The sequence below is a fragment of the Halorubrum sp. GN12_10-3_MGM genome, from assembly GCF_005435235.1.
Taxonomy (GTDB): Archaea; Halobacteriota; Halobacteria; order Halobacteriales; family Haloferacaceae; genus Halorubrum; species Halorubrum ezzemoulense.
Window position 1 is genome coordinate 112,419 of the sequence record NZ_SGUB01000002.1, and the last position, 56,401, is coordinate 168,819.

General features: G+C 69.2%; 51 protein-coding genes. 24 read left to right on the plus strand and 27 right to left on the minus strand.

All coding sequences use genetic code 11. From position 1 onward, the window contains the following. Positions 1-64 precede the first annotated feature (64 nt). From EXE47_RS02230 to EXE47_RS02250, 5 genes are all read left to right on the plus strand, one after another. Positions 65-991: an ABC transporter ATP-binding protein gene (locus EXE47_RS02230; protein WP_049931712.1), complete on the plus strand. Its 927-nt coding sequence runs from the start codon at positions 65-67 to the stop codon at positions 989-991. A gap of 52 nt (positions 992-1,043) precedes the next feature. Beyond that, complete coding sequence (sufB, locus tag EXE47_RS02235) at positions 1,044-2,474, plus strand: Fe-S cluster assembly protein SufB (RefSeq protein ID WP_137707978.1); 1,431 nt, start codon at positions 1,044-1,046, stop codon at positions 2,472-2,474. Position 2,475: 1 nt separating this feature from the next. Further along, positions 2,476-3,690, plus strand: a complete 1,215-nt coding sequence (gene sufD / locus EXE47_RS02240) for a Fe-S cluster assembly protein SufD (protein ID WP_049932321.1) — start codon at positions 2,476-2,478, stop codon at positions 3,688-3,690. A 139-nt stretch (positions 3,691-3,829) separates the two neighbouring features. Next, complete coding sequence (locus tag EXE47_RS02245; RefSeq protein ID WP_049932324.1) at positions 3,830-4,315, plus strand: rubrerythrin; 486 nt, start codon at positions 3,830-3,832, stop codon at positions 4,313-4,315. 43 nt (positions 4,316-4,358) lie between these two features. Next, a complete protein-coding gene (locus EXE47_RS02250; protein ID WP_049932320.1) occupies positions 4,359-4,802 on the plus strand; it encodes a metal-dependent transcriptional regulator in 444 nt (147 codons plus the stop codon). Between the two features lie 29 nt (positions 4,803-4,831). Here EXE47_RS02250 and prf1 read toward each other — a convergent pair whose 3' ends face one another. From prf1 to EXE47_RS02270, 4 genes are all read right to left on the minus strand, one after another. Beyond that, the gene (gene prf1 / locus EXE47_RS02255) at positions 4,832-6,082 is read right to left on the minus strand and encodes a peptide chain release factor aRF-1 (RefSeq protein ID WP_089308649.1); all 1,251 of its coding nucleotides are present in this window, start codon (positions 6,080-6,082) and stop codon (positions 4,832-4,834) included. Positions 6,083-6,217: 135 nt separating this feature from the next. Further along, positions 6,218-8,026 carry an arginine--tRNA ligase gene (gene argS, locus EXE47_RS02260; protein WP_089308650.1) on the minus strand — a complete coding sequence of 603 codons (1,809 nt, stop codon included), beginning with the start codon at positions 8,024-8,026 and terminating at the stop codon, positions 6,218-6,220. 285 nt (positions 8,027-8,311) lie between these two features. After that, positions 8,312-9,247, minus strand: coding sequence for an NAD-dependent epimerase/dehydratase family protein (locus tag EXE47_RS02265; protein WP_089308651.1), 936 nt, complete (start codon positions 9,245-9,247; stop codon positions 8,312-8,314). A 217-nt stretch (positions 9,248-9,464) separates the two neighbouring features. Further along, the gene (locus EXE47_RS02270; protein WP_089308652.1) at positions 9,465-9,905 is read right to left on the minus strand and encodes a DUF302 domain-containing protein; all 441 of its coding nucleotides are present in this window, start codon (positions 9,903-9,905) and stop codon (positions 9,465-9,467) included. A gap of 162 nt (positions 9,906-10,067) precedes the next feature. Between EXE47_RS02270 and EXE47_RS02275 the strand changes: the two genes are divergently transcribed. From EXE47_RS02275 to EXE47_RS02300, 7 genes are all read left to right on the plus strand, one after another. Continuing rightward, positions 10,068-10,484: a helix-turn-helix domain-containing protein gene (locus tag EXE47_RS02275; protein WP_167373090.1), complete on the plus strand. Its 417-nt coding sequence runs from the start codon at positions 10,068-10,070 to the stop codon at positions 10,482-10,484. A gap of 84 nt (positions 10,485-10,568) precedes the next feature. After that, positions 10,569-11,852, plus strand: coding sequence for a M20 family metallopeptidase (locus EXE47_RS02280; protein WP_089308653.1), 1,284 nt, complete (start codon positions 10,569-10,571; stop codon positions 11,850-11,852). Positions 11,853-11,939: 87 nt separating this feature from the next. After that, positions 11,940-12,089 (plus strand): hypothetical protein, encoded by a 150-nt coding sequence (locus EXE47_RS18380; protein ID WP_155120043.1) that lies wholly within the window; start codon positions 11,940-11,942, stop codon positions 12,087-12,089. A 2-nt stretch (positions 12,090-12,091) separates the two neighbouring features. Then, positions 12,092-12,685, plus strand: coding sequence for a class I SAM-dependent methyltransferase (locus EXE47_RS02285; RefSeq protein ID WP_089308654.1), 594 nt, complete (start codon positions 12,092-12,094; stop codon positions 12,683-12,685). 142 nt (positions 12,686-12,827) lie between these two features. Beyond that, the gene (locus EXE47_RS02290; protein WP_086216166.1) at positions 12,828-13,064 is read left to right on the plus strand and encodes a sulfurtransferase TusA family protein; all 237 of its coding nucleotides are present in this window, start codon (positions 12,828-12,830) and stop codon (positions 13,062-13,064) included. After that, a complete protein-coding gene (locus tag EXE47_RS02295; protein ID WP_086216165.1) occupies positions 13,061-14,206 on the plus strand; it encodes an NAD(P)/FAD-dependent oxidoreductase in 1,146 nt (381 codons plus the stop codon). Before EXE47_RS02290 ends, EXE47_RS02295 begins: the two co-directional genes overlap by 4 nt. A 2-nt stretch (positions 14,207-14,208) precedes the next feature. Further along, on the plus strand, positions 14,209-14,847 hold the full coding sequence (locus EXE47_RS02300; RefSeq protein WP_089308656.1) for a DUF1641 domain-containing protein: 639 nt from the start codon (positions 14,209-14,211) through the stop codon (positions 14,845-14,847). Positions 14,848-14,991: 144 nt separating this feature from the next. On the opposite strand, the gene EXE47_RS02305 is transcribed toward EXE47_RS02300, so the two are convergent. Both EXE47_RS02305 and EXE47_RS02310 read right to left on the minus strand, forming a co-directional pair. Further along, complete coding sequence (locus EXE47_RS02305; protein WP_086220080.1) at positions 14,992-15,579, minus strand: DsrE/DsrF/DrsH-like family protein; 588 nt, start codon at positions 15,577-15,579, stop codon at positions 14,992-14,994. Positions 15,580-15,581: 2 nt separating this feature from the next. Further along, positions 15,582-15,827: a sulfurtransferase TusA family protein gene (locus tag EXE47_RS02310; RefSeq protein WP_089308657.1), complete on the minus strand. Its 246-nt coding sequence runs from the start codon at positions 15,825-15,827 to the stop codon at positions 15,582-15,584. 246 nt (positions 15,828-16,073) lie between these two features. Here EXE47_RS02310 and EXE47_RS02315 point away from each other — a divergent pair, with 246 nt between their 5' ends. The 4 genes from EXE47_RS02315 to EXE47_RS02330 are packed head-to-tail and all read left to right on the plus strand — an operon-like array spanning position 16,074 to position 19,480. Continuing rightward, the gene (locus EXE47_RS02315) at positions 16,074-17,267 is read left to right on the plus strand and encodes an MBL fold metallo-hydrolase (RefSeq protein ID WP_049932291.1); all 1,194 of its coding nucleotides are present in this window, start codon (positions 16,074-16,076) and stop codon (positions 17,265-17,267) included. Between the two features lie 8 nt (positions 17,268-17,275). Next, positions 17,276-17,833, plus strand: a complete 558-nt coding sequence (locus EXE47_RS02320) for a YeeE/YedE family protein (RefSeq protein ID WP_049932290.1) — start codon at positions 17,276-17,278, stop codon at positions 17,831-17,833. Further along, on the plus strand, positions 17,834-18,292 hold the full coding sequence (locus EXE47_RS02325) for a YeeE/YedE family protein (protein ID WP_049932289.1): 459 nt from the start codon (positions 17,834-17,836) through the stop codon (positions 18,290-18,292). A 12-nt stretch (positions 18,293-18,304) separates the two neighbouring features. Then, positions 18,305-19,480, plus strand: a complete 1,176-nt coding sequence (locus tag EXE47_RS02330; RefSeq protein WP_089308658.1) for an inorganic phosphate transporter — start codon at positions 18,305-18,307, stop codon at positions 19,478-19,480. A 28-nt stretch (positions 19,481-19,508) separates the two neighbouring features. On the opposite strand, the gene EXE47_RS02335 is transcribed toward EXE47_RS02330, so the two are convergent. Next, positions 19,509-20,354 carry a universal stress protein gene (locus EXE47_RS02335; protein ID WP_049932286.1) on the minus strand — a complete coding sequence of 282 codons (846 nt, stop codon included), beginning with the start codon at positions 20,352-20,354 and terminating at the stop codon, positions 19,509-19,511. A gap of 259 nt (positions 20,355-20,613) precedes the next feature. On the opposite strand from EXE47_RS02335, the gene EXE47_RS18625 reads away from it, so the two are divergent. Together EXE47_RS18625 and EXE47_RS02340 are read left to right on the plus strand one after the other, a co-directional pair. After that, complete coding sequence (locus tag EXE47_RS18625; protein ID WP_167373091.1) at positions 20,614-20,778, plus strand: hypothetical protein; 165 nt, start codon at positions 20,614-20,616, stop codon at positions 20,776-20,778. Then, positions 20,768-21,826: a sulfite exporter TauE/SafE family protein gene (locus tag EXE47_RS02340; protein WP_394334817.1), complete on the plus strand. Its 1,059-nt coding sequence runs from the start codon at positions 20,768-20,770 to the stop codon at positions 21,824-21,826. The genes EXE47_RS18625 and EXE47_RS02340 overlap by 11 nt, the downstream gene beginning before the upstream one ends. A 158-nt stretch (positions 21,827-21,984) precedes the next feature. On the opposite strand, the gene EXE47_RS02345 is transcribed toward EXE47_RS02340, so the two are convergent. Then, on the minus strand, positions 21,985-23,595 hold the full coding sequence (locus EXE47_RS02345) for an iron ABC transporter permease (protein ID WP_049932282.1): 1,611 nt from the start codon (positions 23,593-23,595) through the stop codon (positions 21,985-21,987). A gap of 113 nt (positions 23,596-23,708) precedes the next feature. Here EXE47_RS02345 and EXE47_RS02350 point away from each other — a divergent pair, with 113 nt between their 5' ends. The 3 genes from EXE47_RS02350 (at position 23,709) to EXE47_RS02360 (ending at position 26,841) form a co-directional block, all read left to right on the plus strand. Beyond that, positions 23,709-24,272, plus strand: a complete 564-nt coding sequence (locus EXE47_RS02350) for a gluconate 2-dehydrogenase subunit 3 family protein (RefSeq protein WP_086216159.1) — start codon at positions 23,709-23,711, stop codon at positions 24,270-24,272. Next, the gene (locus EXE47_RS02355; RefSeq protein ID WP_086216158.1) at positions 24,269-25,939 is read left to right on the plus strand and encodes a GMC family oxidoreductase; all 1,671 of its coding nucleotides are present in this window, start codon (positions 24,269-24,271) and stop codon (positions 25,937-25,939) included. The genes EXE47_RS02350 and EXE47_RS02355 overlap by 4 nt, the downstream gene beginning before the upstream one ends. Positions 25,940-26,187: 248 nt before the next feature. Further along, positions 26,188-26,841 (plus strand): dolichyl-phosphate hexose transferase, encoded by a 654-nt coding sequence (locus EXE47_RS02360; RefSeq protein ID WP_233125185.1) that lies wholly within the window; start codon positions 26,188-26,190, stop codon positions 26,839-26,841. A gap of 418 nt (positions 26,842-27,259) precedes the next feature. Here the strand turns inward: EXE47_RS02360 and EXE47_RS02365 are convergent, their stop codons facing one another. From EXE47_RS02365 to EXE47_RS02380, 4 genes are all read right to left on the minus strand, one after another. Then, the gene (locus EXE47_RS02365; RefSeq protein ID WP_089308659.1) at positions 27,260-29,563 is read right to left on the minus strand and encodes a glycosyltransferase family 39 protein; all 2,304 of its coding nucleotides are present in this window, start codon (positions 29,561-29,563) and stop codon (positions 27,260-27,262) included. A 64-nt stretch (positions 29,564-29,627) separates the two neighbouring features. Further along, positions 29,628-30,776, minus strand: coding sequence for an extracellular solute-binding protein (locus tag EXE47_RS02370; RefSeq protein WP_049932273.1), 1,149 nt, complete (start codon positions 30,774-30,776; stop codon positions 29,628-29,630). 39 nt (positions 30,777-30,815) lie between these two features. Continuing rightward, positions 30,816-31,997, minus strand: a complete 1,182-nt coding sequence (locus tag EXE47_RS02375) for an alpha-1 4-glucan-protein synthase (protein WP_089308660.1) — start codon at positions 31,995-31,997, stop codon at positions 30,816-30,818. A gap of 30 nt (positions 31,998-32,027) precedes the next feature. Then, the gene (locus EXE47_RS02380) at positions 32,028-33,161 is read right to left on the minus strand and encodes a lysylphosphatidylglycerol synthase transmembrane domain-containing protein (protein WP_089308661.1); all 1,134 of its coding nucleotides are present in this window, start codon (positions 33,159-33,161) and stop codon (positions 32,028-32,030) included. A gap of 119 nt (positions 33,162-33,280) precedes the next feature. Between EXE47_RS02380 and EXE47_RS02385 the strand changes: the two genes are divergently transcribed. Together EXE47_RS02385 and EXE47_RS02390 are read left to right on the plus strand one after the other, a co-directional pair. Continuing rightward, positions 33,281-33,583 carry a hypothetical protein gene (locus tag EXE47_RS02385; protein WP_049932269.1) on the plus strand — a complete coding sequence of 101 codons (303 nt, stop codon included), beginning with the start codon at positions 33,281-33,283 and terminating at the stop codon, positions 33,581-33,583. Positions 33,584-33,655: 72 nt separating this feature from the next. After that, positions 33,656-34,216, plus strand: coding sequence for a rhomboid family intramembrane serine protease (locus EXE47_RS02390; RefSeq protein WP_049932268.1), 561 nt, complete (start codon positions 33,656-33,658; stop codon positions 34,214-34,216). Between the two features lie 98 nt (positions 34,217-34,314). Here the strand turns inward: EXE47_RS02390 and rpsJ are convergent, their stop codons facing one another. From rpsJ to EXE47_RS02415, 5 genes are all read right to left on the minus strand, one after another. Further along, a complete protein-coding gene (rpsJ, locus tag EXE47_RS02395) occupies positions 34,315-34,623 on the minus strand; it encodes a 30S ribosomal protein S10 (RefSeq protein ID WP_004048854.1) in 309 nt (102 codons plus the stop codon). Positions 34,624-34,626: 3 nt separating this feature from the next. Beyond that, positions 34,627-35,892, minus strand: coding sequence for a translation elongation factor EF-1 subunit alpha (gene tuf, locus EXE47_RS02400; protein WP_049932267.1), 1,266 nt, complete (start codon positions 35,890-35,892; stop codon positions 34,627-34,629). A 166-nt stretch (positions 35,893-36,058) separates the two neighbouring features. After that, complete coding sequence (locus tag EXE47_RS02405; RefSeq protein WP_089308662.1) at positions 36,059-37,054, minus strand: homoserine dehydrogenase; 996 nt, start codon at positions 37,052-37,054, stop codon at positions 36,059-36,061. After that, a complete protein-coding gene (locus tag EXE47_RS02410) occupies positions 37,051-37,668 on the minus strand; it encodes an amino acid-binding protein (protein WP_049932264.1) in 618 nt (205 codons plus the stop codon). Before EXE47_RS02410 ends, EXE47_RS02405 begins: the two co-directional genes overlap by 4 nt. Positions 37,669-38,002: 334 nt before the next feature. Further along, a complete protein-coding gene (locus tag EXE47_RS02415; protein ID WP_049932262.1) occupies positions 38,003-40,192 on the minus strand; it encodes an elongation factor EF-2 in 2,190 nt (729 codons plus the stop codon). A gap of 194 nt (positions 40,193-40,386) precedes the next feature. On the opposite strand from EXE47_RS02415, the gene EXE47_RS02420 reads away from it, so the two are divergent. Further along, positions 40,387-41,028 carry a bifunctional 4-hydroxy-2-oxoglutarate aldolase/2-dehydro-3-deoxy-phosphogluconate aldolase gene (locus EXE47_RS02420; RefSeq protein WP_049932261.1) on the plus strand — a complete coding sequence of 214 codons (642 nt, stop codon included), beginning with the start codon at positions 40,387-40,389 and terminating at the stop codon, positions 41,026-41,028. Positions 41,029-41,083: 55 nt separating this feature from the next. On the opposite strand, the gene polC is transcribed toward EXE47_RS02420, so the two are convergent. The 10 genes from polC to EXE47_RS02470 form a co-directional block, all read right to left on the minus strand. Beyond that, positions 41,084-46,129: a DNA polymerase II large subunit gene (polC, locus tag EXE47_RS02425; protein ID WP_089308665.1), complete on the minus strand. Its 5,046-nt coding sequence runs from the start codon at positions 46,127-46,129 to the stop codon at positions 41,084-41,086. Positions 46,130-46,163: 34 nt separating this feature from the next. Beyond that, positions 46,164-46,583: a PPC domain-containing DNA-binding protein gene (locus tag EXE47_RS02430; RefSeq protein WP_049932257.1), complete on the minus strand. Its 420-nt coding sequence runs from the start codon at positions 46,581-46,583 to the stop codon at positions 46,164-46,166. A 246-nt stretch (positions 46,584-46,829) separates the two neighbouring features. Next, positions 46,830-47,210, minus strand: coding sequence for an iron-sulfur cluster biogenesis protein NfuA (locus EXE47_RS02435; protein WP_049932256.1), 381 nt, complete (start codon positions 47,208-47,210; stop codon positions 46,830-46,832). 77 nt (positions 47,211-47,287) lie between these two features. After that, positions 47,288-47,617 (minus strand): DUF5783 family protein, encoded by a 330-nt coding sequence (locus EXE47_RS02440; RefSeq protein WP_007995328.1) that lies wholly within the window; start codon positions 47,615-47,617, stop codon positions 47,288-47,290. Positions 47,618-47,909: 292 nt separating this feature from the next. Continuing rightward, positions 47,910-50,045, minus strand: a complete 2,136-nt coding sequence (gene katG, locus EXE47_RS02445; protein WP_089308666.1) for a catalase/peroxidase HPI — start codon at positions 50,043-50,045, stop codon at positions 47,910-47,912. Between the two features lie 333 nt (positions 50,046-50,378). Then, positions 50,379-51,806, minus strand: a complete 1,428-nt coding sequence (gene lpdA, locus EXE47_RS02450; protein WP_049932253.1) for a dihydrolipoyl dehydrogenase — start codon at positions 51,804-51,806, stop codon at positions 50,379-50,381. Then, on the minus strand, positions 51,806-53,461 hold the full coding sequence (locus EXE47_RS02455) for a dihydrolipoamide acetyltransferase family protein (protein ID WP_049932251.1): 1,656 nt from the start codon (positions 53,459-53,461) through the stop codon (positions 51,806-51,808). The genes lpdA and EXE47_RS02455 overlap by 1 nt, the downstream gene beginning before the upstream one ends. 87 nt (positions 53,462-53,548) lie before the next feature. Then, positions 53,549-54,535: an alpha-ketoacid dehydrogenase subunit beta gene (locus EXE47_RS02460; protein ID WP_007345778.1), complete on the minus strand. Its 987-nt coding sequence runs from the start codon at positions 54,533-54,535 to the stop codon at positions 53,549-53,551. After that, positions 54,536-55,639 carry a pyruvate dehydrogenase (acetyl-transferring) E1 component subunit alpha gene (pdhA, locus tag EXE47_RS02465; RefSeq protein WP_049932323.1) on the minus strand — a complete coding sequence of 368 codons (1,104 nt, stop codon included), beginning with the start codon at positions 55,637-55,639 and terminating at the stop codon, positions 54,536-54,538. A 350-nt stretch (positions 55,640-55,989) separates the two neighbouring features. Further along, complete coding sequence (locus tag EXE47_RS02470) at positions 55,990-56,394, minus strand: CopG family transcriptional regulator (protein ID WP_049932250.1); 405 nt, start codon at positions 56,392-56,394, stop codon at positions 55,990-55,992. Positions 56,395-56,401: the final 7 nt, after the last annotated feature.

The following is a 56,401-nucleotide window of genomic DNA, read 5'->3' on the forward strand; positions in this document are numbered from 1 at the left end:
GGGAGATGCGTAACCATTAACCCCCTCAACCCCCACCATCGATGTACGAGGCACGAGAATACATATGGCTACTCTCGAAATCAACGATCTTCACGCACGAGTGGCGGAAGAGGGCGGCGAACGCATCCTTCTCGGCGTCGATCTGACCGTCGAGTCGGGCGACATCCACGCGCTGATGGGACCGAACGGCTCGGGGAAGTCGACGCTCGCGAAAGTGATCGCCGGCCACCCCGCCTACGAGGTCACCGGCGGTGAGATTCTGCTCCACCTCGACGAGGCCGACGTCGCCGACGTGGACGTCGACCTCGACGACGAGGACTATCACTGGGAGCTCCTGGAGCTGGAGCCGAACGAGCGCGCCGCGCTCGGCATCTTCCTCGGCTTCCAGTACCCCGCGGAGATCGAGGGCGTCACGATGACGAACTTCCTCCGACAGGCGCTCAACGCGAAGGCGGACGAGCGCGAGGAGCTGTTCGAAGACGAGGAGGAGGAGGCCGCCGAGGCCGAGGCCGAGGACGACGACGAGGGGTACGAGACCTCCCCGATGGAGGGCCCCGCCGACGACGGCGAGATCGGCGTCGCCGAGTTCCAGGAGATTCTCTCCGAGAAGATGGAGCTCCTCGACATGGACGAGAAGTTCATGCAGCGCTACCTCAACGCCGGGTTCTCCGGCGGCGAGAAGAAGCAGAACGAGGTCCTCCAGGCCGCGATGCTGGAGCCGAGCGTCGCCGTGCTCGACGAGATCGACTCGGGGCTCGACATCGACCGCCTGAAAGACGTCTCGAAGGGGATCAACGCGCTCCGCGACGAGCAGGGCACGGGCGTCCTCCAGATCACGCACTACCAGCGCATCCTCGACTACGTCGAGCCCGACCACGTCCACGTCATGCTCGACGGGGAAGTCGTCAAGAGCGGCGGCGCGGAGCTCGCCGAGAAGCTCGAGGACGAGGGGTACGACTGGGTCCGCGAAGACGCCTACGAGGCGGCGTAACCGAATGTGGGCACGCGACACACGTAAACACGGGAATCAGTAACAATACACTATGAGTTCACAACAGGACGACCTCAAGGAGACAGACACCGAGGCTCGCTTCGAGTTCAAGAAGGAGGAGAAGTCCGCCTTCCAGACCGAGAAGGGTCTCACCGAGGAGACGGTCCGCGTCATCTCGGAGGACAAGGACGAACCGGAGTGGATGCTGGAGCGACGCCTGCGCGCGCTCGAGCAGTTCCAGGAGATGCCGATGCCGACCGACTGGCCCGGCCAGCCGGACCTCTCCGAGATCGACATCGACGAGATCGTACCGTACATCCGCCCGGACATCGAGGCCCGCGGCGGCGCCGAGAGCTGGGAAGACCTCCCCGAGGAGATCCAGGACACGTTCGACAAGCTGGGCATCCCGGAGGCGGAGAAGAACGCGCTCTCGGGCGTCGGCGCGCAGTACGAGTCCGAGATCGTCTACCAGAACATGCAGGAGCGGTGGGAGGAGAAGGGCGTCATCTTCTGTGACATGGACAAGGCCGTCCAGGAGCACGAAGAACTCGTCCGCGAGCACTTCATGACGAAGTGCGTCCCCCCGAGCGACAACAAGTTCGCGGCGCTTCACGGCGCCATCTGGTCGGGCGGCTCGTTCGTCTACATCCCCGAAAACACCACCGTGGAGATGCCGGTCCAGGCGTACTTCCGGATGAACTCCGAGGGGATGGGTCAGTTCGAGCACACGCTCATCATCGCCGAGGAGGGCTCCGAGGTCCACTACATCGAGGGCTGTTCCGCGCCGAAGTACTCGGCGTTCAACCTCCACTCGGGCGGCGTCGAAGTGTTCGTGGGCGAGGACGCCCACGTCCAGTACTCGACCGTCCAGAACTGGTCGAAGAACACGTACAACCTCAACACGAAGCGCGCCATCGCCGAGAAGGGCGGGCGCATGGAGTGGATCTCCGGCTCGATGGGCTCGAAGGCGACGATGCTGTACCCCTCGACGATCCTGAAGGGCCGCGGTGCCTCGGATAACCACATAACCATCGCCTTCGCGGGCGAGGGCCAGGACATCGACACCGGCGCGAAGGTGTACCACAACGCGCCGGACACGAAGTCCACGGTCGAGTCGAAGTCGATCGCGAAGGACGGCGGCCGCACCAACTACCGCGGGCTCGTCCACATCGCGGACGGCGCCGAAAACTCCTCGACGGCCGTCGAGTGCGACGCGCTGATGTTCGACAACGAGTCGACGTCTGACACGATGCCGTACATGGAGATCAACGAGTCGAAAGTCGACGTCGCTCACGAAGCAACCGTCGGGAAGATCGGCGACGAGGACATCTTCTACCTCCAGTCGCGCGGGCTCGACGACGACGACGCCAAACAGATGATCGTCTCCGGGTTCATCGAGCCGATCACGGAGGAACTGCCGATCGAGTACGCCGTCGAGCTGAACCGCCTCGTCGAACTCGAGATGGAGGGTTCGCTCGGATAACATGAGCACGCAAGCAATCGAGAGCCTCTCGGAGGACACGGTACGACGCATCGCCGACGAACGCGACGAGCCCGAGTGGCTCTTGGAGACCCGTCTGAACGCGCTGGCCGCGCTGGAGACCGCGGAGCTGCCCGACGTCATCCAGACGCCGGGCCGCCGCTGGACCGACCTCGAGGCGCTGGACTTCGAGTCGCTCGTCGACCCGCTGAACCAGGCGGACGAGACCGAGCGGACCGCGGGCGACGACGAGGTCGTCGTGCTGCCGTTCACCGAGGCGCTCGCCGAGTACGGCGACGTCATCGAGGCGAACTTCGGCTCCGTCCTCGACCCCGAACACAACTATCTCACGGCGCTTTCGGTCGCGCTGTTCACCACCGGTACGTTCGTCTACGTCCCCGAGGGCGTCGACGTCGAGGACGTGACGGTGCGCGCGGAGATGAACTCCCGTTCGCTGTTCAGCCAGACGCTCGTCGTCGCCGAGGAGTCGTCGTCGGTGACGATCCTCGAGTCGATCACGTCGGGCGACGCCGACGTGAGCGGCGACCGGTACTTCTCGAACCTCGTCGAGGTCGTCGCGGGCGAGAACTCGAACGTCCAGTTCGGCTCGCTCCAGAACCTCGACGACGACGCCTACACCTACTCGCTGAAGCGCGGCGTGACCGACACGTACGCGACGGTCGACTGGATCGAGAGCAACTTCGGCTCGAAGCTCACCCGCTCCGACATCGAAACCGAGCTCGAGGGCGACGGCTCCGAGAGCCAGATCGTCGGGACGTTCTTCGGCACGGACGACCAGCACTTCGACATCAACGCCCGCGTGTGGCACCAGGCGGAGCAGACGACCGCCGACCTCGTCACCCGCGGCGTGCTCGACGACGTGGCGCGCTCCGTCTACGAGGGCGTTCAGGACGTCGGCGAGGACGCGTGGAACACCTCCAGCTACCAGCGCGAAAACACGCTGATGCTGTCGGACGACGCCGAGGCCGACGCGTCGCCGAAGCTGATCATCCACAACCACGACACCGAGGCGTCCCACTCCGCGACGGTCGGACAGGTCGACGCCGAGGACCTGTTCTACCTCGAGAGCCGCTCGATCGACTCGCGGACGGCCCGGAACATGCTCGTCGAGGGCTTCTTCGTGCCCGTCCTAGAGGAAATCGCGGTCGACGAGTTCCGCGACGACGTCGAGGAGCTCGTCTTCGAGCGGCTCCAGTAAGCCGCCGGCGCCGAACGGATTTTTTCAGCCCCGCCCGGAGTCCCGGAGCGACCGGCGAGCGAGGGGAACCGCTTAAGACCGACGACGCCCGAGTTGTTCGTATGCGAACCCGCGTATCGTGCCGTCTCGGGTGGTCGCGGTGAGCGTGAGCCAGCGGGTCGCCTCCGACGACCAACTCGCGCGGCTGCTCCAGATCGGAATCGTGCTGGAGGAGGTCGTCGAAGCGCGAGCGCATCGCCACTACCAGCAGTTGGACGCCGAACTCGACGCGGAGGTGGAGACGCTCCTCGCGGACGCGGCCGAGGAGTCGGCGGACCACCGCGAGCGGCTGGAGTCGCTCATCGACGGGCTCGGCGTCGACAGCGTCCCGTTCGACGAGATCGAGTCGCTCGTCGACGCCCGCTACGGGCGGACGCGGCCGGAGGACTTCGACGACGTGCTGTACGACCAGCTGTGCAACGAGGAGACGGCGTACAAGTTCTACGACGACCTCATCGAGGCGATCGAGGGGTCCGACGGGTCGTTCTCGGTCGACCGCGAGGAGCTGATCGCGACCCTGGCGGCGATCCGCGACGAGGAGGCCGAGGGCGTACGCGAGGTCACGGAGGTCATGGAGCGCCGATGAACCGGACAGACGAGTCGCCGACGAGCGCCGACGGAGGACAGCCGTGAACACCGCAGATCAGTACCTCAAGACGATATACGTCGTACAGGACAGCGAAGACGGACCCGCCTCGACCGGGTCGATCGCCGATGCGCTCGGCGTCAGCCCGGCCAGCGCCAACGAGATGATCGGCAAGCTCGAAGAGCGCGGGCTCGCCGAACACGAGAAGTACAAGGGCGTCAAGCTGACCGACGACGGCATCGTCCGGGCCAGGGACGCCCTCCAGACCTACTGTATCATCGAGCGGTTCCTCGCGAACGTCCTCGCGGTCGAGGACTATCAGGCCGAGGCCCGGGAGCTCGAGGCCGTCATCGACGACACGGTCGCCGAGCGGCTCGACACGATCATCGACCGGCAGCCGGAGTGTCCGGACTGCTTCGACCCGGAGTCCGACGCCTGCGCGTGTTTGGAGATCGCGCCGGGGCCGGTCGAGCCGGAACAGCAGTAAAACGGCCGCAGAAACTTCTTCAGAGGTCCTTAGACTCCGGTCGAGTACCGCAGGATACCGGCGATGCCGCCGAACGCGTCGAGCAGCTGTTCGCCCTTCTCGAAGTCCGTGGAGATGAACTTCGTGTCCGTCCCGCGCTGTTCGGCGATGGCCATCAGGTGTTCGATGACGTCCTCTCGCTCCTCGACCTCGGCCGCCTCGCCGCACTCGCTACATTCGTGGTCCGGCGTCGAGTGGCGGGCGTCGACAACCTCGTACTCCTCGTGGCCGTCGGGGCACTCGTAGACGACGACGTCGGAGCGAAGGTCCTCGGAGATGAGCAGGCGGTCCACCGATCCCATGATCAGGTTGCGGCGGGTCTGCTCGAACCCGTAGGTCGCCTCCTGCCCGGTGTTGAGCTTCTCGAAGAACTCTTCCATGTTGCGTTTGTCCTCGACGATCTCCTGGTCGGCGAGCGCCTCGCTGGCGTTGTCGACGAGGTCTTTCAGGCCGGACTCATCGGTGTAGGCCACGTCGAACTTGCCGAGCACCTTGTCCTGAAGCTCGTGGTGGAGGTAGTCGCCGTCGAGGAACTCGTCTTTGGTCGGCGAGGGACCGCCGACGAGGATGCCGTCGAGCTCGTGGCGCTTGTCGACGAACAGGTCGTTGGCCATCCCAGCGACCTCCTGATAGAAGTTGTCGATCGCTTCGAGGCGCAGGCGGGCGAATCGCTGTGCGGACTGACCCCCCTTCCGCTGTTTGCCGGGGACGAGCGAGGAGGCGGACTTGACCGCCTCGACGCGTTTCCCCTTCAGCCAGCCGACGTTCGCCTCGCGGCGGTCCAAGACGATGAGCCCGAACAGCCCGGAGTCCTCGAGCATGTGTTCGAGCGGCTCGGTGAGGAACTCCGAGTCGCAGTGGTAGCGGAACGACTCGACGGGCTGCGGGGGCGACTCCAGCGTCCGGGTGACCATGTCGGTCTGGCCGCCGCCGCTGTCGATGGCGCCCGAGAATATCACGATCCCGTTGTCCGGCGGGAAGGTGTCGTAGTAGCGCAGCCGGTCCTTGATCGACGTCAACGCGTCCTGAACGGCCGTCCGCGTCTGCTTGGACTTGATGTTGGACGCCTCGCTGTGCTCTTGGGTGACGTGCGCCACCACGTCGGAGATCTGCCTGTCCTCGGGGATGTAGATGGTGACGAGCTGGGTGCCGGAGCCCTCGTACTCCTTGAGTTCCTCGATGACCTTGCGGAACTCGTACTTCCGGCGGTCCGCGTTCGCCTCCTGTGCGTCGCTACTCATTACTCCGAATACGGTCGCGTGCGTGTAAGTAATCTTTGACCTGTCGATACGGGCGGAAGCGTCCGTCTCGGCCGCGTTTGGCGGTGGATCGCTCGGAGCCCCGCTCCGGGCGACGGAGGGCGGGATACCCTCGATTTACATCGACTCCGGCGCCTCGACGCCCAGCACGTCGAGCGCGTTCGCCATCGTGTGCTTCGCGGCCGCGACGAGCGCGAGCCGGGCGTCCCGCAGGGCCTCGGTCTCGGCGGTCACGACGGGGCACTCGCGGTAGAAGGCGTTGTACGCGTCCGCGAACTCGCGGGTGAACGTCGCGATCGTGTGCGGCTCCAAGTCGTCCGCGGCGGCCTCGATTGCGGCGGGGAAGCGCGCGACCTCGCGGAGGAGCTCGCGGGCCGCGTCGGTTTCGAGCGCGCCCGCGTCGACGTCCAAGGCGTCGGGGTCGACCTCGCCGTCGGCGTCCGCCGTCACGCCCGGCACGTCGATCCCGGCGGCGGCCGCCTCGCCGAGGATGCCGGCGCAGCGCGCGTGGACGTACTGGACGAACGGCGCCGACTGCGCCTCGAAGTCGAGCGCGTCCTCCCACTCGAAGGTGATCGCCTTCGCGGGCTGTTTGGAGACGATGTCGTACCGGACCGCGCCGATCCCGACCTGGTGGGCGATGCGCTCGACGTCCTCGTCGGTGAGGTCGTCGTCGCGGATGCGGTCGTCCATGCGCGACTCGACGGCGTCGCGAGCGCGGTCGATCGCCTCGTCCAGCAGGTCGTCGAGCATCACGCCGGTCCCCCGCCGGGTCGACATCTTCCCCTCGGGCAGGTTGACGTACGAGTAGATGACGTGGCCGAGGCGGTCGGTGTCGTTGCCGAGCAGTTCGAGGGTCGCGTCGAGCTGGTCGGCCTGGAGCTTGTGGTCCTCGCCGAGGACGGTGACGGCGCGGTCGTAGTTCGCGAACTTCCACTCGTGGTGCGCCAGGTCGCGGGTCGTGTAGAGGCTCGTGTCGTCCGAGCGGAGGAAGACGAGGTTCTTGTCGATCCCCCACTCGTCGAGCTCCAGCTGCCAGGCGTCCTCCTCGTAGACGGCGTGGTCGGTCTCTTTCAGCCGGCCCGCGATGTCGTCGGTGGATCCGTCGCGCATGAACCGCGTCTCCTTGACGAACTCGTCGAACTCCGCGGGGAGGCGGCCGAGGCACGCCTTCATTCCACCGAGGACGGCGTCGACGACCTCGCCGACGCGCTCGTACGTCTCCTCGTCGCCCGCCTCGAGCCCCTGGAGAATCGACTGGATCTCCGCCTCCGCGGCCTCGACCGCGTCGTCGTCCGCCTCCTCTAAGAAGGCGTTCCCCTTCCGGTAGTAGCGCACGAGGTCGTACTCGGCGCGGTCGCGGGCGGGCTCCGCGTCGAGGTCCGACTCGTCGAACCGCTCGTACGCCCAGGTGAACACCGCCATCTGCCGGCCCGCGTCGTTGACGTAGTAGTGGCGGTCCACGTCGTAGCCGGCGTACGCGAGGAGGTTCGCGACCGCGTCGCCGACGATGGGGTTGCGCGCGCGGCCGACGTGGACGGGGCCGGTCGGGTTCGCGCTGGTGTGTTCGACCACGACGCTCGTGTCGCGGTCGGGGAGCGCGCCGTAGTCGGCGTCGACCGCGGCCGCGTCGAGCGTGTCGGCGAGGTAGCGCTCGTTCGCGTGGAAGTTGACGTACGGCCCCGCGGTGTCGACGCTCGCGACGTAGTCCGCGTTCCCGACCGACACCGCCTCGGCGACAGTCGCCGCGACGTTCGGCGGCGCGTCGCCGACCTCGCCCGCGAGTCGGAAGGCGACGCTGGAGGCGAGCGTCGCGTCCATGTCGTCGGGCGGGCGTTCGATGCCGAGGTCGTCGGTCGGGAGGGCGAGCGAGTCGAGCGCGTCCGCGAGCGCCGCCTCGACCTCCGACCGGAACTGCCGGAACATACCGTCCGTTCGACGGGCGGGTTAAAAGGCCCTTCCGAAGCGGCGCGGCGGGCGGAGACGCGGATCGAACCGCGAGCGACACCGCCACGGGAAACCCACCGGGGTGTGCGCAACAGCCGTCCGTATCGCTCCGTTGACGCCGCCGCCTCCGGTCGGTTATCGGGACAGCTTCGGCAGTCGAGCGATCCGGTCGGCGTTCGGGACCCCCTTCGGTTCGCCTGCGGCGGGACTGAAGCGCCTCCGCGGTCCGCACCCGACCGGCGGAGTTCGTCGGAGGGGATCGCGCTACTCCACGATCTCGTCGATCAGCTCGCGCGCACTGCGCCGAACCGCCGCGTCGCTCTCGACCGACGGCTCCCACCCGAGGGCGGCGAGCTTCTCGATCGACAGCCGCATCTTCGGTACGTCGCCGGTCCAGCCGCGGTCGCCGCCGGTGTAGGCGTACTCCGGGTCGACGCCGAGCTCCTCGCTCACGATGTCGGCGATGTCGGTGACGGAGGTCGTCGTCCGCGTCCCGAGGTTGTAGACGTTGTACGCGGCGTCTGCGTTCTCGACCACGTGCCGGATGGCGTCGACACACTCCGAGACGTGCATGTACGACTTCTCCTGCCGGCCGTCGCCGAGGATCTCCAGTTCGGTCGGATCCTCGGCTAACTTCTCGATGAAGTCGGGGATCACGTTGCCGCGCTGGCGCGGGCCGACGATGTTCGCGAACCGGAACACCCACGTCCGGACGCCGTAGGAGTGCGCGAACGTCGATATCAGCGCCTCGTCCGCGAGCTTCGCGGAGCCGTACATCGAGATCGGTTCGAGGGGGGCGTAGTCCTCGGGGGTCGGTCGCGGCGCCTCGCCGTACACCGTCGAGGAGGAGGTGAACGCGAAGCGGTCGACGCCGACCTCGCGCATGCGCTCCAAGACGTTGTACGTCATCTCGGTGTTCTCCTCGAACAGCGCGCGGTCGTCGTCGTAGTTCGTGTCGGTGTACGCCGCGAAGTGGAAGACGACATCGAGGTCGTCGGTGACGACGCGCGCCACGTCGTCGGGGTCGGTCATGTCCGCTTCGACGAACGCCGCGCCCTCGGGGACGCGGTCGCGGGTCCCCTTCGAGAGGTCGTCGGCGACGCGGACGGTCGCGCCGCGGTCGAGCAGGTCGGCCGCGAGGTGGCTTCCGACGAGACCGGCGCCGCCGGTGACGAGGACGCGCGAATCGGCGAGGTCCATATCGGCCCGTCGGCGGTCGCGGATAAGTAGGTGTGGAATCGCGACGAGCGGGGTCGACACGGAGGCGAGGCGAACGGAACCGGGTCACGTCCGTGTCGGTCGAAGCGCCGGCCGCACCGATCCGAGCGCAGACCGCGCCGATCCGATCGTCGCCGGCGGCGAGTGCCGCCGAGCAGATCGCCGGCGACGCCGTAGGGACGGCTGTGTCAGAGCGTGGTCAGAGGTTCTCGAACGCCTCGTTGACCATCTCGCCGGTGTCGGCGATGATGCCCGCCATCTCGTCGTCGTCGGGCGCCATGCCCGCGAGGCGAGCGAGGCGCATGATAGAGACGTGATAGACGCGCTGCGTCCCGGGCGCTTCCTCCCAGACGACGACGTTACACGGCATGAGCGCGCCGAGCTTGTTGTCGGTCGCGTCGAGCGCCCGGTCGGCGACAGCCGGGTTACACGCGCCGAGCACGTAGTAGGGGTCGCGACCCGCGTCGACCTTCTCGTTGAGCATCTCGGACGGCGAGAACTCGACCGGGACGCCGAATCCGGCGTCGGTGAACACCTCGCGGACGTGTTCGATCGCCTCCTCGTGGCCCATCTCGAGGGTGGCCTGCTCTTCGCCGATGTCGTCCGGGTCGATCTGCGTCGGGTCGATCGGAAGCGTCATTCGTGTATCGTCTTGGGCCTACGTAACAAAGGCTCTTCGGATGTCCTACCGAGAGAGCGGAGCAGCCGTGAACTGAACCGGACTGTCGCCGACTCGACTGTAGTAGTATTGTACTAATTAGGAACAACTTTAACCCACTCTGTCGCCCTATTGTCCGATACGATGACCGCGTCAGTGCGTGACGACCTCGAACGGGACTTGGGGTGTATCGACCTCCTCGAGTGTATTCACGGGCTCAACGAGCGGGATCAGGCGGTGTTTCAGGCGCTCCAAGGAGTGAACGAAGGGCTCACCGTCGACGACGTGGCGGACCGGCTGGAGTGTGAGCGGTCGACGGCGTACCGGTCGATCTCGCGGCTCGTGGACGCCGGCGTCGTCGTCCAGCAACAGGAGAACTACGATCAGGGCGGGTACTACTACGTCTACCGGCCGCGAACGCCCGAGGAGGCCGCTCGCGAGATGCAGCAGCTGCTCAACAGCTGGTACGCGACCGTCGGTCAGCTCATCCAAGAGTTCGAGGACCGGTACGGCGGCGAGGCGGACGAGCGCGGGGATCGGTCGCTCCAGCCCGGACCGTGACGCGCGGGCGACCGCGACGCTCACCGATTAGTATTGTGCGAAATATACAAAATAAATAAATCGTTGGGGATCGAAGGGGACGGCATGGCCGAAGACACGGGAGCGACCCGGCCGCCGACGGACCCGGACGACGCTCCCGCCGAGTACGTGCGAGCACACCGGGAGGAGCTGGTCTCGCTGGCCCTCGATCTGCTCGCGGTCGACACGTCGAACCCGCCCGGCGACACGCGCGAGATCGTCGCGGCGATCGAGCGGTTCCTCGACCCGCTTCCGGTCGAGGTCGAGCGGTTCGCCGTCGACCCGGCGAAGCCGAACCTGCTCGTCCGGGTCGACGGCGCGTCCGACCGAACGCTGCTGTACAACGGACACCTCGACACCGTCCCGTTCGACGCCGACGCGTGGACGCGCGACCCGCTCGGCGAACGCGCCGACGGCCGCGTCTACGGCCGGGGCGCGACCGACATGAAGGGCGCCGTGGCGTCGCTGCTGTTCGCGCTCCGGGCGGTCGTCGCGACCGACGCGGAGCCGCCCGTCGACCTCCTGTTCGCCTTCGTGAGCGACGAGGAGGTCGGCGGCGACGCGGGGCTCCCGGCGCTGCTCGATGCCAGAGCGCTCGACGCGAACGCGTGCGTGATCGGCGAGCCGACCTGCGAGGAGGGTCGCCGCTCCGTCACGGTCGCGGACCGGGGGAGCATCTGGCTGACGCTCGAAGCCGCCGGCGAGGCGGCGCACGGCTCTCGACCGATGCTCGGGGTCAACGCGGTCGACCGGCTCTACGGCGCCGTCGAGACGATACGCGAGCGGTTCGGCGCCGAGCGGCTGGAGATCGACGCCGAGATGGAGCCGATCGTCGAGGAGTCGGTCGAGTACTACGCCCCGTCGATGGGCGAGGCGACCGCTCGGGACCTATTCCGGTACCCGTCGATCAACCTCGGCGTCCTCGAGGGCGGCGACGCGGTGAACGCCGTCCCGGGGTCCGCCCGCGCCGAGGTCGACGTGCGGCTGACGGCGGGCGTCCACACGCCCGACGTGCTCGCGGCCATCCGCGACTGCGTCGCCGACTGCGAGGGGATCACGGTCGCCGACGTTTCCTGGAGCGTCGGCACCACAGAGGACCCCGCCAGCCCGCTGGTCGACGCCGTCGCGTCGACGGCGGCGGCGGTCACCGGGGACCGCGTCTTCCGTCGGAGCGCCACGGGCGGCGGCGACGCCAAGAAGCTCCGGAACGCCGGGATATCGACCGTCGAGTTCGCCCTCGGGACCGACACGCTCCACGCCCCCGACGAGTACGTCCCGGTCGACGCGCTCGTCGACAACGCGGTGGTCTACGCCCGGCTCCCCGCCGCGTGGCGCTCTCGGGTCGACTAGCTGCCCGCGGACGAGCGGGGCGACTCGGGCACGCCGATCGGCGACGGTCGAGAAAGACTTAGATAGCGGACTGGTTCACGTATGGGTATGAAGGACAAGACCGATGCGACGAGCGAGCCGCCTCGGGGGGCCGACGACGGGTCCGTGAGCGGCGGATACGGGTTCGCGGGCGGCGGGAGCGACGGACGCCGCCTTCCGGCGGACGGAACGGGAGCCGGCGCGTCGGGCCCCCGCTGACGATGGAGCGGTTCCAGAACACCGGCCAGCCCGACTGGGACTGGTGGGGGAAGCTCTGGCCGACGCCGGGCGCGACGCTCCGGCAGCTCGGGGTCGAGCCCGGCCTGTCGGTGGCCGAGGTCGGCTGCGGGAGCGGCTACTTCGCGCTCCCGGCCGCCCGCATCACCGAGCCCGCGCCCGTGTACGCCGTCGACTTGGACGAGGCGCTGCTCGACGAGCTCGACGCGCTCGCCGGGCGACAGGCGATCGGGAACGTCGTCCCGGTCCACGGCGACGCCCGGGACCTGACCGGTGTCCTCCCGGAGCCGGTCGACGTGCTCGTCGTGGCGAACACCTTCTACGGCGTCGACGACCGCGCCGAGTTCGTCGAGGAGACGTTCCGAGCGGTCGCGCCCGGCGGCAGCCTGGTCGTCGTCAACTGGCACGACCGGCCGCGCGAAGCGACGACCGTCGGGGGGGAGCCCCGGGGACCGCCGACGGGGCTCCGGATGGACCCCGAGGAAACGGCGGAGGCCGTCCGGGGGGCGGCGCCGTTCGAACTCGACCGGCGGGTCGATCTGCCGCCGTACCACTACGCGGTCGTGTTCGACCGGTAGCGCCGCCGACGCCCCAACCGTCAGCGACGCCCCGACTGCCGCCGACGCTGACCGATCCGCGCCGAACACGAGGATTTTAGATTGTGGAATGAGCGCACAAGACTAATACGCCACGCGCGTAACTGTCTGGTGTGAGACCCCCATGACCGACATCGAACCCGAAGAAACCGTCGACGCCAGAGGCGCAGCGTGCCCCGGTCCCCTGATGGACCTCATCGGAGCGATCCGGAGCGCGGAGTCGGGCGACGTGGTCCGGCTCCTGAGCGACAGCGACGGGTCGCTCACCGACGTTCCCGAGTGGGCCGATGAGGCCGGCAACGAACTGCTCGCCGTCGAAGAGCTCGACGAGCACAACGCGTTCTACGTGGAGAAAGCATGACCGAACGCATCGTCATCGTGGGCGGCGGGACCGGCGGATCGGTGCTCGCCAACGACCTCGCCGACCGGCTCGGTCCGGAGCTCGACGCCGGCGACGTGGAGGTCACCCTGATCAACGACGGCCCCGACCACGTGTACAAGCCGGTCTGGCTGTACGTGCCGTTCGGCAAGCGCGAACCGGCGGACGGTCGCCGCGCGCTCGACGAGCTGGTCGACGACGCGGTCGACCTCCGGATCGACCGCGTGTCCGAGATCGACACGGATTCGCAGACGCTCCGGTTCGACGGTACCGCGCCGTCGATGGAGTACGACCACCTCGTGCTGGCGACCGGGTCGACGCTGGAGCCCGAGCAGATCCCCGGGCTCGTCGAGGGCGGACACGACTACTACAGCGAGTCGGGCGCGACGGCCCTCCGAGAGGAGCTGCTGGAGTTCACCGAGGGCGAGCTCGTCTTGAGCGTCATCGGTACGCCCCACATGTGTCCCGCGGCGCCGCTGGAGTTCGTCTTCATGACCGACGACTGGTTCCGCGAGCGCGGCCTGCGCGAGGACGTCGAGGTCACCTACACGTACCCGATCCAGCGCGTTCACGGGAATCCCCACATCGCCGAGTGGGCCCGTCCCATCATGGAGGACCGGGACATCAACGTGGAGACGTTCTTCAACGCCGAGTCTGTCGACCCCGACGCGGAGACCGTCACGTCGATGGAGGGGACCGAGCTCGACTACGACCTCCTCGTCTCGATTCCGCCTCACGGCGGCGTCGACCTGATCGAGGAGGCCGGCCTCGGCGACGACGGCTGGGTCGACGTGGACAAGCACACGCTAGAGGCGGCGGCCGCGAACAACGTCTACGCGCTCGGCGACACCGCCGACACGGGCGTCCCGAACGCGGGCAGCGTCGCGCACTACCAGGCCGGCGTCGTCGGCCAGCGCCTCGCCAGCGAGGTCCGAGGCCGCCCCGCGACGGCGACGTACGACGGGAAGACCCTGTGCTTCATCGAGACCGGGATGGACGCCGCCTCGTTCGTCGAGTTCGACTACGAGCGCCCGCCGTCGCCCGCGCCGCCCTCGGAGAAGCTCCACTGGTCGAAGCTGGCGTACAACGAGTCCTACTGGCTCACCGCGCGAGGGTTGCTCTGACCATGTCCGAGACGCACGAACCCGAGCCGGACGACCTCGAAGCGGCCATCGCGGAGAACCCGGAGGCGGTCGCCGAGCTCGTCGAGCGGCTCGACGCGGTCAACGAGCTGTTGGACGTGCTCTCGCTGGGCGAGGGCGCGCTCTCAGACGAGATGGTCCGCGAGCTCTCGGCCACGGGGTCGACGCTCGCGGAGTCCGCCGACGGCCTGGCGACCGACGAGACCGTGGCGCTGGCCGAGGCGGTCGGCGAGAACGGCGACGAGCTGCGGGAGGCGCTCGACACGCTGCTCACGCTCCAGCGGAGCGGCACGCTCGACGAGCTGGCCGAGGTCGCGGAGGTCGGGTCGCTGGCGACCGCGGCCCTCGACGACGAGATGGTCGCGTCGCTGGCCGGGACCGGCGCCGCGCTCGGCGAGGTGGCGCAGACCGCGGCCGACGACGACACCCGCGAGGGCGTCGAGACGCTGCTGAAGGGGGTCGGCGAGGCGGAGCGCGACCCGCCGGATCGGGTCGGGGCCGTCGGGCTGATCCGCAGGGTGCGCGACCCGGACGTCCAGTACGGGCTGGGCTACCTGCTGGCGGTGGCGGGCGCGATCGGCCGCGAGCGCGCCGGGCGCGAGCGGAGCGAGGGATCGCACTAGCGGGGGCGACGCGCCGTTCCGCGGCGCGAGCGGGCGGAGTCGGTCGTGGTCACTAGTGGTTTTTGCGTTGTATCGAGGGTGTCTGGAGCGACGACGCCGGCGACGGCGCGGGCAAAACAGAACCGGGGGCTCGTTCCGCGGCGGTCAGACGAGCAGTTGGATGTCCGCCTCGGCCATGTCCTGAAGCGCGGTGGCGGCGCCGACGCCCGTGGTGACGCCGTCGTAGAAGTTGTCCTCGTCGTAGTCCATCAGGTCGATGGTCATCTGACAGGCCTGGAACTCCACGCCCATGTCGAGGCTCGTTTCGAGGAGCTCCTCGATCGTGGCGGTGTCGTTGTCCGAGATCCGGCGCTCCATCATCTTCGTCGTGACGCGGTCCATCCCGGGGAGCGCGGCGACGGCGTTCGGCACGGGCATGTTGGGGTTGCCGACGGAGCTGAGCTGGAGGTTCTTCGACCGCTCCTCGTGGAGGATGTCGAGCCCCCAGAACGTGTGGAAGACGGTCACCTCGTAGCCGAACGCGGCAGCGGTGCTGGCGAGGATGAGCGGCGGGTACGCCATGTCGAGCGTCCCCTTGGTGGCGATGATGCTCATCTTCTTGCCGCCGTCGTCGGCGGTGGCCTCGGCGAGCGCCTCCTCGAGCTCGTCGACGCGCGCGGCCAATTCCGCGCGGGAGGGCGCGTCGTCGGTCGGCGCGTCGTCGGCCGACGCGTCGGGTGTGTCCGTGCTCATCGTTACTCCGTCTTGCGGACGTAGTGTTTGTACACGCCGTCGCCTTCCGTCTGGTCGAGGAGCTCGACGCCCTCGGTGCCGTCGGCCCAGCCGTCGAGGTCGCTCATGCTTCCGGGGTCGGTCGCCAGCACTTCGAGGACCTCGCCCGCGTCGAGGCCGTCGACGGCGGACTTCGTCTTCACTACCGGCATGGGGCACGATGCGCCTTTCACGTCGAGCGTCTCCGCGATGTCGAATTCAGCACTCATTGTGTATCTGCTCCGGTGTCTGTATTGGAGCTAGCGCACAATACCCCCCGGTGAAGTAAAACTGTGTCGGTTCTTGGGAATTCTCCCAACTACTGTATAAAGTGAAACCTGTTTAGCCGCCGCATAAGCCCCTGAGTACAACAGTAGGAGATACAGACCGGATTCTATTGAATATAGTATTGCTTAGAAAAGGAAATACTATGAAAATGCTTTTGTGCGTCGACCCGGTATGAACGACTGCGAAACATGAATGCCGACGACTTCCCGACTCCGGACGTCGACGTCGACTCCGTCGACCCGGAATCGCTCAAAGACCGAATCGACGCCGGCGAAGACGTCACGATCCTCGACGCGCGCATGCAGTCGGACTACGAGGAGTGGCGCATCGACGGCGAGAACGTCACGTCGATCAACGTCCCGTACTTCGAGTTCCTCGAAGACGAGATCGACGACGACGTTCTCGACCGGATCCCCGACGACCGCGAGGTGACCGTCCTCTGCGCGAAGGGCGGCGCCAGCGAGTACGTCGCGGGCACGCTCACGGAGCGCGGCTACGACGTCGACCACCTCGAAGACGGGATGAACGGCTGGGCGAGCATCTACGAGGCCGTCGAGGTCGACCGCTACGACGGGGCCGGCACGCTCCTCCAGTACCAGCGCCCCTCCTCGGGCTGCCTCGGCTACCTCCTCTACGACGACGGGGAGGCCGCGATCATCGACCCGCTGCGGGCGTTCACCGACCGCTACCTCGACGACGCCGACGAGCTCGGCGTCGAACTGAACTACGCCCTCGACACGCACGTCCACGCCGACCACATCTCGGGCGTGCGCGACCTCGACGCCGCGGGCGTCGAAGGCGTCATCCCCGAGGCCGCGGTCGACCGCGGCGTCACGTACGCCGACGAGCTGACCACGGCCGCCGACGGCGACACGTTCGCGGTCGGCGACGCCACCGTCGAGACCGTCTACACTCCCGGCCACACGACCGGGATGACCTCATACCTCGTCGACGAGAGCCTGCTCGCGACCGGCGACGGGCTGTTCATCGAGAGCGTCGCCCGCCCCGACCTCGAGGAGGGCGACGAGGGCGCCCCCGACGCCGCGCGCCTGCTGTACGAGTCACTTCAGGAGCGGGTGCTGACGCTGCCCGACGACACGCTCATCGGCGGCGCGCACTTCAGCGACGCGGCCGTCGCGGCCGACGACGGCACCTACACGGCGCCGATCGGCGAGCTCGTCGAGGAGATGGACGCGCTCACGATGGACGAGCAGGCGTTCGTCGACCTGATCCTCTCGGACATGCCGCCGCGCCCGGCCAACTACGAGGACATCATCGCGACGAACCTCGGACAGAACGCCGTCGACGACGACGAGGCGTTCACCCTGGAGCTCGGGCCGAACAACTGCGCCGCCAGTCAGGACTCGCTCGCGGGTGACTGACGACGCCGATGGTCGCTGACCCAGTACTGCTGCAGGCGGTCGCCGAGCTGTTCCCGAACGGGGTCAGCCGGTACGCCGTCGGCGGACTGCTCGTCGGTCTCGGGACCGTCGTCATCTACGTCGGAACGGGTATCCCGGCCGGGGCGAGCACGTTCCTGGAGTCGACGCTGTCGTACGTCTCCGGCCAGTCCCGGTTCCGGCGGTACGTCGGATCGCGGGACTGGCGGCTCGTGTTCACCGCCGGCATCATCCTCGGCGGGCTCGCGTTCGCCGCGACGTTCCAGTCGGGGCTAGTCACGAGCCCGCTCTACGAGCCCGGGACGACCGGCACGCTGTACGAGGTCGCCGGCGTGACGCTCTGGGCGACCGACGTCCAGCCGTGGCGGCTGTTCTTCGGCGGGATCCTCGTCGGGATCGGCACCCGCATCGGGAAGGGGTGTACGTCCGGCCACGGGGTCTGCGGCGTCGGATCGGCGTCGAAGACGTCGCTGGTCGGCGTCGCGACGTTCCTCGCCGTGGCGATCGGGACCGCCCAGGTCGTCGCCGCGCTGGGGGTGAGTCCGTAGATGGCGGACCGACATCCGCTGTTCAAGCCGCTGATCTTCGTCGGCGGCCTGATCTTCGGGTTCGGACTCGGGTTCAGCCACATGGCGCGGCCGGAGGTCGTGCTGAACTTCCTCACATTCGAGGACCTCGGCCTCCCGTTCGTCATGTTCGGGGCCGCGATCGTCTCCGGGATCGCGTTCGCGCTGCTGCCGCGCATCCGCGACGCCGCGCCGCTCACCGGCGCTCCCTACGAGCGCCGGCTGAAGCCGTTCGACCGGAACGTCCTCGTCGGCGGCGCCGTCTTCGGCGTCGGCTGGGGGCTCTCTGGCATCTGTCCGGGCGCGGCGTACGCGAGCCTCGGGGTCGGTAACGTCACCATCCTCTGGGCGCTCGGCGGAATGTTCGTCGGCGCGTACGCGCAGGGGTACTGGCGGAGCCGGAGCGGAGCCCGCGACGCCGCCGCGGCGGGCGCGGACTAACGCACCGGCTCCATGGACCCCGCTCTCATCGCCCTCTCCGTCGGCGCGGCGCTCGCGAGCCTGTTCATGGCGTGGGTGATCGGCGCCGGGTCGAGCGGCGCGACCCCGTTCGCGCCCGCCGTCGGCGCGAACGCCATCGGAACGATGCGCGCGGCCCTGCTGGTCGGCGTCTTCGGCTTTGCCGGCGCCGTCACGCAGGGCGGGAACGTCTCTGAGGCCGTCGGGAGCGGCCTCGTTGGCGGGATCAGCCTGCCCGTCGCCGGCGTCATCCTCGTGCTCGTGCTGGGCGCGGGGCTGATGGCGGTGGGCATCACCACCGGGATTCCGATCGCGACCGCGTTCACCGTGACCGGCGCCGTCATCGGCGTCGGGCTCGCGCTCGGCGGGACGCCGGTCTGGGCAAAGTACCAACAGATCGGCGCCGTCTGGCTCCTGACGCCGTTCATCGGCGGCGGCATCGCGTTCGCCATCGCCAGCGTCCTCCCGCGACCCGGGGCGCCCGAGCGGTACAGCGTCCCGGTCCTCGCCGGGCTGGTTGGGAGCGTCCTCGTGAACGTCCGGTTCAGTTTCCTCGGCGAGGGGACCGCGCCCGGGACCGTCCGCGGTCTCGGACAGCGGACCCTGTCGCTCGACGGGACCGCGTCGGCGGTCGCGATCACCGGCCTCGCGGCGCTGGCCGTCGCGGCCGTCGTCTGGTGGGACGTGAGCCGCGACGAGCAGGGCGGGCTGCGGCGCGTGCTGCTCGCGCTCGGGTCGCTCGTCGCGTTCTCCGCGGGCGGGAGTCAGGTCGGGCTCGCGGTCGGACCGCTCCTACCACTGCTCGACGAGGTGGGAATGGTGTCGGCCACCGCCGTCCTCGTCGGCGGCGGGCTCGGGATGCTGGTCGGCTCGTGGACCGGCGCGCCCCGGATGATAAAGTCGCTGGCGCAGGACTACTCGTCGCTCGGGCCGCGCCGCTCCATCTCGGCGCTCGTCCCGTCGTTCCTGATCGCGCAGCTGGCCGTGCTGCTCGGCGTGCCGGTCTCGTTCAACGAGATCGTCGTGAGCGCGATCATCGGGAGCGGCGCGGCCGTCGGCGGTCGGGAGGCCGTCGACGCGGAGAAGATCTTCACGACCGTGGGGGCGTGGGCCGGCTCGTTCGGCCTCTCGTTCGCGCTCGCGTACGCGGCCGCCGCGCTCGTCTTGTGATCGGCGCGCGCCGCGGCGTCGCCTACTCTTAAACCGCCCGAGGCGGCGGGACGAGGAAGACGTTGCCCGTCGCCCGCGTGACGATCTCCTCCGAGACGCTGCCCAGCAGGAGCCGCCGGATCCGGCTCCGCCCCTTCGACCCGACGAGGACCGTCGACGGAGTGACCTCTGCCTCGACGGCGAGGATCTCCTCGGCGGGGTCGCCGCGGCGGACCTCGGTCCGCGTCTCGATCCCCCAGCCCTCCAGCGTGCTCGCCCGCTCTGCGAGCCGCTCCGCGGGACCGCCGCCGGCGTCCGGCCCGTCGTCCTTCGGCGACCGGACGTGGACGAGCGTCGCCTCCTCGGTCGCGCGACGGAGGTACGAGAAGGCGTCGAACGCCCGGTCGGCGTGCTCAGAGAAGTCTGTCGCGAAGAGGACGTGCCGGAAGAGGTGTTCGCGGAGGACATCGGGGTCGTCGGCCGCCCGCTCGACGCGGTTGACCAGCAGCGGGACGACGGTGGTCCGGGCGAGGTTGCGGGCGGTCGAGCCGACGACCCGGTTCTCCAGCGGGCTCTGTCCGCGCGAACCCACGATCGTCAGGTCGGCGTGAACGGTCTCCGCGATGCCGTTGAGGCGGCGGTACGGGGTCCCGCGAACGACGTGCGTCTCGACGTCGAACCCCGCGGCCTCGATCACCTCGCGGTACCTGTCGAGCCCCCGCCGCCGGCGCTCCTCGAAGTCGACGCCGGGCATGCCGGGGTGGACGTTCGCCGAGACGACCGTGACGAGGTGGACCGTCCGGACGCCGATTCGGTCCAGGCAGCCGAGGCAGGTCTCGTTCTCGATCGTCGCCTCGCTGGCGGCCGACAGGTCGGTTGCGCACAGGGCCCTCATGTCGATCCCTTCGGCGGGCGGCGACAACACGATTTTGTTCGTCGTTTGATACTTCAGCGAGCGCGAGCGCGTAGCCGGCGCTCGGGCCGACGGAGGCGCCGTATTATCTCTGTAAGTTATCGGTACTCCCGCCGAGGTTACCGGGATATAGTATTGTACATCAAGCCCAAAACCGTTATAGGCACGAAGCGGATAGTGGACACCGAGCAGAAATGTGCCAAGACCGAATTTCCGCGTTCGGAAGCCGGAGGACGAATAGATGGCTGGACTAGAGATACCCTCGTGGGACCCAGAGACGGTCCTACTCATCGGCACGATTCTCCTGGAAGCGTTCGTGTTGTACGTGGGGTACGGCGGCCTCGAACGGCTCGTCGGGCCCTATCTGATGCGGCTCTTGGTCGGGGGTGACGCCAGTGCTCGGTAACTTCCTCGGCGGCCTCGGCATCTTCGAGACGAGCCCCGAGATGTTGGCGCTGTTCGTCGGGTTCGGCCTCGTCGTCGGGGTGCTGTTCGGGTTCTTCGGCATGGGCGGGTCGTTCCTCGTCACCCCGGCCCTCCTAATGCTAGACTACCCGGCCTCCGTCGCCGTCGGGAGCGGGATGGCGTTCGTCTTCGGAACGGCCGTCATCGCGACGCTGAAACACCACGACCTCGGGCAGGTGGACTACAAGCTCGGGGTGATCATGATCACCGGGACGACCATCGGCATCGAGGCCGGGCGCGCCAGCGTCTACTACCTCGAATCGATGGGGCTCGCCGGCGGCGTCATCAGCGTCGCCTACGTTGTCCTCCTCGGCGGCGTCGGCGCGATGGTCACGCGCGACGCCCTCAAGGGCGACGACGACGGCGGCGTCGACCACGAGGCCGCCGACAAGGACCTCGACGAGTACGAGATCCCCGACGTCGCCAAGAAGATCCAACGGACCGTTCGGATCCCGCCGATGGTGACGCTCCGCGGCGACGTCACCGTCTCCGTGTGGGTCATCACGGCCGTCGCCTTCTCGACCGGCGTCCTGTCCGGGTTCCTCGGCGTAGGCGGCGGCTTCATCCGGATGCCCGCGATGATCTACGCGATCGGCGTCCCGGTGCCCGTCGCCGTCGGGACCGACCTCTTCGAGATCGTCTTCTCCGGCGGGCTCGGGAGCTACCTCTACGGACAGGACGGCGGCGTGAGCCTCGGCATCGTCGCCCCGCTGCTGTTCGGGAGCGCGCTCGGCGCGCGCGTCGGCTCCGCCGCGACCGCCGTCGTCGACTCCGATGAGATCAAGGTGTACTTCGGCGGGATGCTGCTCGTCGGCGCCCTCGCCGTGGGCATCGGCGAAGTGGGCTCGTACATCGGCAGCTCGACGCTCGAACTGCTCGGACTGGTGCTTACCATCGGCGCGGCGGTCGTCGTCGCCTTCGCGGTCCTCTACACGACGATCAGCTCGCTCCGCGTGACGCGTCAACAGCAGACGTCTGCCGCGGACTGACCCGTTTTTCTCCAGTCCACGGCCGTGGTATTGTTAGTTTCTTTCAACACTATCGAGAGCGACCGGTCTCTCGGACCGACGGGAGCGGCGGCGACCGCCGCATCTGGTGGCGGCGACCCGGCGCGGACCGCCACATCCGAGGACGGTGACCGCGACCCTCACAGCCCTTCTTCGCCGCCCTCCTGCGTGAGGAGGACGACCATCGAGAGCCCGGAGATGAGGAGGAGGATGAGCGTCGGCACCACGGCGTACTGGTAGAGCGCGGTCGACTGTGCGCGCCAGATCTGCGTGACGATCGTGTCGAACCCCGTGGGGCGGAGCACCAGCGTGACCGGTAGCTCCTTCATCGTCGTGAGGAACACGAGCGCGGCCCCGGCGACGATCCCCGAGCGCGTGAGCGGGAACGTGACGCGCTTGAACGCGCCGGTCGGCGACTCCCCGAGCGTCCGCCCGGCCTCGACGAGCCGCGGGTCGACCTGGAGGATCGACGTGCGGGCCGAGCCGACCGCCTGGGGGAGGAAGCGGACGACGTAGGCGAACACCAGCAGGGGGAGCGTCTGGTAGAGCCACGGGACGTAGCCGGAGCCGAAGTACACCAGCGCGAGCGCCAACACGATGCCCGGCACCGCGAACCCGACGTACGTCGCGCGCTCGAAGACGACCGCGAGCGGCGAGTCGTGGTTCGCGGCGAAGTACGCGATCGGGAGGGCGGCCAGCGCGGCGACGACCGCCGCGGCCGCCGAGACGGACACCGAGTTGAGCACCTGTATCGGCTCGAACGCGAGCGAGGGGCGGCGGCCGGCCTCCGAGCGAACGAGCCACAGCCCGAGGATCCACAGCGGGACCAAGAGCGCAAACGCGGACACGCCGGCCGGGAGCAGCGTCGCCGGCCACCGCAGCCACCCGAGCGACACCCGGTCGTCGGTGCGGCCCGCGTCGTCGCCGCTCGTGTCGCGGTCCGAGCGGACGGCCCACTCCAGCGCAAGCACGAGGACCACCACGACGAGCAGCTGGAGCGACAGCAGCGCCGCGTAGTCGCGTCCGAACGCGTTGTACTCGACGTAGATCTGGCGGGTGAACACCGGGAGCCGCATGATCGACGGCGTCCCGAAGTCCGAGACCGCGTACAGCGCGGCGAGCAGCGACCCGGCGGCGATCGCCGGCCGAATAGTCGGGAGGGTCACGCGGCGGAACGCCGCGAGCCGCCCGTGGTTCAGCGTCCGGGCGGCCTCCAGCAGCGTCGTGTCGAACGACAGCAGCGCGGCCCGGGTCGTCAGGTAGACGTACGGGTAGGTGTACAGCGTGATGACAAGGATCGACCCGGAGAGGCCGCCGATCTCGGGGACGCGCTGGACGCCGAGCGGCGCGAGGACCTCGTGGAACTCGCCCTGCGGGCCGAACGCGGAGACGAACGAGAAGGCTCCCACGTAGCTCGGGACGACGAGCGGAAGGGCGGCCGCGACCGACCAGAAGCGACGGAAGGGGAGGTCGGTCCGGGCGGTGAGGTACGCGAGCGGCACGCCGATCGCGACCGAGAGGCCGGTGACGCCCGCCATCAAGAGGAGGCTGTTGACGAGGACCTCCGCGGTGCCGGCGCTGAAGAGGAGGTCCGTCGCGCGCCCGCGGTCGACGGCGATCGCCTCGATGACGAGCCACGCCAGCGGGAACACGAGCGTGGCGGCGATCGCCGCGCACAGCAGCGTGAGCCCGATCGGCAGCCTGTCGTCGCCGTCGGTCAAGCGGTCGCGGAGCCGGTTTCGCAGGGTCATTGTACGGGGCAGAGTCTCTGTCCGAGCGTGGTCGCGGCCGGCGTTAGGGGTTCCGATCGCGCGTCGAGCGCGCTCCGACGGATATATTAATTTAGGGCTGCCTAAAATATTCCATGGAACTGACGCGACGCGACGCGGCGGCCGCGCTGGCCGCGATCGGCGCGACCGGCGGCGTCGCGCTTGGTGTCCGTCGGGCGACCGGCGACGGCGGTCGGGGAGGCGCCGAGGCGGAGCCCGCGCGGGACGGCGACGGCACCCCCGGCGACGAGGCGGTCCGCGAGGCGATGACGGCGGTCGCGCGGACCGTCTACCCGGAGGCGGTCTCCGGGCTGGACGCGTTCGTCGACGGCCTCCTCGACGGCCGCCTCGACGGGTCGGCGCACGCCGAGGGGATCCGAGCCGCGGTCGCCGAGGTCGAGTCGGCCGCCCGGTCGTGGTACGGCGCGCCGGTCGCCGACCTCTCGCCCGCCGACCGCGACGAGCTGCTCCGGGAGATGGGCGCGGACGTGGCCGAGGAGAACCCGGACGGAACGACCGCGGAGCGAGTCCGGTACTACGTCGTCAACGAGCTGCTGCTCGCGCTGTACGCCTCGCCGACGGGCGGGGAGCTCGTCGGCATCGAGAACCCGCAGGGGCACGCGGGCGGCGCGGAGAGCTACCGGCAGGGGCCCCGATGAGCGGCGCGGAGGACGCGAGCGGCGGACGGGACGCTCGTTACCGGCAGACCGGCGACCGGGCCCGCGGCGACGTCGACCGCACGCCCGTGCCGGACACGGACGTCTGCGTCGTCGGCGCCGGCCCCGCGGGAGCGCTCGTCGCCGACCGGCTGGCGGGCGACCGCGAGGTCGTCGTGCTCGACGCGGGCCCGCGATTCGACCCCGCCGACCGGCTCGCGAGACAGGAGCGCGCGATCCGCCCGTTCTACGACCGGCCGGACGTCTGGGACGTGGGCGGCGAGCGCGACGCCCACGAGACCGCCGGCGACCGCCCGTACCCGCTCAACCACGCCCGCGTGAAGGGCGTCGGCGGGTCGACGCTCCACTGGCAGGGGATGGTGATGCGGCTCCACGAGGACGATTTCAACTCCGGCACGGCGCGGGGCGTCGGGCCGGACTGGCCGATCGACTACGAGGACCTCCGCCCCTACTACGCCGAGGCCGAGCGCGAGCTGGGCGTCGCGGGCGCGTCGGACAACCCCTACGCGCCGCCGCGCGAGGAGCCGCACCCGATGCCGGCGTTCGAGCCCTCCTACAGCGACTCGCTGTTCGCCGAGGCCTGCGAGTCGCTCGGGATCGCCATGCACTCCGTGCCGAACGCGCGCAACTCCGAGCCGTACGACGACCGGTCCCCCTGCGTCGGCTACGGCACCTGCCAGCCGGTGTGTCCGAGCGGCGCGAAGTACGACGCGACGGTCCACGTCGAGCGCGCCGAGGAGCGGGGCGCGACCGTCATCGACCGGGCGTCCGTGCGGTCGCTGGAGCACGACGGCGACGACAGGGTGACCGCGGCGGTGTACGCGACCCCTGACGGGGCTGAACACAGGCAGACGGCCGACGCCTTCGTCGTCGCCGCGGGCGGCGTGGAGACGCCGCGGCTCCTGCTCCTCTCCGCCTCGGACCGATACCCCGACGGGCTCGCGAACGGGAGCGGTCACGTCGGCGAGTTCTTCATGGACCACCTGTTCGCGGGGGCGGGCGGCACCCTCGACGAGCCGACCAGACAGAACCACGTCGGCTTCTACACCAGCGCCTGCGACCAGTTCTACGACGAGGCCGACGAGGCGCAGGCCCCGTTCAAGCTGGAGTTCTTCAACTACGCCGGCCCCTCGCCGGTCGAGACGGCCCTGTCGGGCGACGACTGGGGTGACCCGCTGCTCGACCAGCTCCGCGAGGGGTACGGGAATCACGTCGCCATGGGCGGGCTCGTCGAGCAGGCCCCGCGGGCCGACAGCCGGATCGCCCTCGCCGACGACCGCACCGACGATCACGGGGACCCGGCGCCGCGGGTCGAGTGGAGCGTGGGCGAGCGCGCGCTCGACACGATCGAGCGGGCGAACGAGATCCAGGTCGCGATCTTGGAGGAGCTCGGCGCCGACGTACAGTGGGTCGCCGGGCCGGACGCGACCGGGCCCGCCTACCACCACATGGGCACGACGCGGATGAGCGACGACCCCGACCGGGGGGTCGTCGACGCCGACTGCCGGACCCACGACCTCGACAACTGCTGGATCGCCTCCAGCTCCGTCTTCCCGACGAGCGGCGCGATGAACCCCACCCTCACCATCGCCGCGCTCGCGCTCCGCGTCGCCGACGACGTGGAAGCCCGCCTCTCGGCGCAGACCTGACTGCCGTCGAACATTATTTTAGGTAAACCTAAAAACTCAAGTGGGTGCGAGCGGAGATCCGGGTAATGAGCGACTCAGCACACGCGACGAACGGATCTGCGAGCGCCGTCGACGTGACGGAGACCGTCGGGGAAGAGGGCGGGGGCTCGGCGGACGAGGAGATCGAGAGCGCGGCGGACGAGAAAGGCGAGAGCGTGGCGAACGGGGGGGACGGCGGGGCATACACCTTCGACGACCTCAGCGTCGTGATGGGGACGTACAACGAGGCGGAGGCGATCGGGACGGTCCTCGATGACATCGACGAGGTCACGGACGGGAGGGCGGAGGTCGTCTGCGTCGACGGATCCGACGACCGCACTCCGGAGATCGCCCGCGAGCACGGCGCTCGGGTCATCGAACAGGAGCCGCAGGGGTACGGCGTCGCCGTCCGCGAGGCGATCCTGACCCCCGACCGACCGGTGGTCGTCACGACCGACTGCGACGACACCTACCCCATGGAGGCGCTGCCGGAGTTCCTCGCCGAGGTCAACGACGGCGCGGACGTGGTAAGCGGCGACCGGCTCTACCACGGCGCGGAGGCGATGCCGGCGTTCAACCGCTTCGGGAACCACGCGTTCGCCGCGGTCGCGAGCCTGCTCATGGGTGAGCGCGTCCACGACACCACGACCGGGATGCGCGCGTACCGTCGCGAGGTGGTCGAGGAGATCGGCTGGACGGAGAACACCGGCCTCTCAGCGGAACTCCTCATCCGCCCGCTGATGCGCGGCTACGACGTGCGCGAGCGCCCGATCGCCTACGCCGAGCGGCTCGGCGACACGAAGCTCGACCCGATCGGCGGCGGCGCCGCCATCGCGAAGTCGATCGTCACCGTCTGCCTCGAAGAGCAACTGCGGCGCTTCTGAGGGCGCTTCACCCCCGACGCGACGCCGTACGGCGGTCCGGACGGACGCTGTGGGCACAGTGGACCGCCGCCGGCGACGGTTTCTACCACCCTGAGCGACAGCGCCGATCATACATAAACAGACGCGGGGGTCGGCACGTGCCGACGAACGCCGGCGGGGCGTGAGTCGCACGCGCGAGGGAGTCGGTGGCTCACGGAGCGAAGCGGAGGGTGCCAGCGACGAGGCTGGGGAGGGGTGAGGCGCGGTGCTGTGAGGGGCGGGACTCAAAGGGATAGCCCCGAGGCCGCGGTAGGCGACGTAAGCACCGCAGCGAGCGGAGCGACACAGGAGCGCAACGAGCGTACCGCGGCCTCGCGGCTGGGGCTTTGGAGGTTGTCACCACCGATCCACCAGCAACTGCGTGTGAGATATCGACGTATTAGTCGCTCGCCTCGGCGGCCGTCTCGAAGACGACCCACTCGGGGTGGGCGTCGGGCTCGTCGGGGAGGTACGTCCCCTCAGTCCCGCACGCCGTGACGAGCCGACAGGTCGAGCGCTCGGGCGGCCAGACGACCTCGACGCGCTCGCCGCTGGCTCCCGCCTCGCTGCCCTCCGTCACCCGAACCGTCACCTCCTGCCGGTAGGTGAACGTCGCGCCGGCGGGGTCGACGAGCGTCACGGTCACGGCGACCGCGTCGCCCTCGGGGTCGAACGGCACGGGGTCGCCCGCCTCGGGGCCGCCCGCGGCCGCCGCGCCGGGCAACCGGACGCCCTCGGGCGTCACCGCCCAGTCGACCGCGAGCGAGTCGCCGAGGTCGCTCACCGTGTAGGAGACGTGGTCCGGACCGCCCGGAGCGCCCCGTCGCGGGTCGACGCGGACCTGCGCGCGGGCGACGCGGTCCGGCACGCCGACGGTCGTCTCGGCGTCGATCCGAGCGCCAGTGCGCCGGTCGAGCGGCTCCAGCTTCGGCGTGACGCGGGTCTCCGGATCCGCGGTCCAGACCCCCTGATAGCCGTAGCGGTACAGGGTGCGGTCCGGGTACGCGTCCAGCACCGCGAAGTTCTCGACCGGGTCGCGGTCGAGCGCGTACACGACCTCGCCGTCGAGCCCCGGCCCGTTCCGGAGGTACTGGAACGGATGGTTCTGCCACTCGCCGTACGGCGTCGGCACGAAGACGAGCCCGTCCTCGAAGGTCGTCTCGTCGAACGGCGCGTACGCGGCCTCGTGTTTCGCGTCGACCGCGGCGTTCCGCTCGATCGGATCCGCGGCCGCGTCGACCGCGGCCACGCCCGCGACGACGACCGCGCTCGCGACGACGACCGCGATCGCCACGCGGGCGACCGTCCCCGAGGCGCCGCGGGAGACGAGCCGGTCGCGGGCCGCGGACAGCGCCCGGGCGGCGGCGGCGACGGCCAGCCCGCCGAACACCGACAGCGGGACGAGCAGGTCGAAGTGATAGAACGGGCCGAACAGCGACGCGAGCCCGTCGGTCGGGTCCGAGAGGTCGGCGAGCGCGTTGTGCGTCCCCCAGAAGTAGAGGTTCCCGACGACGACAGAGACGGCGACGCCGACGAGCAGCGCCGTCGCTGTCCGTCGGAAGCCGGGCGTACCGGACGCGTCGTCGGCCGCCCGGTCGTAGAGGAGTCCGCGCGGATCGCCGGTCGCGCGCCACCCGCGGAGCGCGACCGCGCCGCCGACGAGCGCCGCGAGCGTTCCGAGCGGGCCGGCGGCGAACCAGCGGGTCGCGATCTCCCGGAGCGCGTACCCGTTCGACTCCAGCGCCAGCCCGAGCGTGTAGTCGACCGAGTGGCCGAGGATCCGGCGCTCGCCGAAGCCGGGGCCGTCCATCGGCGCGAACACCTGGTACGGGAACACGAGCGGGGACCCCGTCATCCGGGCGTTGTACGCGAGCGTGACGCCGACGGACAGGGTACCGAACAGCGCCGTCAGCCCGTGGCGGCGGACCGGGTCGGGGAGCCCGCGGACGCCGGCGTCGACCAACGCGCGCGGCGTCGACGCCGCGGACTCGGCGCCGAACCGCCGGGTCGCCGACGCGACGCGCCACAGCGCGTGACAGATGAACGGGGCGGCGAACAGCACCGCCGTGTACGGCCGCGCGAAGAAGGCGACCCCGATCGCGAGGCCCGCGACGCCCGCGGCCCGGAGGGACTCGTCCCGGACGCTCCGGAGGTACGCGACCGCGAAGACCAGGTTGAAGAGCGTCGTCGGCGCGTACGGAAGGAACGCCGAGGAGGTCGCGATCGCCATCGGCGACGCGGCGAAGAGGACGGCCGCGGCGAGGCCCGCCCGGCGACCGACGGCCGCGGAGCCGAGCAGGTACACCAGTGCGGCGTTCCCGGCGGCGACGACCGCGAGAGTCACGCGCGGCTCGCCGAACAGGGCCATCGAGACGGCGAACGTCGCCGCGGGAACGGGGTTGTACTTCGGGTAGAGCCGCCCGCCGTCCTCGATGAAGAACCACGGGTGGACGGCGTCGGCGAGCGAGCCGGCGTGGAACGCCAGCTGACCGTCGAGGAGGAGGGCGGCCTGCGTGAGGTAGACGCCCTCGTCGTGGTTCGCCGAGTGGTGCGAGAAGACGGTGACGGCGACCGCGAACGTCAGGGCGCCGGCGGCGACGGCGACGAGCGCCGCGGCGAGGCTCACCCGGTCGGCGCGTTCGAGTCGCTGGCGGAGGTGGACGAGGAGCCGGCGGGGACGGAGCGACGGTGGGAGAACTGACACGGTCGGTGGAGTGAGGCTGTGAGCGTGACGGGCGCGCGGCGCGACGCGGCGGTGAGGCGGCGGCTCAGATCTGGACGCCGGCGTCGCGCATGAGGTCGATCGTCGGTTCGAGGTTGGACAGCTCCGAGAGGTCGATGTCCGGGACGTCGAGCTCGTCGATCGTCGGGAGGTCGCCGATCGGCTCGACCTCCGGAATCAGCGGGTACTCGAAGGTGGAGCGCGCGAAGTAGTCCTGCGCCTCCGCCGACAGCAGGTGGCGGACAAAGTTCGCGGCGAGGTCAGCGTTCGACGCGGTGTCGACGACCGCGGCGCCCGCGACGTTGAACACCGCGCCCGCGTCGCCCTGCGTGAAGGAGGTCGCGATCGGGGCCTCCGGGTTCCCGTCGAGCACGCGCTGGATGTAGTAGTGATTGGTGAACGCGGCGTCGATCTCGCCGTCGGCGATCTCCTGACACGCGCGGAACTCGTCCGGGTACGTCGCGGCGCCGCGCTCGACCATCGCTTCGAGCCACTCGCGGGTGGCCTCCTCGCCCTCCAGCAGCCGCATCGCGGTGACGAACGCCTGCGCGGAGCCGTACGACGGCGCCCAGCCGAGGTCGCCCTCGAACTCGTCGGGGTACGCCATGATGTCGTCCGGGAGCCCGTCTTCGGAGACCGACTCGGTGTTGTACGGGACCGTCCGGGCGCGCCCGGAGGTGCCGACCCACTGCTCGGTGTGGAACTCCCCCCGGACCTTCCCGGTCACGTCGTCGGGGAGCGCCTGCGTGCGTCCCGCGTCGGCGAGCGCGCCGAGCGAGCCAGCGTTCACCGAGTAGAACACGTCGGCCGGCGACCCCTCGCCCTCGTTGATGATCGCGTTCACGTGGTCGGTCGAGCTGTTGTACCGAACGGTCAGGTCGAGGTCGTCGTACAGGTCGTCGATGTAGCCGACGAGGTCGCCGACGAGGAACTCGCCGCGGCCGGAGTAGACGGTGAGTTCGCCCTCCAGCGCCGGCATCTCCGCCATCGGCGTCCCGCCGGGGGCGTCGCGCCCGGCGCGACCGGAACCGATCTGCCCGATCGCCGGTCCGCCGTCGCCGCCGTCGGAGCCGTCTTGATCGTCGCTCCCCGTACAGCCGGCGACCCCCGCGACGCCGACCGCGCCGGCCGCCGCGAGGAACTTCCGCCGTCGAACGTCGCGCCCGTCTCGTGCGTCGGATTCGTGGGTCGTCATGTGTTTTAGGCTTGCCTAAATGGTTTTAGTCGTGTCGGTTCAGTCGTCCGCGGGCGCCGGCGTCCGCCGGATCGCGTCGAGGCAGTCGAGCCAGTCGCGCATGTACTCGCCGCAGTGGTTGAGGAACGCGCCGTTGTTCCACTCGTCGAAGTCGCCCTCGGCGAGCGCGTCGGCCATCGCGTCGAAGACCGCCGCGTACGAGTCGGCGTCGGCGCCCGCCTCGTCGACGACCTCCCAGACGTGCTCGTTCAGCTCCAGCCCGGCCACCTCGTTCGCGAGGTCGTCGAACGTCGAGCGCGGGGCCTTGTTGTGTTCACAGAGCGGGTCGCCGTTGTAGATGCGCTTGCCGAGCACGTCGCAGGCGCGCTTTAAGAACAGCCCCGACCAGATGTCGTCGAACCGCCCCACGTCCCACTCGTTGTCGTCCATCGGCAGCTGGTAGAACGCCGGGATCACCTCGCGGCGGAACGCGAGGTTCATCGAGCAGACGGTGAGGTAGTTGCCGCGCGCGGCGACGAAGTCGTCGCCGAAGTCGTCGGCGGTCGTCCGCGTCTGCGCCTGGCCCTCCAGGTCGCCGTCCATCAGGATCCGGACCGCGTCGAGGTCGGGGACGTTCGTCCACAGCCCCTGCGAGGCGACAACCTCACCGGCCTCGACGTCGACCGCGTCGGTCTCGACGGTCTCGTCCATCGCCGAGTACGGGTAGCCGCGCGGGTAGAGGCCGTGCTCGTCGGCGTTGTCGTAGAGGACGTTCACCCAGTCCTCGTCGGAGCTGACGCGCTCGACCTCTCCCTCGAGCGCGAGGTTCGCCATGTGTCGACCGAAGTAGTCGACGTCGTCGTGCGGGAGCGTGTCGTCGTCGATGAAGACGCCGTAGTCGAACGACTCGTCGGCCCACATGTACAGCAGGCCGAAGCTCGTCTCGGCGTGGCTCGCCGCCGGGACGACGTGGCCGTACTCCGCGACGCCGTTGGCCTCGTACCACTCCTCGCGGCGGCTGCCGTCGAACACCTCGCCGGAGACGTCGAGGTCGTCGAGCATCGCGCGCATCTCGTCGGTCTCGCAGAAGTCCTCGGTGACGAGGACGAAGTGGAGCCGCGAGACGTCGAACCCGTGCTCGCGGGCGTTGGCGACGTACGCGCGGAGGCACTCGTACTCTCTGATCGTCGGAACGATGACGCAGATATCCGAGCCGTCGCCGCTCGGGGCGGTAGCCGTCATACGCGTTAGTTTTTAGGCTGGCCTAAAAGTTTAGCGGTCCGTCGTCGGCTGCGTCGCGGTCGCGTCGGGTTCCCGCTCCGACTCGTCGGGAGCGCGCGTCGGCGACAGGTCGAACGCGGCCGCGACGGCGCCGCCGCCGGCGAGCGTGACGGCGTTCTTCAGCGCGTGGTCGAGGGCCGCCGCGGCGAGCGCGACTTCGGCGGAGATCGGCGTCGCGGCGACGACGATCCCGGTGAACGCCGCCTCGTACAGCCCGATCCCGCCCTGCGAGAGCGGCAGCACCTTCGCGAGGTTCCCGGCCGAGACGGCAAGCGTCCCGACGACGGCGAGCGCGACCGGATCGACGGCCCCGCCGAACCCGCCCACGAGCGCCGCGAGGACGAAAACAGCGGTCGCGACGTCGAGCGCCCACACGACGCCGCTCGCGAGCGACACCCGAACGAGCGCGCCCGCGTCCGCGGCGACGACGCGGACGGCGGCGCCGAACCGGACCGCCGCGTCGACGGCCCGGGCGAGCCGGGATCCCGCAGCGCGATCGCGGAGGGCCGGACCGAACTGCCGGTCGCTCCGAGCGACGACGACGGTGAGCGCCGAGAGCAGCGCGGCCGCGATCGCAGTGCCCCCGGCGACGACGAGCACCCGACCGGAGCCGTCGGGCGCGACGACCCGCCCCCCGGCGAGGCGGACGGCGAGCGCGGCGCCGCCGAGCGCGCCGAGCGCGATCAGGTCGAAGGCGCGCTCGACCGCCAGCGATGCGACGCCGGTAGCGTAGGGGACCTCACGGCGGTCGTTCAGCAGGTACGCGCGCACCCCGTCGCCGGCCCGGGCGGGGACGATCAGGTTCGCGGTCTGGCTCGCGAACACGGTCGCCGTGAGGAACGCCGTGCGACACCGGTGTCCCATCGGCCCGAGCACGTCGCCGTACCGCCGGCCGCGGACGGGCCACGACGACAGGTACGCGACGAGCGCGGCGGCGACGTAGACCGGGTCCGCGGTCGCGACCGCGTCGACGACGGCGGCGAGGTCGAGGGTCTGCGTCAACACCGCGCCGCCGATCGCGAGGACGAGGACGGTTCCCGCGACCGCGAGCGACCCCCGAGGGACGCGCGCTCGGAGCCGGGAGAGGCGCTCGCGGAGTCGAGCGGCGGCGGTTCGCGGTCTCATACGATTATTTAGGTCGCCCTAAAGAACATAACGCTGGCGGTTCGCGGAGGCGAACCGGCGGGGCGGGCCGGACCCGGCGCGACGCAACACGTTTGTTCGCGGGAATCGAACAACTACGCATGAGCGCGAACGAGGCAGACGCCGGCGCTGCGACCGAGGACGTGCGGATGTGGCTCGTCGAGCGCACGTACTCCGACGACGAGCAGAACATGGTGATCCTCACGTACGCGACGCCGGACGGCGAGCGCTACTTCCGCAAGGAGCGCGCGCTCACCTCTTTCACGGACGTGCGCGACACCACGGCCGCCGTCGACGCGGCGCCGTCGAACGTCGGAGCCGTCGACGACCCCGACGACCGCGAGCGCTACGCCGCCGAGGCGACGCGGATGGCCCGCGTCCACGACCCCGACGACGTCATCTGAGCCGCACCGCGGACGGGCCGCGAGCGACCGGGCCGCACAGCCTTTTCACCGCCCGGGCCCAACGCCCGGCCGATGCGCGCCACTCTCGAAACGCTCGGCGTCGCCCTCCTCGTCGGCGCCGCGCAGGCCCTCCTCGGCGTCGTCGGCCTCGCCGGACTGTTCGCGCTGTCGACCCCCGTCGCCGTCGCTCCCTGGACGCTCGTCACGAGCGTGTACGCGCACGGCTCCGTCGGCCACCTGCTGGCGAACGCCCTCGCGCTGCTGCTCGTCGGGCCCCTAGTCGAGCGCCGGACGACCCGCGCCCGCTTCCACGCGTTCGTGGTCACGACGGGCGCGCTCGCGGGCCTCGCGCAGGTGACCCTCGGGAGCCTACTCGGCCCGCCGGTCGCCGTGTTGGGGATCAGCGGCGCGGTGTTCGCGCTCGGCGGCTACCTCCTCGCGGGAAACGTCGTGAGCGAGACGCTGTTCGACCGCCTGCGCCTCTCGCCGCGAGTCCAACTGGTCCTGTTCGGGCTCGTCGCCGTCGTCCTCACCGCGACGACGGCCGCGCCGGGCGTCGCGCTGATCGCGCACGCGACCGGGGCGTTCTGCGGGCTCGTCGCCGGACGCGTCGGCCTGCTCGACGCGCGGTGACCGGAACCGGACCGGACGGTGGGCGCGGGCCGCGATCGACGGCGCCGGGGCTAGGCGGTGTGAAAAACGAAAGGGGTGAAAGAGAAACGCCCTAGCGCTCAGTCTTCGAGAACGATCTCGATGCTGACGTCGTTCGGCACTTGGACGCGCATGAGCTGGCGGAGCGCGCGTTCGTCGGCGTCGATGTCGATCAGACGCTTGTGGACGCGCATCTCCCAGTGCTCCCACGTCGCCGTCCCCTCACCGTCCGGGGACTTGCGCGACGGGATCTCGAGCGTCTTCGTCGGCAGCGGGATCGGGCCCGACAGGGCGACTCCCGTCGAGTCCGCGATCTCGCGGACGTCGTCGCAGATGTCGTCGAGGTCCTCGGGGCTCGTGCCGGCGAGGCGGACGCGTGCCTGCTGCATCGATTATCGCTCGTTGACGTCCAGCACCTTGCCGGCCGCGATGGTCTGACCCATGTCGCGGATGGCGAAGCTGCCGAGTTCCGGAATCTCGCCGGACGGCTCGATGCTGAGCGGCTTCTGGGGACGCACGGTGACGACCGCCGCGTCGCCGGACTTGATGAAGTCCGGGTTCTCCTCGGCGACCTCACCGGACGAGGGGTCGATCTTCTGATCGATGGACTCGATCGTACAGGCGACCTGCGCCGTGTGGGCGTGGAAGACCGGGGTGTAGCCGGCCGTGATGACCGACGGGTGCTGCATGACGACGACCTGGGCCTGGAACGTCTCGGCGACGCTCGGCGGGTCGTCGGCCGGGCCACAGACGTCGCCGCGGCGGATGTCGTCCTTGCCGATGCCGCGGACGTTGAATCCGACGTTGTCGCCGGGCTCGGCCTTGGGCACCTCTTCGTGGTGCATCTCGACCGTCTTCACCTCGCCGCCCACGTCGGACGGCTGGAAGGAGACGTTGTCGCCGGTGTTGAGGATCCCGGTCTCGACGCGTCCCACGGGGACGGTCCCGATACCGGAGATGGTGTACACGTCCTGGATCGGCAGGCGGAGCGGCGCGTCCGTCGGCGGCTCGGCCTCCGGCAGGTCGTTGAGCGACTCCAGCAGGGTGGGGCCGTCGTACCACGAGGTGTTCTCGGACGCTTCGGCGACGTTGTCGCCCTCGAAGGCCGAGATCGGCACGAACGTGGTGTCGTCGGTCGCGAAGCGGACCTGGTTGAGCAGGTCCTCGACCTCGCTGATGACCTCCTTGTAGGAGTCCTCGCTGTAGTCGACGAGGTCCATCTTGTTGACGCCGATGATGAGCTCGTTGATCCCGAGCGTGCGGGCCAGGAACACGTGCTCGCGGGTCTGGGGCGCGACGCCGTCGTCGGCCGCGACGACGAGCACCGCGTTGTCGGCCTGCGAGGCGCCCGTGATCATGTTCTTCACGAAGTCACGGTGGCCCGGACAGTCGACGATGGTGAAGTAGTACTCGTCGGTGTCGAACTCCTGGTGGGCGATGTCGATCGTGACGCCGCGCTCGCGCTCCTCGGCGAGGTTGTCCATCACGTAGGCGAACTCGAAGCCGCCCTTGCCCTTCTCTTCGGCTTCCTCGCGGTGCTGCTCGATTACGTGCTCGGGGACGCTCCCCGTCTCGAAGAGGAGGCGACCCACGAGCGTACTCTTGCCGTGGTCGACGTGGCCGATAATGGCCAGGTTCTGGTGCGGTTTGTCACTCATGGGGTAATCACGCGCTAAGGCGCTCTGTGAGTAAGTTTCGGTTGATTCCACTAAAACGGTTTCGATACGGCCCACAGAGTATCGTGCCGCCGTCTTGCGATTCTCGACAACCCGGGGCACGCCACACGGCCGCACGGAGACCGTCGGTGGGCGAGTCGGGCGTCGGCTACTCCAGCCGGCCCACGTCGCCGAGGACCGCGCTCGCGGTCTCGGGGCCGCCCGCGCCGCGGCCGGAGATGTTGAGCCGGCCGGCGTGGGAGGTCTCGATCTGGACGATGTTCTGCGTCCCCGAGACCGCGAGCGTGCCGTTCTCGGGGACGAGCCGCGGCGCGACGCGGACGGTCTCGCCCGTCGCCTCGCCGATCAGCCGGACCGTCCGCCCGTCCTCGGCCGCGAGGCGGAGCGCGGAGCCGGGCACGTCGCGGATCCCCGAGACATCGGCGTCTTCGAGCGTGAACTCCCGGGCGTCGGCGGGGTCGTCGACCGCGCCGAACGAGAGCACGTTCGCGAGGATGACGCACTTCAGCGCCGCGTCGGTGCCGTCCACGTCGAAGGAGGGGTCCGCCTCCGCGACGCCGAGGTCCTGCGCCTCCGCGAGCACGTGGTCGTAGTCCAGCCCCTCGGCGGCCATCCGCGTCAAGATGAAGTTCGCCGTCCCGTTGAGCACGCCCCGGACCGCCGTGACGTGGCCGGGCTCGATGTCCTCGACGGTCGACACTGCGGGGATCGCGCCACCCACGGTCGCCTCGAACCGGATCTCGCCGTCGCTGTCGCCGACGGCCGCCCGCAGGTCGCCGTACCGCTCCGCGACGGGGCCCTTGTTCGCGAGGACCGCGTGGCGGTCGCGCTCTAAGGCGGTCGTCACGTGCGAGAAGCCCGGCTCGGCGTCGCCGAGCGTCGTCGGCGTCGCCTCCACGAGGACGTCGTAGTCGGCCGCCAGCGCGTCTGCCGGGTCGTCGTCGCCGACGATCCCCCGTTCCGCCTTCCGCGCCACGACCGCGTCGGGGTCGACGCCGACGGCCTCTCCGCCGGAACCGCCCGTCCCGTCCGCGACGACCGCGGTCGACGAGTCGGCGACCGCGACGACCTCGTGGCCGTGTTCGCCCGCCAGCTCGACGACGGAGCGCCCGACGGCGCCCGCACCGATCACGGCGAGTCTCACGCCTCCACCCCCGTGAGTGGCTCAACGACGCGGAGGTCCTTCTCCGCGGCGAGGTCGCGGACCGCGGCGAGCGCCGCGTCCGTCTCGCCGGCCCGGGCTTCGAGCCGGAGCCGCGCGCTCGACACCTCCTCGGTGCCCTGCGGGGCCGCGAGTGACACGTCGGCGACCGACGCCGACTCGCAGGCCTCGATGCTCGAGAGCGTGTCGGAGAGGTCGGTGTCGATGAGGTGGCCGAAGAGGAGCAGCGTCACCTCCTCGGCGTACCGCTCCGTGCCGGCCTGCATCACGTTCACGCCCTCGCTACGGAGCGCGTCGACAATCTCCTCGAACCGGTCCGGCGTCGCCTCGAAGTCGACCTCGACCGGGATCCGGCCGCGGGGCGTCTTGTTCCCGCGCTCGTGGTAGATCGACAGGAGGTTCCCGCCGTTGTCGGCGATCGGGTGGAGCGCGGCGAGCAGCTGCCCGGGCTCGTCGACCAGCTCCAGCCGGACCGTGTGCGTCGAGACCGCCGTCGAGGCGTGGCCGCCGTCGGGCGACGCTCCCGAGTCGGGCTCGTCGACGCCCGCCTCCGCGTCGAGCGCGGCCTCCGGCGCCCCGTCGCGACGGTCGCTCACGGCGCCACCTCCGGCGCCGCGCCGCGCCCGGCTTCATCGCGGCCGGTCGAGTCCGGATCGCTCGTCCGCGGACGCGCTCCTGTCCCCGACGTGGAGCGGTCGCTCGGTGGCTCCGTCGCGGTGCGCCGGGGGGGAGTCGTGCCCGTCTGCATACCCGAACGGAGTCGGACGATCCGGTATAAGCCTTCGGCGCTGGCAGGCGTTGCCTCGCTTCCGTGCCTGTCAACGCGGCGCACGGTTCGGGGAGGTCTGCCGCGATCGACGGCGTCGGGGCTCTCAGGCGGAAGACGCGAGAGAGAAGTTGACCGCAGAGACCGCGGACCGCGTCGTCGACTTAGAAGTAGTCGATCGACTGCGGCAGTTCGAGCTTCATCCCCTTGCGCTCGCGGATCTCCATGATCTTCTCGCGCTGGAGATTATCGACGAGGACGCGGAAGCCCGCGTTCTCGGTGTTCCACGAGGCGCGGCCCTCGGTGGCCGAGCGGATGTCGGAGGAGAACCCGATCATCTCCTCGACGGGCGCGATGCCCTCGACGACCATGAGGTCGCCCTCCTGGTACATGTCGTCGACGCGGCCGCGACGACCCTGGATCTCGCCGGAGGCCGCGCCCATGTGTTCGCTGGGCACGTCGATCCGGACGTCCTGGATCGGTTCGAGCAGGCGGACCTCGCCGTCGATCAGCGAGCGGTGGACCGCGTCGCGGACCGCCGGGATGACCTGCGCCGGACCGCGGTGGATGGTGTCCTCGTGGAGCTTCGCGTCGTGGAGTCGGAACAGCGACCCCTGGACCGGCTCGGCGGCCAGCGGACCGTCGTCGAGCGCCTCCTGAAGCCCCTCCAAGACGAGCTCCATCGTCTCGTTGAGGTGCTGGATCCCCTTCGTGTCGTCGATGAGGATGTTGGTCCGGTGGATGTCCTCGACGTTCTGGGAGGTGTCCTTGTCCATGCCGGCCTCCTGTAGCGCCTCGCGGCGCTCCAGTTCGGGCATGTCCATCGAGACCTCGCCGAGCTGGATGGCGTCGACGATCTCCTGGTCCATCGGCTCGACGGTGATGTAGAACTTGTTGTGGCGGTTCGGCGACTGCCCCTCGACCTCGCGAGAGGACTCCTGGGGCTGCTCGCGGAACACGACGATCGGTTCGCCGGTGATGACCGGGATGCCCTGGTTGTCGCGAATCCGCTGGGTGATCACTTCGAGGTGGAGCTCACCCTGCCCGCTGATCAGGTGCTCCCCGGTGTCCTCGTTGATCTCGATCTGGATCGTCGGGTCCTCCTTGGCGACCTGCTGGAGCGTCTCGATGAGCTTCGGCAGGTCGTCCATGTTCTGCGCCTCGACGGACTTCGTGATGACCGGCTCGGAGATGTGTTCGATCGACTCGAACGGCGTCATCTCGACCGAGGAGACGGTGGAGCCGGCGATGGCGTCACGCAGTCCGGTGACGGACGCGATGTTCCCCGCCGGGACACGGTCCACCTCCTCGCGTTCGGACCCCATGAAGAGCCCCACGCTCTGGATGCGGTTCTTCCCGGCCGTGCCGGAGACGTACAGCTCCTGGCCCTTCTCCAGCGTGCCGGAGAAGACGCGGCCAGTCGCGATCTCGCCCGCGTGCGGGTCCATGGAGATGTCGGTGACCATGAAGACGACGTCGCCGTCCTCGTCGACCAGCTGCATCCCCTCGGCCAGCTCGGTGTCCGGGTCACCGCGCCAGATGCGCGGGACGCGGCGGGGCTGCGCGTCGACCGGGTTCGGGAAGTGTTCGCAGACCATGTCGAGCACGACGTCAGACAGCGGCGTCCGCTCGTGGAGCTCCTGCCGCTTGTCGTTCTGTTCGAGCTCCATGATGTCGCCGAAGTCCATGCCGGTCCGCTGCATCGAGGGCATCGAGACGCCCCACTTGTACAGCGCGGAGCCGAAGCCGACCGTGCCGTCCTCGACGGAGACGGTCCAGTCCTCGGGGATGTCGTCCATGTTCTCGGCCATCCCGCGGATGAGCTCGTTGACGTCGGCGATGACCGACATCAGCCGCTCTTGCATCTCCTGGGGCCCCTCCTGGAGCTCCGAGATGAGGCGGTCGACCTTGTTGATGAACAGCGTCGGCTTCACGCCCTCGCGGAGCGCCTGTCGGAGCACCGTCTCCGTCTGGGGCATCGCGCCCTCGACGGCGTCGACGACCACCAGCGCGCCGTCGACCGCGCGCATCGCGCGAGTGACGTCGCCCCCGAAGTCCACGTGGCCCGGGGTGTCGATGAGGTTGATGAGGTGGTTGGTGTCCTCGTACTCGTGGGTCATCGAGACGTTCGCCGCGTCGATGGTGATCCCGCGCTCCTGCTCGTCCTCCTTCGTGTCCATCGCGAGCTGCTCGCCCGCGGTGTCCTCGGAGATCATCCCGGCGCCCGCCAGCAGGTTGTCAGACAGCGTCGTCTTCCCGTGGTCGACGTGGGCGGCGATGGCGATGTTCCGGATGTGCTCCGGGTTGTCCATCAGCCGCTCACATTCCTGAACGATCTTCTTGCGTCGGCCCATTATACCGAGTGTTACCGAAAGGAGGGTCAAAAGGGTAGTGTTTCGTCGCGGCCGATTCGCCGGGGATCACCCCCGATCCCGGGCGATTTCGTGTCGCACAGTGTCACGGAACGACCGCCGCGGGCGCCCGGGTCGAGACCCCGGCGGAGCGGGCATCGGCGCGGTTTTAAGGGCCGACTCGGGAAACGGTGAGTATGAACGAGACGCTCTCACGGCTCGTCGACAGCGGCGTCGTCGCGGTGCTCCGCGGGGTGCCCGCCGACCAGCTCATCGAGATCGCGGAGGCGCTCCGCGAAGGCGGCGTCACCGCCGTCGAGATCACCGCCGACACGCCGAACGTCGCGGACCTCATCGACGAGGTGACCGCCTCCTTCGACGACGAGGTCGTCGTCGGCACCGGTACCGTCCTCGACAGCGAGACGGCCCGGACGACGCTGATGGCGGGCGCCGAGTTCGTCGTCTCGCCGAGCCTCCACGAGGACGTCATCGAGACGTGTAACCGCTACGGCGCGGTCAGCGCACCCGGCGTGATGACGCCGACGGAGGCGGTCCGCGGCTACGAGGCGGGCGCCGACTTCGTGAAGGTGTTCCCCGCGAAGACGGTCGGGCCGGCCCACCTCGGCGCGATGAAGGGGCCGCTCGGCCAGATTCCGATGATGCCGACCGGCGGCGTCAGCCCGGACAACGCCGCGGAGTACGTCGAGGCGGGCGCGTTCGCGGTCGGCGCGGGCGGCGCGCTCGTCGACTACGACGCCGCCGAGCGCGGCGACTACGAGGTCATCACCGAGACCGCCCGCGAGTTCACGCGGGTGGTCGAGGAAGCGCGCGGCGACTGAACCCCGAGGGTCCGGCGCGGTGAGGCCCGCTCGATCCGCGGCCGCTCTCCCCACCTCACATGAAGTCCGCGATGCCGGACTGTTTGTTCGTGTCGTCCTCGAAGATCGACTCTAACGACTGGTCTAACACCTTCAGCCGCTGTTTCGTGTAGGGCCGGCAGTCGAACCGCTCCGCCACCTCGATGGCGGTGTCGACGTACTTGCTCACCGACCCCTCGTGGACGGTGAGGTTCACGCGGCCGCCGCACTCGCGGCACTCGCCCGTCAGCGGCATCCGCCGGTACTTTTCGCCGCAGTCGAGACAGCGCGTTTCCTGCCGCGAGAACGCCCGGAGGTTCCCGATGATGTCCGGCAGGAAGTGGTACTCGATCACCCGCTCCGCCACGTCGGTCTCGTCGACCGCGCGGAGCTTCCGGGCCAGCTCCAGCTGGGCGTCCATCTTCTCCATCATGTCGCCGAGCGTCTTGTACGCCGAGAGGTCCGGTCCCATCGCGATGTCGGTGGTGTCGTGGGTGTGGTCGAACCCGTGGTACTCGTCGTCGGTGCCGAGCGTGTCCTCGCCGATCTGGATCAGCTCCTCGACCGCCTCCGGGTCAGCCATCTCTCGGGACGCCTCGTACAGCTCTTTGGGGTACTCCCGCACGATGTCGACGTTGTGCGCCTCGTCGTCGATCTCGGAGGGATCGATTCGCGAGGACATCACCAGCGGCGCGTCCATCCGCCCGCCGCGCTGATCGGGCAGAAATTCTTTCGAGAAGTTGAGCAGTCCGTCCATAAGCAGCATCACGCAGTCCTCGTCACCGTCACACTGACCGGAGTACACGTCGTTCGCGACGAGCGTGTTTGTCTCCTCAACAGTCAGACAGTATGTGAATTCGATGTCGGACTGGACCATCTCGACAGAGACGACTTCGTCAACCCAAACGTCGCCTCCGTCACCGAAGAGTCGCTGTGTTCGGGTATCGACGCGGTCCAGCACGTCAGTAAGCGTCTCGTCCTTGCGGCCGAGATGGAAGCCGACTCGGTCGGCGAACCGCACGGCGTTCTGTGATGTGATCTTGAGGACCCAGGATTCGAACGACTGCTCGCCGTCGTAGAACTCGGCCACCGCACCCGTCTTCGGGGTACGCTCCTCGCGATACACTTTCGTAGCGATACCGAACCGCTTGAGGGCTGCGGTTAGGTCGGACTGTAGGTCGTCGCTCACCGTATGTGCGCGAACCTCGACGCGTTCGCTAGACGTGCTTCCGTCGCCAGAGAAGTACGCCGCGAGGAACGTTCGGAGAATCGAGTCCGGTGCGGAGAGCACGCAGTCCGGGATTAGTTTCGTCTCCGCACGACTCCCGGCGTCAAGAACATCCGAGAACAGCGTCGTGACGAGGCGACTGGAAACAGTAATCTTCCATTCGTTCTCCTCGAACGCCTCAACGTCAAATACGTCGTCAAAGACGTCAATGATCTCGTCGCGTGGCACGTCGTCCGGCGTACAGATTGTCGTCTGGTAAAATGACCCAGCCTCCTGCCGGGTGAACCCTTCTGCAGCGTAGTATCCGAGCATCGTGCCGACCGTCTCGTCGACATCGAACTGACGCGAAATCGAAGCGCTGTCTCGACGGATTCCAAGTGTCACGTCGGTGGGAACGCGTTCGACGACAGTGTCGCAGTCGTACAGTTCGATCAGAACGCCGGCCGAGATGCTGTCGCGAGACACCCAGTTGTACACCGTCGACTGACTAACGTCGAGGAGTTCCGCAACAGGCTTCAGGTAGTTCTCGGCGTCTGTCGCATCATCGAGGAGTTGTTTGAGATTAGATTCGCCGAGCCCTCGGATCATCAGGTCGTCGTTCGAAACGGCGTCCGCGTCGAGGAATTCCGCGAGCAGGTCGAACGTCGCTGTTTCCCCGTCAACCGAGATCTGTTTCGGCGCAGGGAGCGCATCTTCCGTGGTTAATTCTCGGGCCGACACGCGCTCGATTCCATCGCCGGTCCACCGACGCATCGAGTGGTCGGGCGTCACCGTCAGCTCCTGTCCACTCTTTGTTTCGACGCGGACGAGGTGGTCAGGCGAAGGATGCTTCGAGAGTGCTTCAGCCCGTTGGAGCGTTTTCTCGCCATCCTCAGTTACGGACGGTACATACACATCGTCATCGAGTTTCTGGACAAGCGTCCCGAAGTCGTCCTCTTCAGCCGTTTCGGCGTCAAGTCGGTCCTCAACGAGTGTCTCGATGGGGTCGTAGTGCCACTTTCCGGCTTCGTCCTCGTACCAGATTTTCGTCTCCGGGTGGAAGCAGTTCCGCCGTTTCGCGGCGTGAAAGTACGGATGAGCGTATCCGACCGCGGCCGACGTGAAACCCACCACTCTCCCGACAGTCGCGGCGCTCGTGTGGGGGGCCATCCCGAAGACGAGCTCGCCGACGAGGTCGTCGCGCTCGTTCACCTCGTAGAAGCGGTCGAGCCCGTAGAACTGTTCGAGGAGGTCGTCGACGAAGTCGGCGGTCTTGAGCATGTGCTCGGCCGCGCCGTCCGAGAGGACGATGTCCTGGACGCGCAGTTCGACCACCTGGTCGTCGTGGCGCAGCGGCTCGCCGTCAATATCGGTCTCGTAGCCGAGCTCGCGGAAGTGGTCGGCGGTGACGTCGAGCTCCTCGGGCCGGACCGCGGTGACCGGGAGGTCGGTCATGTCGTACCGGACCGTTCCGTCCTTGAACGACGTGACGCCGTTCTTCGCGCGGAGGACGCCCTTCTCGATCGGCTCCGGCGTCTTGTTCCGCGAGGTGAGCCCCTGAACCCCCTTCAGGATCTCGAAGGCGGACTCGCGCTCGCCGACCGTCTCCAAGGCGGTGCGGTACGCGTCGTTGACGTCGACCACCTGATACCCCGCGGCCGTCACCTCCCACTCGCAGTTCGGGCACTCGACGCGGCCGGCCTCGTCGGGCTCGCAGACGGTGCCGCAGTCGTTACACTCGTAGTGCGGTTCGGTGTGCGTCTCGCAGTCGGGGCACAGCGCGGCGTAGGTGTGCTCGCCGCAGTCCGGGCAGACGCGGTCGGAGACCTCCAGTTCGTGTCGCCCCCGCCGGCCGGTGTCGTCCATCACGTTCGCGGCCTCGGCGACGTCGCGCTGGGGGCCGCCCGCCTCGTTGATCGGGAAGAGGGTGTGGACCGCCGGCGAGAGGTCGCGGCTCTCCGACTTCTCGGGGCGTCCCATCCGGTTACCGATGCGGGTGGGGGCCCGCTCGCGCACTTCGAAGGGGGCGACCTCGTTGACCGCGCGGATCGCGTTCTCGCCGTCGGCGTACTCCCGGGCCGCGGGGGAAAGGTCCGCGGGGTCCCACTCCTTCCGGAGGCCGTCGTCGATCCCGAGCGACCGCGCGAGCGGCCGCCACGTCGGGATCCGGAGGGCGTCCGGGGTCGCCGCGTGTTCGATCAGCAGCGACTCCAGCGTGTCTTGGACCTGATCCGTGCGCTCGATCGCGAGGACGCCCTCGACGACCTCGCCAGCCGCGATCGCGTCGGCGAGCGCCGCGAACGCGTCGACCGACACGTCGTGCCAGAGGTAGGTGTACTCGGGGTGGAGCGGGCAGTCGTGCTCGCGCGCCCACGAGAGCGCCCGGTCGACACCGGGGTGTTCGAGGTCGACGTGCGGGTCGTCGCGGAGCGCGCGGACGTCGGCGCCGGCCGCCTCGAACTCCTGGACCCACCACTCGGGGGCGTACGAGGCGGGCGCGAGCGGGTGGTTGTTCTCGACGAACTCCCCGTAGTTGACGAGGTACTCGCCCAGGTCGAGGACCTTCTCGACGCCGTTGCGGAGCTCCTTCGCCTCCTCGGGGTCGTCGATCCGGCGGACCTCGCCGTTCGCGAGCCGGACCGTGGGGCCCTCGATGGAGTCGACCGGGACGACGCCGTGCGCCTTCCCCGGCCGCTCGGTCTTGATCTGCGTGCCGGCCGCGAGGAAGTCGTCGACGATGTGCATCGTGGCGGGGTGGACGCCGCCGGTCGCGAAGCCGTGGTTGCGCGCCCGGCCGTACCGGAGTCGGAAGCCGCCAGCCTCGCTCGGGTGGGTGAACACGGGCCGCCCCGCGATGAGGTCGCGGAGGAACTTCTGTGAGGGGTCGGCCCGCGGCGGTCCGGCCGCGTCGTCGGCCGCGCTCTCGTCTCCCTCGGTGTCCGCCGCGTCGTCGGCTTCGGCGTCGCCGTCACCGTCTCCCGTGCCGCTCTCGGTGTCCTCGTCGGCCGCGGCGCCCCCGTCGCCCGCCCCGTCTTTCCCGATCGTCCCGTCGATCAGGTCCTGGAGCCACGGCCAGTCGACCTCCTCGAGGTCACGGGTGTACCGCTGGATCTTCGGGGCCTTCAGCGCGATCCCCTCGGCGGCGACGAGGCACATCCCGCCGCGCGCGGAGTTGGTGTCGACGCGTTCGAGGTCGCGGAACCCCGAGACCTCCTCGTCGCTCGTCGCCTCCCCGTCGAGCATGACGGGGATGTGCTTGGCGATGAACTTCGACTCCTTGTCCTTCGGCGTGTACTGGAGCCCGGTGTCCTTGTCGTAGAGGGCGATCTCCTCGGCGTAGCGCTCGACCTCCACGTCGCGGGGCTTGTACTCGTCGACGTCGAGCAGCGACCGGGCGTAGTCGGCGACGAGCACGGACAGCGCCTGCGCCGTCCCGCCCGCCGAGCGGATCGGACCGGCGTAGTAGACGTTGACGAACTCCGTGCCGTCGTCGTTCTCCAACAGCTCGACGCGGTCGATCCCCTCGATCGGCGCGGCGACGACCCCCTCGGTGAGCAGCGCGACCGCGGTCCGGACCGCCCCCTCGATCTTCCCCTCGCGGGAGTCGTAGTCACCGACGTTGCCGTCGACGAAGTCAGTGACCAGCTCCAGAGCCGCCTCCTCACGAGACATCTCGCCCTCCAGCTCGCGGACGCGCTCGGCGACGCCGTCGATGCCGAGGATGTTCTCGACGCGGTCGGCCATGTCGCGGGCGATCGGGATCTCGATCTCCGGCTCCGGGTCCCGGCCCTGCTCTTTGGCCGTCTCCGCGACATCCCACGCCTCGTCGAGCCGCTCTTCGATCCGCGCGAAGTAGCGCTCGTCGTCCGGTCTCATCGGGCCTCTGGGGTCCGGTGGCGCGGTCGACGGGTCACAGCCACAGGTCGAGGTCCGTCGCCTCGTCGTGCGAGCGCTCCAGCGGCTCGGCGAACGCGCGCAGGTGACATTCGCCGGCCCAGACCGTCGCCGAGTCGAGGTGCCCCGCGAGCGCCTGTCCGCTCGGCCGCGAGAGGACGGCGTGGGTGTGTGCGAACACGTCGCCCTCCAACAGCGAGACGTTGCCCACGCAGGCGGCCACCTCGAGCGGTTCGTCGAACGTCACCGAGCGATACTCGGTCTCGTCTTGGTCGTAGAACCAGACGTCCGCGTCCTGGACCGCACCGAGCGCCGTGAACCAGCCGGCCTCGACGTCTTCCTCGCGGGCGAGCGACTCGATCTCCTCGCGCCAGTCGGCCCCCGTTTCGAACCGCGCGACGTACTCCGCCGTTGGTTCGACCTCGCGGTGGTACATAGCAACTCCCCACGGCGGCCGGGGAGAAAAAGGCTTCAGTCGGACCGAGGAGGACGGCGAACTCAATTCGATATAGCGTTATGTGATACATCTAGCGACGACAGCGAGAGTCAGAGAGACGACAATAAGGCCGAGAGAACGCGTCTACACCGTAGAAACGGTGGATCTACAGAGATAGGCGGTTCAGTAGCTGACGGCGTTGCGACTCGCGGAGCGGAAAGAGAGGAAAGGCGTGGTCGGCGGGGTTCAGAACGGCGCCTGGGGGCCTTCGTCGTCGCCGTCGTCGTCGGTCGTCTCCCCGGGGAAGGAGGGAGACATCCCGCCGCCGCTGCTGGTGCCGCCGAGGTCGCCGTCGGCGCCGGCCGACGCGCCGGTGTCGGCGTGGACCGTCTCGATCTCGGGGATCTCTTTGACCATCCGGGACTTGATCGCCTGGATCGTCATCGGGGAGATGCCGCAGCCGGAACAGGCCCCGCCGAGCTGGACCGTCACCTCGCCCTTCTCGCGGTCGAGGTGGGCGATGGCGGCGCTGCCGCCGTGCATCTGGATCTGCGGGAAGTTGCGCCGCAGGAAGTTCGTGATCCGCTCGCGGAGTTCGTTGTCCGCGTCAGCCGTGTCCGTGCTCATGCCCGCGAGTTGGCGGGCACCGGGCTTATGCCTTTGGTTCGGCCGGATCCGCTCCCGTCGCGGGTCGCGTCGGACCCCTACTCCGGTCGGTCGACCCCAAGGGTCCGGTACAGTTCGGACTCGATCCGCTCGACGTACTCCTCGAGCGTCTCCTCGAACGTCTCGTCGTCGACCGCGACGGCGCCGCGGATGCGCTCGCGCGGGTTCTCCGGGAGCTCGACGCGGAACTCACCGTCCTCGTAGAACGGCTCCGACTCGTTGAGCACGGTCTGGTCGATGCCGTGGATCAGCTCCGAGTCGTACCGGTCGTTCATCTGGTTGAACGCGTTCTTGTACGCCCGCTGGAGCTCGTTGAAGTAGTGCGCGTACTTGTCCTCGAACTTCTCCGGGTCGAACTCGTCGGCCATGTCGCCAGCGAGGGCTCGGCGGGAAAAAAGCCGGTCGATCGCCCCCGAGACGCCGAAACGGGGGCCCCCTCGAACTCGCGGTTCGGGGAGAGATTCGAACGTGGCCGACAAGATAAATTATATGTCGCGATATAGAATTTGATCGGCGCCGGTCACCGGGTCAGAAGCGAGAGTCACGACTCGGCGGCCGACAGCGAGAGGCTCGAACGGCGGGCAGCGGCGGAGCGACGCACCACCGGCCCGCGTTCGGCGGGGCAGAGTCAGAGAGAAAACCGGGAGCGCGGCGATCGGGTTACTCGAGATCGAAGCGGTCGAGCTTCATGATCTCGCTCCACGTCGCGGCGAAGTCCTCGACGAACTTCTCCTCGTCGCTGGCGTACACGTCCGCGATGGTCCGGAGTCGCGCGTTCGAGCCGAAGATGAGGTCGGCGCGCGTCGCCTCCCACGCGACCTCACCGGTGTCGCGGTCGCGGATCTCGTAGACGTCCTCGTCTTCGGTGACCGCGTCCCACTCGTACTCCATGTCGAGCAGATTCGCGAAGAAGTCGTTGGTGAGCGCGCCGGGCTCGTCGGTGAAGACCCCGCGGTCGGAATCGCCGTACGTCGCGCCGAGCGCGCGCAGACCGCCGGCCAGAACGGTCATCTCGCTGGCGGTCAGGTTCAGCAGGTCCGCCTTGTCGACCATGAGGTCCTCGACCGGCTCGTCGGCGTCGCCGAGGTAGTTACGGAAGCCGTCGGCCTCCGGCTCGAGCGCCTCGAAGGAGTCGACGTCGGTCTGCTCCGCCGTCGCGTCGACGCGGCCGGGCTCGAACGGCACCTCGACGTCGTAGCCCGCGTCGGCCGCGGCCCGCTCGACGGCCGCCGTCCCACCGAGCACGATGAGGTCGGCGAGCGAGACGCGGACGTCGTCGTCGCGCGACTCGTTGAACTCGGTCTGGATCTCCTCGAGCGTCGAGAGGACGTCAGCGAGCGCCTCGGGCTCGTTGGCCTCCCAACTTCGCTGCGGTTCGAGGCGGATGCGGGCGCCGTTGGCGCCGCCGCGCTTGTCGCTGTCGCGGTAGGTGGACGCCGCCGCCCACGCGGTCTTGACGAGTTCGCCGGTCGACAGGCCGGACTCGAGGAGCGCGTCCGTGAGCTCGGCGACCTCCGCGTCGCCGACGGTCTCGTAGTCGGCCTCGGGCAGGGGGTCCTGCCAGATCATCGTCTCCTCCGGGACCTCGGGGCCGAGGAACCGCTCCGGCGGGCCCATGTCGCGGTGGATGAGCTTGTACCACGCCTTCGCGAACGTCTCCTGGAACTCTTCGGGGTCGTCGCGGAACTCCTCTAAGACGGCCCGGAAGTCGTCGTCGTGCTTCAGGGCGACGTCCGTCGTGAGCATCATCACGTCCTCCTTGTCGTCGGGGTCCGCGACGCCGGGCGCGGCGTCGTCGAGCTCGTCGTTCTCCGTTGTCCACTGCCACGCGCCGCCGGGACCCTTCTCCGGCTCCCAGTCGTAGGTGAGCAGGTTGTTGACGTAGCTCATGTCCCAGACGGTCGGGGTGGCGTTCCACGGCCCCTCGATGCCGCTGGTGATCGCGTCGGGGCCCATCCCCTCGCCGAACTCGTTGTCCCAGCCGAGTCCCTGGAGGTCGATGGGGGCGTCCTCGGGCTCCGGACCGAGGTTGTCGCCGTCGTCGGCGCCGTGGACCTTGCCGAAGGTGTGGCCGCCGGCGATGAGGGCGACGGTCTCCTTGTCGTTCATCGCCATGCGGCTGAACGACTGGCGGATGTTCTTCGCGGACCCTTCGAGGTCGGGCTCGCCGTTCGGCCCCTCGGGGTTCACGTAAATGAGGCCCATCACGGTGTTGCCGAGCGGCGCCTTGAGGTCGCCCTCCTCGTCGAAGCGCTCCTCGGAGGTCGTCTCGAACTCGCTCTCGGGGCCCCAGTCGACCGCGTCGTCGCCCCGGAAGTCGTCCTCGCGCCCGCCCGCGAAGCCGAACGTCTCGAAGCCCATCGACTCGAGCGCGACGTTGCCGGCGAGGACGATGAGGTCCGCCCACGAGAGCTTCTCGCCGTACTTCGTCTTCACTGGCTCCAGCAGCCGCCGGGCCTTGTCGAGGTTCACGTTGTCCGGCCAGCTGCTGATCGGGGGGAGGCGCTGGTGGCCGCCGGCGGCGCCGCCGCGGCCGTCGAGCGAGCGGTACGTGCCGGCGCTGTGCCACGCCATCCGGATGAACAGCGGCCCGTAGTGGCCGTAGTCGGCTGGCCACCACTCCTTCGAGTCGGTCATCACGTCTTCGAGGTCGGACTTGACCGCCTCGAGGTCGAGCTCCTCGAACGCCTCGGCGTAGTCGAACTCCTCGCCGTAGGGACCGATGTCGGCGGAGTTCTGATCGAGCAACTCCAGGTCCAACTGGTCCGGCCACCACTCTTGGGTGTTACTAGCCATCAAAAAATAGTCGCCCTTCTTTACGGATAATATTGTCTAATACGAGGAGACAATAATCGATATAACGGAGAGTTTCTATCGAGAAACTGAAGTTCTGTTTTCCGATCTGCGAAGTCGGCGTCGTGGACCGCAGCGGCGCTCCGCATGGCGTGCTCCGCCGAGAAGTGAGTGGCGACCCCGCTACGGATCGAGAAGTCGACAGTTCGATAATCATGTGTGAGAGTTCCACCCGAGGGAGGCGGGCGCGTCCGTTCGCCTCGCGGCCACTTCTGACTCCGCGCGGGAGCGTCGAGTCGCCGACGGCGCCGACCCGGGGTCTCGAAGACGGGCCGCTCAGCGGTTCAGCGTGTGGATCGCCTGCCCGCGAGCGTTCTCCGCGGCCTCCATCACCGCCTCCGCGAGCGTCGGGTGGGTGTGGACGGTGGCGGCCACGTCTTCGAGGGTCGCGCCCATCTCGACCGCGAGCGCGACCTCCGCGATCAGCTCCGACGCCTCGGGTCCGACGATCTGCCCGCCGAGGACGAATCCGGTCTCCTCGTCGGCGACGATCCGGGCGAACCCCTCGGTGTGGCCGGTCGTCATCGCCCGGCCGGAGGCGTTGAACGGCATCTCGCCGACGACGGGATCGAAGCCGGCGTCCTCGGCCTCGGCCTCGGTCATCCCGACCGTCCCGATCTCGGGGTCGGTGAACACCGCGGCGGGGACGGCCTGTCGGTCGAGCGCGGCGGGTTCACCGGCGATCACCTCGGCGGCGACGATCCCCTCGTTCGAGGCCGCGTGCGCGAGCATCGGGTCGCCCGCGACGTCGCCGACGGCGTGGATGTGCTCGACCGCCGTGCGCGTGCGATCGTCCGTCTCGATGAAGCCGCGGTCGTCCGTCTCGATACCGGCGTTCGCTACGTCGAGGCCGTCGGTGACTGGCTGACGGCCGACCGCGACGAGGATCTTGTCGACGCCGTACGTCGACTCCTCGCTGTCCTCCGTCTCGGTGTGGAGGAGGTACCCGCCGTCGGGCGCCTCCGACCACTCGCTCGCGCCCTCGCCGAAGTTGAACTCGACGCCGAGCTCCGCGGCGCGCTCCCGGACGATCCGCTTCACGTCGTCCTCGTAGGGGTCGAGGATGTCGTCGAGCATCTCGACGACCGTCACGTCGGCCCCGAGCTTGGCGTACGTCGTCGCCAACTCCATCCCGATGTAGCCGCCGCCGACGATCCCGAGCCGGTCCGGGACGGTGTCGGCGTCGAGCGCGTCGGCGGAGCTCCAAACGTGGTCCTCGGCGAACTCGAAGCCGGGGATCTGGATCGGACGCGAGCCGGTCGCGACGACCGCGTGTTCGAACGAGAGCGTCTCAGAGCCCTGCCCGTCGCCGCCGTGCGCGACGCGGACGGTGTCCTCGCCGACGAACGAGGCGGTCCCTTCGATCAGGTTCACGCCGTTCGCCTTACAGAGCTTCTCGACGCCGCCGGTGAGCCGGTCGACGACGCCGTCTTTCCACTCGATCATCTTCCCCATGTCGACGGCGGGGTCCGCGTGGACGCCCATGAACTCCGCGTTGCCGGCCTCGTGGGCGAGCCCGCTCCCCGTGATCAGCGCCTTCGAGGGGATACAGCCGCGGTTGAGACAGGCGCCGCCGTAGGCGTCCTTCTCGACGAGGGTCGTGTCGAGCCCCTCCTGTGCGGCGCGGATGGCGGCGACGTAGCCGCCCGGCCCCGCGCCGATGACCAGTACCTCCGTTCCCGTGGTGACATCTCCGACGACCATTATTCGTTGAGTAACAGCAGGGGGTTTTCCAGGTGTTCCATGACGGTGTTCGCGAACTCGGCCGCGACCGCGCCGTCGACGACGCGGTGGTCGATCGATAAGGACAACGGGAGCGTCGGCGCCGGGACGACCGTCGAGTCGTCCGAGTCGTCGAGGAACTCGGACTCGACGTCCGCGTGGTCGCGGACGACAGGGCGCTCCTCGATGGCCCCGAGCCCGAGGATCGCCGTCTCGGGGTAGTTGATGATCGGCGTGGCGTACTCGCCGCCGATCGCGCCGAAGTTGGTGATAGAGAAGGTCCCGCCCTGCATCTCCGCGGGCTTGAGCTTCCGCTCTCGGGCGCGCGAGGCGAGGTCGTTCACCGCGTCGGCCAGCTCGAAGAGCCCCTTCTCGTCGACGTTCTCGACGACGGGAACCATGAGACCCGCGTCGGTCGCGACCGCGATGCCGAGGTTGTACTCGCTTTTCAACACGATCTCCTCGTCGTCCTCCCGGAGCTCGCTGTTGAGGTACGGGTACTCCTTCAGCCCGGCGACGATGGCCTTCATCACGAACGGCATGTAGGTGAGCTTCACCCCCTCGGCCTCGGCCTTCGGCTTCAGCTCCTCGCGGGCCTCCACGAGCGCGTCGACCTCGGCGGTGTCGTGGTGGGTGACGTGCGGCGCCGTGAACTTCGAGCGCTCCATCTGCTTGCCGATGGTGCGCCTGACGCCGCGGTACGGGACGGTCTCGTCGCCCGACGCGGGAGCGCTCGTCTCGGACGCGTCGCCGGCGGTCACGGCGGGCTCCGTGCCCGGGCCCGTCTCGACCGGTTCCGGCTCGGGCGTCGACGCGGGCGACTCCAGCGCGTCAGCGTACGCGTTCACGGCCTCGGCCGTGACGAACGCCTCGCCGTCCCGGGTCTGGTCGGTCGGCACGTCGTCGATGTCCACGTCGCGGTCGCGCGCGGCCTTCCGCGTGGCGGGCGTCGCGAGCGTCGTCTCCCGGCCCGCGGGGTCGGGCCCGCCGGCGGGCGTCGCCGGGGCGTCGGCGGAGCCGTCGTCGGCGCCGCGCTTGCTGACCGCGGACTTCCGCCCGTCGGAGCCGGTATCGGTCGGCGTCGGCGCGGGACGGGGTTCGGGGCCGTCGTCCGGGCCGCCCGCGTCGGCGGCCCCGGCGTCGCCCTCGGCGTGGGCGCGCACGTCGGCCTCGGTGACGCGGCCGCCGGGGCCGCTCCCGTCGACGGCCGCGACGTCGACGCCGAGCTCGCGGGCGAGCCGGCGGGCCGACGGCGGCGCGAAGGTGCGTCCGGCGGGCGTGTCGGGCTCGGCGTCGGCCGCCTCGGTGGTCGGCTCCGACGCCGACTCGTCGGGCGAGTCGGGCTCCGGCTCCGGTTCGGCCTCCGCGTCGTCGCCGGCGGCCGCCTCGCCGTCCTCGTCGACGCGGAACGAGATGATCACGTCGCCGACGGGGACCATCTCCCCCTCCTCGGCGAACAGCTCCTCGACGACGCCGTCGTAGCTCGACGGCACCTCGACGAGCGCCTTGTCGGTCTCGACCTCGGCGACGGGCTGGTCCTCCTCGACGCGGTCGCCGGGCGCGACCAGCCAGCTGACGAGTTCGCCCTCCGCGACGCCCTCGCCGACGTCGGGCAGTTTGAACTCCTCGACCGTCATTCGTCGCCCCCCTCGGCGGTCGGGCGTCTCCCCTCTGCCGTCGTGCGCCGGTCCTCGGCGTTCATGGGTGTACCTCTGCCGGACATCTTAAAATTCGACCGCCTCCAAGATTCCGTCCTCGATGCGGGCGGCGGACGGGAGGTAGTAGTCCTCCAGCGCGTACAGCGGGTACGGCACGTCGAAGCCGGTGACGCGGCCGATCGGCGCCTCCTGGTACAGCAGCGCCTCCTCCTGAAGGATCGCCGTGATCTCGCCCGCGAGCCCGCCGGTCTTGGGGGCCTCGTGAACGACGACCGCGCGACCGGTCTTCTCGAACGCCTCGACGACCGCCTCGCGGTCGAGCGGGGAAATCGTGCGGAGGTCGACGACCTCGCACTCGATCCCCTCCTCCCCGAGCGTCTCGGCGGCCTCCAGCGTGGGGCGAGTCATCGCGCCGTAGGTGAAGACGGCCACGTCGTCGCCCTCGCGGCGCGTGGCCGCCTCGCCGATGGGGACCGTGTACGGCTCCTCGGGGACCTCCTCGCGGAACGCCCGGTAGATCAGCTTCGGTTCGAGGAATATCACCGGGTCGGGGTCGCGGATCGACGCCGCGAGCAGCCCCTTCGCCTCGTACGGCGTGGAGGGGATGACGACCTTCAGCCCGGCCTCGTGGGCGTAGAACGCCTCCTTCGACTCGGAGTGGTGTTCGGGCGCGCGGATCCCGCCGCCGTAGGGGGCACGTAGCGTCATGGGGAGCGTGAACCGCCCGCGGCTGCGGGTCCGGAACCGCGCCATGTGCGAGACGATCTGGTCGAAGCCGGGGTACATGAACCCGGAGAACTGGATCTCCGGGACCGGTCGCATCCCCATGGCGGCCATCCCGACCGCGGTGCCGACGATGCCCGACTCGGCCAGCGGCGTGTCGATCACCCGGTCGCCGCCGAACTCGTCGAACAGGCCCTCGGTCGCGCGGAAGACGCCGCCGTTCTTCCCGACGTCTTGCCCCATCACGACGACGTCGTCGTCCTCGCGCAGTTCGGTGTGTAGTCCGTCTCGTATCGCCTGTACCAGCGTGAGGTTCTGTGTCTCGGTCATTTACTCCTCCAGGAACGCCGCGTCGCCGCGCTCGTCGCGCAGGGCGGCGAACTCCTCGTACTGCCGCTCCAGCTCGGGCGGAAGCTCCGCGTACGCGTGTTCGAACAGCTCGCGCGGGTCGGGGCGCGCCATCGATTCAGCCTCGTCTATCGCGTCCGCGACCCGGGCCTCGACCGTCGACTCGATCTCCGCGACGCGCTCGTCGTCGAGGACCCCTTCGTCCCGGAGGTACGACTCCAGCCGGTCGATGGGGTCCTTCCGCTTCCAGCGCTCGACCTCGTCGTCGTCGCGGTAGACGGTCGGGTCGTCGGCGGTCGTGTGCGCGCCGAACCGGTACTGGACCGCCTCGATCAGCGTCGGCCGCGGCCGGTCGGTCTCGGGGTCGCGCGCCTTCTCTAAGGCCGCTTCCGTGACGCTGTACACCGCCAGCGGGTCCATGCCGTCGACCTGAACGCCGTCGATCCCGTACGCCTCCGCCTTCTGCGCCAGGGTCGCGCTCCGGGTCTGGCGCTCTCGCGGAACGGAGATCGCCCACTGGTTGTTGTTACAGAAGAAGACGGTCGGCGTGTCGAACACGCCGGCGAAGTTGATTCCCTCGTGGAAGTCGCCCTCGCTCGTCGCGCCGTCGCCGAAGTAGCAGACGAACGCGTCGTCCTCGCCGCGGAGCTTCGAGGCCCACGCGGCGCCCGTCGCGTGGGGGATCTGCGACGCGATGGGGACGGCGACCGGGAAGACGTTGACGTCCGTCGGCGCGTTGTTGCCGTCCTCGTGACCCATCCAGTAGAGCAGGGTCTGTTTCAGCGGGAGCCCGTGGACGAGGGCGGCGCCGTGTTCGCGGTACGACGGGACCATCCAGTCGTCGTCGTCGAGCGCGAACGCCGAGCCGATCTGGGCCCCCTCCTGGCCGGAGAGCGGGGGGTACGTCCCCATCCGCCCCTGTCGCTGGAGGCTCACCGCGCGGCCGTCGAAGTGACGCGCCAGCCGCATGTGCCTGTACATGTCGACGAGCGATTCGTCGTCGAGGTCCGGCACGTCGCCGACGACCTCGCCGTCCTCGTCGAGGACGCGAACCGTATCGTCGTACGCCCTATCGAACACGTTCACGGTCGAACCCACCTTCGCATGTAGGATCCCTTCACCGCCCGGGTAATATCGTTTTCGTAAATAATTTAGTATACTCAGAAATAGCGGCGTCGCTCTGAGAGACCGTCCATCAGACGGGTCGAGAATCGGACGTTTCTGAACAAACTCGGAGCATCACGGCAATATTTTCGCCAACATGGGCGGTTCAGCGGTTAGTAACGGACGAACAGGAAGGTTTTCGTCCGCGCGTCCGACCGTCATCGAAGTGCGGTCCGAACGTCGCGGACGGTCGGAGCGGACGGCGCCGTAGCTCAACGGTGGACGGGTCTCTCCCGGATCGACGGAGCGGTGGAAATGGAAGGAATCGGCGGCTACCCGAGGCGGAAAGCGGGTTCGTCCGGCTCGCCGTCGAGGTCTTCGAGCTGGATTACGTCGTCGTCCTCGTCCTCGAGCTGCTCCCGGAGGTGATTGACGTACCGCTTGTGCTCTTCGAGCTGCTCCCGGAGGTGTTCGGCCTCGAGTTCCAGCCGCTCGTGCTCGCGGACGAAGCTCTTCGGAACCTCGACTTTCGGGGGAAACGGCTCGCCGTCGTCGCCCGCGTCGGCCAGTTCCGACTCCGGGACGACCCGGACCTGGCCGTCGTGGGCAACGAGCGCGTCCACGTAGTCTCGGAACACCGCCGACAGCGAGATGTCCCGCTCCTCGGCGATGTCGCGAAGGGCCTCGAACGCGTCCTCGTTGACGCGGAACGAGATGGTCTTGTTCTTGTTGCCCATCGCCCGA

What these genes read in the sequence shown, in the direction of transcription:
- prf1 (WP_089308649.1), bottom strand. Translation starts at nt 6,082, where the DNA reads ATGAGTAGCGACGCACAGGAGGCGAACGCGGACCGCCGGAAGTACGAG.
- EXE47_RS02295 (WP_086216165.1), top strand. Translation starts at nt 13,061, where the DNA reads ATGACCGAACGCATCGTCATCGTGGGCGGCGGGACCGGCGGATCGGTG.
- EXE47_RS02275 (WP_167373090.1), top strand. Translation starts at nt 10,068, where the DNA reads ATGACCGCGTCAGTGCGTGACGACCTCGAACGGGACTTGGGGTGTATC.
- EXE47_RS18380 (WP_155120043.1), top strand. Translation starts at nt 11,940, where the DNA reads ATGAAGGACAAGACCGATGCGACGAGCGAGCCGCCTCGGGGGGCCGAC.
- EXE47_RS02440 (WP_007995328.1), bottom strand. Translation starts at nt 47,617, where the DNA reads ATGGCCGACGAGTTCGACCCGGAGAAGTTCGAGGACAAGTACGCGCAC.
- rpsJ (WP_004048854.1), bottom strand. Translation starts at nt 34,623, where the DNA reads ATGCAGCAGGCACGCGTCCGCCTCGCCGGCACGAGCCCCGAGGACCTC.
- EXE47_RS02390 (WP_049932268.1), top strand. Translation starts at nt 33,656, where the DNA reads ATGCGCGCCACTCTCGAAACGCTCGGCGTCGCCCTCCTCGTCGGCGCC.
- EXE47_RS02320 (WP_049932290.1), top strand. Translation starts at nt 17,276, where the DNA reads ATGGTCGCTGACCCAGTACTGCTGCAGGCGGTCGCCGAGCTGTTCCCG.
- EXE47_RS18625 (WP_167373091.1), top strand. Translation starts at nt 20,614, where the DNA reads ATGGCTGGACTAGAGATACCCTCGTGGGACCCAGAGACGGTCCTACTC.
- sufB (WP_137707978.1), top strand. Translation starts at nt 1,044, where the DNA reads ATGAGTTCACAACAGGACGACCTCAAGGAGACAGACACCGAGGCTCGC.
- polC (WP_089308665.1), bottom strand. Translation starts at nt 46,129, where the DNA reads ATGAGACCGGACGACGAGCGCTACTTCGCGCGGATCGAAGAGCGGCTC.
- EXE47_RS02335 (WP_049932286.1), bottom strand. Translation starts at nt 20,354, where the DNA reads ATGAGGGCCCTGTGCGCAACCGACCTGTCGGCCGCCAGCGAGGCGACG.
- EXE47_RS02315 (WP_049932291.1), top strand. Translation starts at nt 16,074, where the DNA reads ATGAATGCCGACGACTTCCCGACTCCGGACGTCGACGTCGACTCCGTC.
- EXE47_RS02350 (WP_086216159.1), top strand. Translation starts at nt 23,709, where the DNA reads ATGGAACTGACGCGACGCGACGCGGCGGCCGCGCTGGCCGCGATCGGC.
- EXE47_RS02415 (WP_049932262.1), bottom strand. Translation starts at nt 40,192, where the DNA reads ATGGGCCGACGCAAGAAGATCGTTCAGGAATGTGAGCGGCTGATGGAC.
- EXE47_RS02355 (WP_086216158.1), top strand. Translation starts at nt 24,269, where the DNA reads ATGAGCGGCGCGGAGGACGCGAGCGGCGGACGGGACGCTCGTTACCGG.
- EXE47_RS02360 (WP_233125185.1), top strand. Translation starts at nt 26,188, where the DNA reads ATGGGGACGTACAACGAGGCGGAGGCGATCGGGACGGTCCTCGATGAC.
- EXE47_RS02290 (WP_086216166.1), top strand. Translation starts at nt 12,828, where the DNA reads ATGACCGACATCGAACCCGAAGAAACCGTCGACGCCAGAGGCGCAGCG.
- EXE47_RS02370 (WP_049932273.1), bottom strand. Translation starts at nt 30,776, where the DNA reads ATGACGACCCACGAATCCGACGCACGAGACGGGCGCGACGTTCGACGG.
- EXE47_RS02420 (WP_049932261.1), top strand. Translation starts at nt 40,387, where the DNA reads ATGAACGAGACGCTCTCACGGCTCGTCGACAGCGGCGTCGTCGCGGTG.
- EXE47_RS02280 (WP_089308653.1), top strand. Translation starts at nt 10,569, where the DNA reads ATGGCCGAAGACACGGGAGCGACCCGGCCGCCGACGGACCCGGACGAC.
- EXE47_RS02460 (WP_007345778.1), bottom strand. Translation starts at nt 54,535, where the DNA reads ATGACCGAGACACAGAACCTCACGCTGGTACAGGCGATACGAGACGGA.
- sufD (WP_049932321.1), top strand. Translation starts at nt 2,476, where the DNA reads ATGAGCACGCAAGCAATCGAGAGCCTCTCGGAGGACACGGTACGACGC.
- EXE47_RS02375 (WP_089308660.1), bottom strand. Translation starts at nt 31,997, where the DNA reads ATGACGGCTACCGCCCCGAGCGGCGACGGCTCGGATATCTGCGTCATC.
- tuf (WP_049932267.1), bottom strand. Translation starts at nt 35,892, where the DNA reads ATGAGTGACAAACCGCACCAGAACCTGGCCATTATCGGCCACGTCGAC.
- EXE47_RS02455 (WP_049932251.1), bottom strand. Translation starts at nt 53,461, where the DNA reads ATGACGGTCGAGGAGTTCAAACTGCCCGACGTCGGCGAGGGCGTCGCG.
- EXE47_RS02265 (WP_089308651.1), bottom strand. Translation starts at nt 9,247, where the DNA reads ATGGACCTCGCCGATTCGCGCGTCCTCGTCACCGGCGGCGCCGGTCTC.
- lpdA (WP_049932253.1), bottom strand. Translation starts at nt 51,806, where the DNA reads ATGGTCGTCGGAGATGTCACCACGGGAACGGAGGTACTGGTCATCGGC.
- EXE47_RS02430 (WP_049932257.1), bottom strand. Translation starts at nt 46,583, where the DNA reads ATGTACCACCGCGAGGTCGAACCAACGGCGGAGTACGTCGCGCGGTTC.
- EXE47_RS02310 (WP_089308657.1), bottom strand. Translation starts at nt 15,827, where the DNA reads ATGAGTGCTGAATTCGACATCGCGGAGACGCTCGACGTGAAAGGCGCA.
- katG (WP_089308666.1), bottom strand. Translation starts at nt 50,045, where the DNA reads ATGGCTAGTAACACCCAAGAGTGGTGGCCGGACCAGTTGGACCTGGAG.
- EXE47_RS02230 (WP_049931712.1), top strand. Translation starts at nt 65, where the DNA reads ATGGCTACTCTCGAAATCAACGATCTTCACGCACGAGTGGCGGAAGAG.
- EXE47_RS02330 (WP_089308658.1), top strand. Translation starts at nt 18,305, where the DNA reads ATGGACCCCGCTCTCATCGCCCTCTCCGTCGGCGCGGCGCTCGCGAGC.
- EXE47_RS02305 (WP_086220080.1), bottom strand. Translation starts at nt 15,579, where the DNA reads ATGAGCACGGACACACCCGACGCGTCGGCCGACGACGCGCCGACCGAC.
- EXE47_RS02300 (WP_089308656.1), top strand. Translation starts at nt 14,209, where the DNA reads ATGTCCGAGACGCACGAACCCGAGCCGGACGACCTCGAAGCGGCCATC.
- EXE47_RS02285 (WP_089308654.1), top strand. Translation starts at nt 12,092, where the DNA reads ATGGAGCGGTTCCAGAACACCGGCCAGCCCGACTGGGACTGGTGGGGG.
- argS (WP_089308650.1), bottom strand. Translation starts at nt 8,026, where the DNA reads ATGTTCCGGCAGTTCCGGTCGGAGGTCGAGGCGGCGCTCGCGGACGCG.
- EXE47_RS02435 (WP_049932256.1), bottom strand. Translation starts at nt 47,210, where the DNA reads ATGAGCACGGACACGGCTGACGCGGACAACGAACTCCGCGAGCGGATC.
- EXE47_RS02470 (WP_049932250.1), bottom strand. Translation starts at nt 56,394, where the DNA reads ATGGGCAACAAGAACAAGACCATCTCGTTCCGCGTCAACGAGGACGCG.
- EXE47_RS02380 (WP_089308661.1), bottom strand. Translation starts at nt 33,161, where the DNA reads ATGAGACCGCGAACCGCCGCCGCTCGACTCCGCGAGCGCCTCTCCCGG.
- EXE47_RS02270 (WP_089308652.1), bottom strand. Translation starts at nt 9,905, where the DNA reads ATGACGCTTCCGATCGACCCGACGCAGATCGACCCGGACGACATCGGC.
- EXE47_RS02325 (WP_049932289.1), top strand. Translation starts at nt 17,834, where the DNA reads ATGGCGGACCGACATCCGCTGTTCAAGCCGCTGATCTTCGTCGGCGGC.
- EXE47_RS02385 (WP_049932269.1), top strand. Translation starts at nt 33,281, where the DNA reads ATGAGCGCGAACGAGGCAGACGCCGGCGCTGCGACCGAGGACGTGCGG.
- EXE47_RS02345 (WP_049932282.1), bottom strand. Translation starts at nt 23,595, where the DNA reads ATGACCCTGCGAAACCGGCTCCGCGACCGCTTGACCGACGGCGACGAC.